Source organism: Roseomonas sp. BN140053 (genome assembly GCF_047690175.1).
Classification (GTDB): domain Bacteria; phylum Pseudomonadota; class Alphaproteobacteria; order Acetobacterales; family Acetobacteraceae; genus Roseomonas.
The window spans coordinates 56,782-111,845 of the sequence record NZ_JBLLEB010000009.1 but is presented as its reverse complement, the minus strand read 5'-3'; the positions used below and the strand labels follow the sequence as shown (position 1 = coordinate 111,845).

The window sequence follows — 55,064 nt, the reverse complement described above, 5'->3', positions numbered from 1 at the left end:
GCCAATCCCGACCAGCCGCAGCGCCAGCCGCCCCTGCAGGCCCCGGCGCTGGAACGGGCGGCGCGCGAGCGCGGCAGCCCGCCGCAGCCGCGCATCCTGAGCGACGGGCCCGGCCCGGCCGTGCCGCCGGAAGCCGCGCCCAACCCGCGCGCCCCGGTGCCCGGCACGGCCCGCCGCGGCAGCGGCACGCCGCCGCCCGGGCCCCTGGACCCGCTGGCCCCGCCGCGCGTCCCGGCGGCGCGTGGCGAGCCGGCCACCCCGCCGGCCCCGCGCGCGGATGGCCGCGTCATCCCCATCCCCGGTGGCGGCCCGGCCGTGACCTCCGGCGGCACCGGCTCCTACCAGACCTTCACCACCCCCGGCGGCGGTTCCGGCCTCGCCGTGCCGCAGGGGCCGACCACCACCCTCATCGGCCCCGAAGGGCAGGTGCAGGTGGTGCCCTCGCCGCGCTGAGACGCGTCGGATGAAGATCCTCTACTTCGCCTGGGTGCGGCAAAAGGTCGGCACGTCGGCCGAGGAGGTGTCGCCGCCGCCGGAGGTGAACACGGTGGGCGCCCTGATGCGCTGGCTGGGGGAACGCTCCCCCGGCCATGCCGATGCCTTCGGCCAGGTCCGGCAGGTGCGCGCGGCGGTGAACCAGAACTTCTGCGGCCCCGAGGAGCCGGTGGCGGCCAATGACGAGGTCGCCTTCTTTCCGCCGGTGACGGGTGGCTGAGCCCCCGCCCGCCGCCACCCTGGCCGCCGCCACCCTGGCCGCCTCCCTGCCCGGCCGCGTCGCCGTGCAGGAGGCGGCCTTCGACCTCGGCGCCGAGGCCGCCGCCCTTCATGCCGGGCGGGAGGATGTGGGCGGCTTGGCCTCCTTCGTTGGGCTGTGCCGCGGCGATGGCGGGCTGCGCGCCATGACGCTGGAACACTACCCCGGCATGACGGAAGCCGCCCTGGCCGCCATCCGAAACGAGGCCGCGGCGCGCTGGCCGTTGCTGGGCTGCACCGTGGTGCACCGCGTCGGGCGGCTCACGCCCGGCGAACCGATCGTGCTGGTGCTCACCGCCAGCGCCCACCGGGTCGCGGCGCTGGAAAGCTGCGCCTTCCTGATCGACTGGCTGAAAACCCGCGCGCCCTTCTGGAAGAGCGAGGAACTCCCTTCCGGCGAGAACCGCTGGGTGGAAGCGAAGGCCGAGGACGACTCGCGCGCGGCGCGTTGGCAGCGCTAGCCGGCCGCTCCCCCCGGCAGCGCGCGGGCGCGCTGGCCGCCGTGCTGGGGGGCGGGTTGATCCTGGTCTGGCCCGCCCTGCTGAACGGCTATCCCATCCTGTTCAGCGACACCGGCGCCTTCCTGCACCAGACGCTCGGGCCGCTGATGATCTGGGACAAGCCCTGGATCTACGGGCCGCTGCTGCACCTGTTCCACTGGCGCGTCACCCTCTGGGGCCCGGTGCTGGCGCAGGGGCTGGCGCTGTCGCACCTGCTCTGGCTGTGCCAGCGGGCGGTGACACTTCGCAGGGCCGGCACTGCCGGCACCACGGGCACCGCTAACATCCCCAGCGCCGCTGGCACTGCCGGCGCGACCCTCGCCCCGTCCGCCACGCCGGCGCGCCACCTGCTGCTGACCGCGGCGGTGGCGGCGCTGACCACCGCCCCCTGGGTCGCCGCCCTGCTGATGCCGGATATCCTGGCCGCGGTGGCGCTGCTCGGCCTGTTCCTGCTGGGCTTCGCCCGGGACAGCTTGACGCGCCGGGAAAGCTTCTGGGTCGCCGCCCTGAGCACACTGGCGATCGCCGCGCACCTGTCGCACCTGCCGCTGGCCGCCGCCCTGGTCGCGCTGCCCCTGCTGCTGACCCGCAGGCTGCGCCCGGCGCTGCGGGCGGGGCTGCCCCTGGCGGGGGCCTGCGCGCTGCTGCTGCTGACCAACGCGGTCGGGCACGGCCGCCTGTCGCTGTCCCCGCACGGCGCCACCTTCCTGCTGGCGCGGCTGGTGGCCAACGGCCCGGCGGCGCGCACGGTGGCGGCGCGCTGCCCGGAGGCCGGCTGGTACCTTTGCGCCTGGGCCGGCCGGTTGCCCACCGACAGCGACGCCTTCCTGTGGGAACCGGACAGCCCGGTGAACCGCGACGCGGCGGGGCAGCCGCGCTTCCTGGGCGGCGCGCTGCTCTCGGCCGAGGCGCGGGAGATCGTGGCGGCAACCCTGGCGCGGGAACCCGGCGCCGTGGTCCTGGACGCGCTGCGCGACACCGGCCGGCAGCTGCTGCTGGCCGGCATCGGCGACATCCTGCCGCGCGAGGCGCTGGGCGACGGCCTGCGCCCGCGCATCGCCGAGGGCTTCCCGGCCCGCGAACTGGCCGCCTTCGACGCCGCTGCCCAGAACCGCCACGCCCTGCCCGCCCGGGCCGCGCCCTTCCTGCCGGTTCACGCGCCGGTGCTGCTGCTGGGGGCGCTGGCGCTGGTCTGGCTGGGGTGGCGGGAGCGCGCCGCGCCGCGCCGCCTCGGCCTCGTGCTCTGCGTGCTGCTGGGGGTGGCCGCCAATGCCGCCGCCACGGGCGCGCTGAGCAAGCCGCACCTGCGCTACGGCGCCCGCATCGCCTGGCTGATGCCCTTCGCCGCCCTGCTGCTGGCGCTGCCCCCGCCCCGGCGGGCATGAAGGGTCTGCTGGCCGTCGCGGCGGGGGCGGTGCTGCTGCTCTGGCCCTGCGCGCTGAACGGCTACCCGCTCGTCTTCATCGATACGGCGTCCTACCTGTGGCAGACCGTCGTGCCGCAGATGACCTGGGACAAGACCTACGTCTACGGTCCCTTCCTGCATCTCGGCCATTGGCGCTGGTCGCTCTGGCCATCAGCGGCCATGCAAGGGCTGTTGCTGTCCACCCTGCTTTGGCTGGCCGGGCGGGTCGTCCTGGGGCGGGTCTCCGCCGGGCTGCACCTGCTGACCTGCATCGCCCTGGCGGCGCTGACCTCCCTGCCCTGGTTCGCCGCCACCCTGATGCCCGATGCCCTGACCGGCGCGGTGACGCTGTGCCTGTTTCTCCTGGGCTTCGGCTGGGACCGGTTGTCGCGGGCGGAGCGCCTGGCCGTCGTCGCCCTGGGCACGCTGTGCATCGCCGCGCACCTGTCGCACCTGATCCAGGCCATTGCCGTGCTGGCGCTGGTGCTGCTGCTGACGCGCCGGCTGCGGCCCACCCTGCGGGCCGCGGCGCCGCTGCTCGGCGCGTTGGCGCTGATCCTGGCCACCAACGCGGTCGGGCATGGGCGCGTGAGCCTGTCCCCCTACGGCTCGGCCTTCCTGCTGGCGCGGCTGCAGGAGGACGGCACGGCCACGCAGACCTTGCGCGAGCGCTGCCCCGAGGCCGGCTGGCTGCTGTGCGGGCAGCTCGCCGCCCTGCCGGCGGACAGCGACTGGTTCCTCTGGGCGCCGGAAAGCCCGGTGAACCGCGACCCCGACGGCACCGAACGGGTCATGGGCGCCGCCCGGCTGGCGCCGGAGGCGAGCGCCATCATCGCCGCCACGCTGCGCGACCAGCCGCTGGCCGTGCTGTGGGATTCCCTGCGCAACGGCGTCGCGCAGCTGAGCAAGGCGGAGGTCGGCGACACGCTGGGCAGCCTCTATCTCGACGTGTCCGCGCGCATCTGGATCCGCGAAGGCTTTCCGGCCGCGGAACTGGCCCGCTACGAGGCCGGCACGCAGGCCCGCGGCTTGCTGCCGGCCCGCGCAACGCCCTTCCTGTGGCCGCACGTCCCCGTGCTGCTGTTGTCCGTGCCGCTGGTGCTGCTGGCCTGGTGGCACGCGGCGCGGCGCGGCGACGCGCGGCGGCTGGGCTTCGTGCTCTGCGCCCTGGTGGGGCTGAGCGCCAACGCCCTGGCCACCGGGGCGTTGAGCAAGCCGCATCACCGCTACGAGGCGCGGATCATCTGGCTGCTGCCGCTGGCGGCCGCCTGGGGGCTGCTGCGACGGCCGGAGACGACGGAGAAACAATAAGCCGGGGGGAAGTATCCCCCCGGACCCCCTTCTATTTTCGGTAGTTTTCGGGTGCGCCCGTGGACACCGGACCTCTTCTACTCCCGAAAAAAGGAGGGGGCTCGGGGGAGTTCACTCCCCCGACCTTCCCTTTCCCGTCTCCTCGGGCCCGGCACCATCACATGTACAGCCGCTCATTCTGCAGGTCGGTGTAGAGCCCGGCCACGAATTCCTCGTAGCCGTTGTACATGCGGGTCGGCACGCGCTCGTTGGAGCCCAGCAGGCGCTCGGTGGCCTGCGACCAGCGCGGATGCGCCACGGCGGGGTTCACATTGGCCCAGAAGCCATATTCCGTGTCCTGCAGCTTCTGCCAGAAGGACACCGGCCGCTGGTCGGTGAAGGTGACCCGCACCACGGACTTGCCGGACTTGAAGCCGTACTTCCACGGAAACAGGATGCGGATCGGCCCGCCATTCTGCGGCGGCAGCGGCTTGCCGAACAGGCCGGTGGCGACGAAGGCCAGCTCGTTGCGCGCCTCGGCAACGGTGCAGCCCTCGATATAGGGCCAGGAATACCAGATCTGCCGCAGGCCCGGCATGTTGGCCGGCTGCTGCACCGTTTCGAACACCACGTATTTGGCTTCCGACTTGGGGGCGGCGAGGCGCACCAGCTCGCTCATCGGGAAGCCGGTCCAGGGGGCGGTCATGGACCAGGCCTCGACGCAGCGGTGGCGCAGCACGCGCTCTTCCAGCTGCACCTGCTTCAGCAGGTCCTCCAGCCCGATCTCGCGCGGCTGCTCCACCATGCCCTCGAAGCGGATGGACCAGGGGTTCATCTGCAGCTTCTGGGCGGCGCGGGAGATGCTCTTGTCGCTGCCGAACTCGTAGTAGTTGTTGTAGGTCGTGACGTCGCGTTCGGCGGTCACCTCGCGCTCCGGCCGGAAGCGGGTGTTGCGCATGGCGGTGCCGGCGACGGCGGGCTGCGCCTGGGCAGGGCCGGCCGGCAGGGCCGCGGCGGCGCCGAGACCGGCCAGCAGCCCCAGCCCGCGGCGGCGGCCGAGCACCACGCTTTCCGGCGTGACGGCACTCTCGGGCAGTTCCCAGCCCCGGCGGTTGCGGATCAGCATCGCGATGCACTCTCCCCTTGCCTGCCCACACCGATGCGCCGCTTCCGCGAACGCTCCGGTCCCGGGTTCAGGGACGGCGGGGGCGCGGCAGGACGGCCGAGGGCGGATCGGAGATAGGGGCGATCCGGTAGAAGCGGTAGCGTTCCGCCTCGATTCCGTCGCGGGACCGCACCAGCCCGCCCAACGGCGCCCCGGCCTCCGGCCAGTCCGGCGGCCCGTCGCCGCGGCGTTCGCTGCGCACCAGCAACCCGATGGGCGGCAAGGGGCCGGCGGGCAGGTCGAACAGGTCCCAGCGATCGCCCACCGCCGCCACCGGTACGCCCGGCGGCAGGCGCAGCGCCAACTCGCTGGCCAGGCCGTATTCCTCCGCCGCCACGAAGCCCGCACCCTCGCGCTGCCGGGCGGCCTCCACCGCGGCGGCGAAGCCGTCCCAGCCGCCCAGCCGGGCCAGGCTGGGGTCGTTGCGGCGCGGCAGCGGGAACGGCGCCGCCGCGGCCTGCACCAGCACCAGCGCCGAGATCCCCAGGCCAAGCACGACCCCGGGCACCCGCCAGCGGTTCCAGCGCGGCGCGAGGCAGCCCGCGGCGGCGAGGCAGGCGGCGGGATACAGGATCGCCGGCCAGTTGGCCTGCACCCGGCTGCCGGTGGCCTGCCATAGGAACACCGCCGCGGCCGGCAGGCACAGCGCCACCAGGAGCCCCGCCCCCGCGTCGCGCCGGCGCCACCAGGCCGTCGCGGCCGCGCCCACCCCCGTCACGCAGAGCAGGAACACGATCGGCGTGACGAGCCCGAGCTGGCCGCCCAGCAGCTCCGCCAGCCAGCGCAGCGCCGCCCCGTCCCCGCGCACCCCGGCCCGCCCGCCCTGCTTGGCAAAGGAGGCCCAGCCATGCGCGGCGTTCCACCACACCACGGGGGCGAAGATCACGGCCGCCAGCAGCCCGCCGAGCCAGAGTCGCGCATCCCGCAGCCAGGGCCGGGCGCGCGGTTCGGCCAGCAGCCAGAACACCAGCCCCAACCCCAGCAGCGCGGCGGTGTATTTCGACAGCAGCGCCGCCCCGGCGAAGATCCCGACCGGCAGCCACCAGCGCCCGTCCCCCCGCGCATGAGCCTCGGCGACGGCCCAGAGGGCGAGGCACCAGAACACGGCCAGCGGCGTGTCGGGGGTGACCAGCACCGCGCCGGCATTCACCAGCAGGGTGGCGTTGAACAGCGCCGCCCCCCAGACCCCGGCGCTGCGGCCGGGAAACAGCGCCTCCCCCGCCCGCACCAGGGCCAGCGAGGCCAGCAGCAGCCCGAAAGGCGCCAGCAGCCGCACCCCCAGCGGGTTGTCCCCGCCCAGGGCAGTGCCGGCGGCGATCCACAGCGCCACCATCGGCGGGTGGTCGTAGTAGCCGGGCGCCAGGGCGCGCGACCACACCCAGTAATAGGCCTCGTCGGGGGCCAGCGGCACGGCCGCCGCGGCCAGCAGCCGCGCCGCGGTCAGCGCCAGCAGCGCCAGCCACCAGGGGCGCGTCATGGCCTCCACGGGCGCCTCATCGCGTCCACGGGCGTGTCACCGCGTCCACGGGCGCGTCACCGCGTCCACGGGCGCGTCACCGCGTCCGCCATACCAGCGTGGCCGACATGGTGTAGTTCCACACCGCCGTCAGCAGCGCCCCCGCCAGCCCGGCCAGCCCCCAGGCCAGCCCTTCTTCCCGCACCAGCAGCCGGGCAAGGCCGACATTGGCCGCCGCGCCGACGCCGCACACGAGGTAGAACAGCGCCAGCCCGCGCCACATCGCCGCCCCGCGCAGCCGCACGTCCCGATAGGTGACGCGGTTGTTGAGCACGAAATTGGCCGTCATCGCCACGGCCGTCGCCAGCCATTGCGAACTGGCGAAGCCGAGATGCCCCAGGCTGGCCGCCGCCCAGAGCACCAGCAGGTGCACGATCACGCCCACCAGCCCCACGGCGGCGAAGGACAGGAAGCGCCAGGGCAGCACCCCGCCCAACAGCTTGTCCGCCAGCAGGCCGAGGAACTCCATCAGCACGGCAAGGTCGAGCTTGGACTCCCCCGCCTCGCGCGGGCGGAACACGTAGGCGAATTCCGCCACCCGCAGCGGCCGCCCGGCGCTGAGCAGCAGGTCCAGCAGGATCTTGAAGCCGCGCGCGGACAGGCGGGGGGCCAGGTCCTCGACGATCGGGCGGGGCAGCAGGAAGAAGCCGCTCATCGGGTCGCTCAGCGGGGTCGGCAGCAGGGAGGCCGCCAGCCGCGTGCCGGCGGCGCTGATCCGCGCCCGGGTGGCCGAGAACCCACCCACCGCTTCCCCGCCGGCCACGTGGCGGCTGCCCACCGCGATGTCGGCGCGCCCGTCCCGCACCGCGGCCAGCATGGCGGGCAGCAGCGTCTCGTCGTGCTGCAGGTCGCCGTCCATGACGGCCACGAAGGGCGCGGCGGAACTCAGGATGCCCTCGACGCAGGCGGAGGCCAGGCCGCGCCGGCCAATCCGGCGCAGGCAGCGCACGCGCGGGTCGCGCGCCGCCAGGGCCTTGGCCGCGGCGGCGGTGCCGTCGGGACTGTTGTCGTCCACGAACACGGCTTCCCAATCGAGGCCCGCCAGGGCCGCATGCAGGCGCCGCACGAGGGGCTCCACATTGGCCACCTCGTTGAAGCAGGGAATGACCACGGTGAGTTCGGCCGGCACGGCGGCGGGCTTAGCCTTCCCGCGCCGCGCCCGGAAGGGTGGGGCCGTTCCGGCACTCCCCGCCGCCGCGGCCCGGACGGAGGAGCAACCCCGTCCCGAGACCCTTTCCGCAGCCATCGCCGACAGCCGGGGGGCGGGGCAAAGCTCCGCCGCACGCTGGCAGGGACCGCTCCTGCGCCCAAACATCGCGGTCCGCGCAACGGGATCGTGGTCGCCCGCGGCTTCGGCCCTTTCCCGCGCCCGGAGCCGTGGTACCAGGGGGCGGTTCAACCGGCCGCGGGGAGCAGGCGCATGGATTTCAGCGAGGCGATCGCGGCCAATGATGGCGGCGTGGTGCGGATGCGCCGCGACCTGCACGCGCACCCGGAGCTCGGATTCCTGGAATACCGCACGGCCAGCAAGGCGGCCGCGCTGCTGCACCGCCTGGGCTGGCAGGTGAAGGTCGGGCCGGAGGTCATGGTCGCCGCGGAGATGCTGGACCCGCCCTCCCCCGAGGTGGTGCGCGCCGCGCAGGAGCAGGCGATCGCGGAAGGCGCCCCGGCCGAGTGGGTGGCGCGCATGCCGGGCGGCCAGACCGGGGTGGTGGCGGAGCTGCGCCGCGGCGAGGGTCCGGTGCTGGCCTTCCGCTTCGACATGGACGCCCTGCCCGTGGCCGAAACGGAGGCGCCTTCGCACGAGCCCAATGGCGGCGGCTACCGCTCGCGCCACCCCGGCGTGATGCATGCCTGCGGCCATGACGGGCACACTGCCATCGGCCTCGCCCTGGCGGCGCGGCTGGCGCAGGGGGCTTCGGGCTGGCAGGGCACGATCCGGCTGATCTTCCAGCCCGCCGAGGAAGGCGGCCGCGGCGCCCGCCCGATGGTGGCGGCCGGCGTGGTGGACGACGTGGACCATTTCTTCGTCGGCCATCTCGGCTGCCTGTTGCCCAGCGGCCAGGTGGCGCCGGTGGCCAGCGACTTCCTGTTCTCCGCCAAGCTGGATGCGAGTTTCACCGGCCAGGCCGCGCACGCCGCCATGGGACCGCAGGAAGGGCGCAACGCCCTGCTGGCAGGCGCCACCGCGGCGCTGGGCCTGCATGGCATCACCCGCCACGCCGGCGCGCCCACCTTCGTCAATGTCGGGCGCATGGTGGCGGGAACCGGGCGCAACGTGGTGGCCGACCATTGCCAGCTGCTGCTGGAGTTGCGCGGCGGCACGCGCGAGGCGCTGGAGCACATGGAGCGCCGTGCGCGGGAGGTGCTCGCCGGCGCGGCCGCCATGCATGGCGTCACCGTGGAGGTGCGGAGCATGGGCGGCACGATCGGCTTCTCGCCCAGCCCGGAAGCCGCCGGGATCGTGGCCGAGGTCGCCGCCGGCACCGAGGGTATCTCCGGCGTCACCCCGAGCTGGCCGATCGGCGGCGGCGACGATGCCACATTCCTGATCGAGCGGGTGCAGGAGCGCGGTGGCAAGGCGACCTATTTCCTGCTGGGCAGCGACCTCGCCGGCATCCACCACGCGTCGGATTTCGACATCGACGAGGCGGCACTGCATCAGGGCGTGGCGCTCTTCGCCGGGATCGCGGACCGCATCCTTCGCCCCGCCTGAACGCGGCAAGGCATTTGCAGGGGCACGGCGGGGCTGGCAGAGCGCCCCGCGCGCATCACAACACACAGGCGAAACGGGCAGCAGCATGACGGATTCGGGCGGGATCGGGCGGCGCGGGGCGCTCGGGTTGGGCGCGGCGGCCTGGGCCGGGCTGGCGCTGCGGCCGGGCCTCGCCCTGGCGGCGGGCGGCAGCGGCACGGCGGTGGCGGCCATCGATGCCGACCCGCCCAGCCTGAACCCGGCGCTGAGCACGGACTACGCGGTGGGCGAGGTCACGGCCAAGGTCTATGAAGGGCTGGTCTGGCTGGACCGCGACTACACGCCGCATCCCGCCCTGGCCACCAGCTGGGAGGCCTCGCCGGACGGCAAGACCTTCCGCTTCGCGCTGCGACAAGGCGTCACCTGGCACGACGGCAAGCCCTTCAGCAGCGCCGACGTGAAGTTCACCTTCGAGGAGGTGCTGGCCAAGCTGCACCCGCGCACCGCGCCGGTGCTGCAGAACCTCGGCGCCACCGTCGAAACGCCGGACGACCACACGGTGGTGTTCACCTTGCAGCGCGGCTACGCGCCTTTCCTGGTGCAGATGACGGTGTTCGACGCGCCCATCCTGCCGCGCCACGTCTTCCAGGGCACGAACGTCCCCGCCAACCCCGCCAGCCAGGCGCCGGTCGGCACCGGCCCCTTCAAGTTCGCCGAATGGAACCGCGGCGCCACCATCCGCGTGGTGCGCAACGAGAGCTACTGGGACAGCCCCAAGCCCTACCTGGCCGACATCGTGTTCCAGATCGTGCCGCAGGGCGCCAACCGCTCCGCCGGGCTGCAAACGGGCGAGCTGGACATCGTCAGCGACTTCTACATGCCCAAGCCCGACCTGCCGCGGCTGATCCGCGACAACCGGCTGCAGAACCGCCAGGGCGTCAACATCCCGGCGATCTGGTTCGCCATGTTCAACACCGCCAGTGGCGTTTTCGCGAAGAAGGAAGCGCGGCAGGCCGTGGCGATGGCGGTGGACCGGCCGCGGCTGGTGCAGCAGGTGATGGGCGGCCTCGCCCGGCCCGGGGTCGGCGCCTTCGGCGACGGCTTCGGCTGGCTGGTGAACGAGGAGGTGTCCTACGCCCGGAAGTACCCGCTGGACCCGGCCCGCGCCCGGGCGCTGCTGCAGGCGGCCGGCCACGACGGCAAGCCCGTGCGCATGCCCTTCGACGCCGCCCGGCCCCAGCTGCGCAGCGAGGCGCAGATCCTGCGCGAGAACCTGCGCGCCATCGGGCTGGAGGTGCAGCTGGAGCCGCTGGAACGCTCGGTGATGCTGGACCGCGTCTATGCCAAGCGGGAGTTCGACATCACGCTGCAATCCTTCTTCTCGGCGGGCGACCCGGCGATCGGCTACACGCGCCTCTACGTCACCAACACCACCGGCGGCACCAACAACAACGCCTCTGGCTACTCCAACCCGCGGGTGGACGCGCTGCTGGGCGAGGCCGCGACCGCCCCCGACCGCGACCGCCGCGCCGCGCTGTACCGCGAGCTGCAGGTGATCCTGAACGAGGACCTGCCCAGCCTGGTGCTGTTCGACGAGCAGACGGTGGACGTGGCCAGCAAGGCGCTGACCGGCATCTGGGCGGCGCTGGACACGCGCGACCAGTGGGCGGGCGTGCGGCGACAGGGTTCGTGACGCACACCGTGCCGCTCGCCGGGTCCGGGGCGGTCGTCCCGGTGCTTTCCGTCGCTGTGCCGGCCACCCACCCGTGAGGGCGGGCGAGCTCGCCTGGTTCGTGCTGCGGCGGCTGCTGCACGCGGTGCCGCTGGTGCTCTGCGTGGTGGTGCTGAACTTCCTGCTGATCGCCGCCACCCCCGGCGACCCCGTGACGGTGCTGGTGGGCGACTTCCCGGCACCGCCGGGCTACGTCGAACAGGTCCGGCGCGAGTTCGGCCTGGACCAGCCGATCCACGTGCAGCTGCTGCGCTATGTCGGCCACGTGCTGACCGGCGACCTCGGCTATTCCTTCTCCAACCGGCAGCCGGTGACGACGCTGATCCTGGGCCGCCTCCTCGCCACGCTGGAGCTGACGCTGACCGCGCTGCTGCTGGCCAGCGTGCTGGGCGTGCTGCTGGGGGTGCTGGCGGCGCGCTGGCGCGGCACGGCGCTGGACACGGGGGTGCAGGGCATGGCCTCGGCCGGCTACTCCATCCCGGATTTCTGGCTGGGGCAGATCCTGATCCTGGTGTTCTCCATCTGGCTGGGCTGGCTGCCGTCCCAGGGCAACATGGCCGTGCGCGGTGCGCCGACGGGCTTCGCCGGTTTCCTGGACCACCTGCGCTACCTGCTGCTGCCGGCCCTGGCGCTGAGCTTCCGCTACCTGGCGCTGATCGCCCGCATCACCCGAGCGGCGATGCTGGAGGTGCTGGGGGCGGACTTCATCCTGGCCGCCCGGTCCCGCGGCGTGTCGGAACGCGCCGTGATGGTGACGCACGCGCTGCGCAACGCTGCGGCACCGGTGCTGACGGTGATCGGCTACAATCTGGGCTTCATCCTGGCCGGCTCGGCGCTGATCGAGACGGTGTTCGGCTGGCCCGGCATCGGGCGGCTGCTGTTCGACAGCATTTCGCGCCGCGACTATCCGGTGATGATGGCGATCCTGCTGATGGTGTCGGTGACGGTGGTGCTCGCCAATCTCGCCACCGACATCCTGCATCGCGTCATCGACCCGCGGGTGGGCGACCGGTGAGCGGCCGGGTGGACCCCGCCGCGGCCGAGGCCCTGCCCGCCTCCCGCGGTCCGGGCTTCTTCCGGCGCCTGTGCCGCAGCCGGGGGGCGGCGCTGTCGCTGCTCTGCATCGCCACCATGGTGCTGCTGGCGGTCTTCGCGCCCCTGGTGGCCGGCTTCGATCCGCTGGAGGGCGGCGCCGATGCCCTGCTGCCGCCGCTCTCGCCCGGGCATTGGCTCGGCACGGACGACCTCGGGCGAGACATCTGGGCGCAGGTGGTGCACGGGGCGCGCGTGTCCCTGACGGTGGGCATCGTCACGGCGATCGCGGCGGTAACCATCGGCACGCTGGTGGGCGCGCTGGCCGGCTATTACGGCGGCTGGCCGGACATCGTCCTGATGCGGGTGTCGGAATTCTTCCAGACCCTGCCGCGTTTCGTGCTGGCGCTGATCGTGATCGCGCTGTTCGGGGCGGGGCTGCTCAAGGTGATCGCGGTGATCGCGCTGCTGTCCTGGCCGCAGACCGCGCGGCTCGTGCGCGCTTCCGTCGCCAGCCTGCGGCAGCAGCCCTTCGTGGATGCCGCGCGGGTCGGCGGCATGGGCGACCGCGCGCTGATGCTGCGGGAAATCCTGCCCAACGTGGCGGCGCCGATCATCGTCACCGGCTCGCTGGACGTGGCTGGCGCGATCCTGCTGGAAGCCGGCCTGGGCTTCTTCGGCCTGGGCGACCCGAACTACGTATCCTGGGGCGGCATGCTGAATGACGCGCAGCAATACCTGCGGGTGGCCTGGTGGATGTCGCTGTTCCCTGGCCTGGCCATCGCCGTGACCGTGCTGTCCTTCAACGTGCTGGGCGACGCGCTGAACGACGCGCTGAACCCCCGCAACCGGAGCGCCGCATGACCGCGCCGCTGCTGGAGGTCCGCAACCTGTCGGTGGAGATCGCGGGCGGGCGGGGCCGGCCGCCGCTGCGCGTGGTGGACGACGTATCCTTCACCGTGGGTCGCGGTGAGGCGGTGGGGCTGGTGGGGGAAAGCGGGTCGGGCAAGTCGATGACCGCCTTTGCCCTGCTGGACCTGTTCCCCTCCCCCCGCGCGCGCATCGCCGGCGGCGAGATCCGACTGGACGGCCAGGACCTCCGCGCGCTCTCGGCCCGGCAATGGCGGGAGGTGCGCGGCGCACGCATCGGCATGGTGTTCCAGGACCCTTCCTCCTTTCTGGACCCGCTGATCCCCGTGGGGCGGCAGGTCGCGGAAACCCTGCGCGCGCACGGCCGCGATGCGGGTGCCGAGGCGCGGGTGCTGGAGCTGCTGGACCTGATGGAGCTGCCCCGCCCGGCCGAGGTGGCGCGCAAATACCCGCACGAGCTGTCGGGCGGCATGCGGCAGCGCGTGCTGATCGCCGCGGCCCTGGCGCTGCGCCCGGCGCTGCTGATCGCGGACGAGCCGACCACGGCGCTGGACGTCACCGTGCAGGCCGGCATCCTGGACCTGCTGATCCGCCTGCGGGTGGAGCTGGACCTCGGCATCCTGCTGATCACCCACGACCTCGGCGTGGTGGCGGAAACCTGCCAGCAGGTGCACGTCATGTATGCCGGCCACATCGTGGAGCGGAACGACGCGGCCGGGCTGTTCCGCCACCCCCGCCATCCCTACAGCCAAGGCCTGCTGGGCAGCGTGCTGAGCCCGACGAGCCGGGCCGGCAGCCTGTTTTCCATCCCCGGCAGCGTGCCGGGGGCCGGCGACCTCCCGCGCGGCTGTCGCTTCCATCCGCGCTGTCCCCTGGCGCTGCCGGAACTCTGCATCGCCGACGAGCCGCGCCTGGTGGAGCACGCGGATGGCGGTGCCGAACGCTGCCGCCGCGCGGGCGAGGCGGCGCAGGCCTGGGGGCGCACTTCGTGAGCGGCGGACCGGCCGCACCGCCACTGCTGGAAGCACGGGAGGTCATCAAGCTGTTCCCGGTGCGCGCCTGCCAGCGACTGTTCGCACGCACGGCCATGCAGAGCGCCGTCACGGAAGCTTCGGTCACCATCCATCCCGGCGAAACCGTGGCGCTGGTGGGCGAGAGCGGCTCGGGCAAATCCACCCTGGGCCGCATGCTGCTGGGCCTAACCGCGCCGAGCGGCGGCACCATCCTGTATCGCGGCCGCGCCCTGGCGAAGCTGGACGAGGCGGCCCGCCGTGCCTTCCGGCGCGAGGTGCAGGTGGTGTTTCAGGACACCGGCGCGTCCCTGAACCCGCGCCGCACGGTGGGGCAGAGCGTGGCCCTGCCGTTGCAGCACAACCTGGATGTCTGGGGCGAGGAAGCCCGCCGGCGTGCCGACGGGCTGCTGGACCTGGTCGGCCTGTCGCCGGCGCGGTTCCGCGACCGCCTGCCGCATGAACTGTCCGGCGGCCAGCGGCAACGTGTGGGGATCGCCCGCGCCCTGGCCTCCGACCCGGCCGTGATCATCGCCGATGAGCCGGTCTCCGCCCTGGACGTGTCGGTGCGGGCGCAGCTGCTGGGGCTGATGCACGCGCTGCGGCAGCAGCGGCAGTTGGCCTACCTGTTTATCACCCACGACCTCGGCGTGGTGCGGGCGCTGGCGGATCGGGTGATGGTGATGCAGGGCGGCCGGGTGGTGGAACAGGGTACCGCCGACGCGGTGCTGGAGGATCCCCGGCACGACTACACGCGGCGCCTGCTGGCTGCGACACCGGTGCCCGACCCCGGGCGCCAAGCCGCGCGGCTGGCGCAGGCGGTGGCTGGCCGGAGGGGTTGAGGGCCGCTACCTGCCCCACGTGGCCAGTTCGCCAACTGGAGCCGCACCCTCGGCCAGGATGGGATGCCGGAGCGCGGGGCGCTCCAGGGAGCTGAAACGGCGAAGCCCCGAGGTGTGCACCCCGGGGCTTCGCGTGCTTGGTGTGCCCGCTCGGGCTCGAACCGAGGACCCCAAGATTAAAAGTCTCGTGCTCTACCGACTGAGCTACGGGCACGTCTCAACTAGTCGGAAGCAGCAGCGGGGGGCCGGTGTCAAGCACCGAAACCCCCGCCGCGGCCGGCATCACTGCCCCTGGGGCACGTCCGCCGCGATGCGGGCGCGGGTGATGCGGTCGGGCTCGCGCACCGAACCGCTCGACCCGGCGCCGCGCTTGATCTTGTCCACGATGTCCATGCCGGAGATCACCCGGCCCCAGATCGTGTACTGCCCGTCCAGGCTCGGCGCCGGGGCGAACATGATGAAGAACTGACTGTTGGCGCTGTTCGGGTTCTGCGTACGGGCCGCACCCACCGTGCCTCGAATGAAGCGCGCCCGGTTGGGCGGGCTGAACTCAGCGGGAAGGTCGGGCAGCGGGCTGCCGCCGGTGCCGGTGCCGGTCGGGTCGCCGCCCTGGGCCATGAAGCCCTCGATCACGCGGTGGAAGGGCGTGTTGTCGTAGAAGCCCTGGCGCACCAGCGCCTTGATGCGCTCCACGTGCTGCGGTGCCAGCTCGGGCAGCAGCTGGATGGTCACCCGGCCGTCCTTGAGGTCCAGCAGAAGCGTGTTCTCGCGGTCCGCGGCAGGGGGCGTGCCCTGCGCGGCCGCGTCATTGGTTTCGCTCATCAGCGCTCCTCCGGCGATGGTGGCAGTGAACAGCAGCGTGCGTCGCCGCATCATACGTGCTCTCCCGTGTGGCCGCGAACGCGTGCCAGCGTGCGCTCGAGCGTGAGCGCGGGCACGAAGGACGACACCTCGCCCCCGAGCCGCGCGATCTCCTTCACGAACCGCGAATTGATGAACTGGTTGCGTTCGCTGGCCATCAGGAACACCGTCTCGACCTCGGCGTCCAGACGGTGGTTCATGCCCGCCATCTGCAATTCATAGTCGAAATCCGACACCGCCCGCAGGCCGCGCACGATCACCGCGGCGCCGACCTGCCGCGCGAAGCTCACCAGCAGCGTTTCGAAGGGCTCGACCTCGATGGTGGTGCCCGTCCGCTCCGCGATCGGGCGAACTTCCTCGCGCACGAGGTCCACCCGCTCTTCCAGGGAGAAGAGCGGGCCCTTGCCGGCGCTCATGGCCACGCCCACCACCAGCCGGTCCATCAGCCGCGCGGCGCGGTGGATGACGTCCAGGTGGCCGTTGTGGATCGGGTCGAAGGTCCCGGGATACAGGCCGACCCGCTCAGGCATCGGCGTCCCCATCGGCCCCGCCGTCCAGCGGCTCCACCGCATCGGGCGAAGCTTCGGCGACGTCGTCGCTGCCGGAGGAGTCCACCACGGGGAAGCAGGAGATGACGTGCTCCCGCTTGTCCAGGCGCAGCATGGTCACGCCCTTGGAGGTGCGGCCGGTGATGCGGACCTGGTCCACCGGCGTGCGGATCAGCCGCCCGTCATCGGTGATCAGCATCACGTCATCCCCGGTCTTCACCGGGAAAGTCGCCACCACGCGGGGCGCCGCCGACTTGCCGCGGCCTTCGCGCGCCGACAGGTCGATGTTGGTGATGCCGATGCCGCCGCGGCCGGACACGCGGTACTCGTAGGCCGAGGACCGCTTGCCGAAGCCCGCATCGGTGACCACCAGGATCAGCTCCTCGGCAGCTTCCAGCTCGGCGAAGCGCTCTTCCGAGAGGGTCAGGTCCTCGGCTTCCTCCGCCACCTCCTCGGCCGCGGGGTCGCCCAGCCCGACCACCTCCTCCGCGACGGCCTCCGCTTCCTCGGCGCTGTTGCGGCGCTTGGCGATGGCGGCCTTGAGGTAGGCCACGCGCTCGGCATTGGTGGCCTCGACGTGCCGCAGCACGGAGAGCGCGATCACGCTGTCCCCCTGCCCCAGCTTGACGCCGCGCACGCCGGTGCTGTCGCGGCCGGAGAAGACCCGCAGCGTGTCGCTTTCCGCCACGAAGCGGATGCAGCGGCCGTTGCGGGTGGCCAGCGCCACGTCGTCGCCCTCGCGGCAGGTCTGCACGCCGATCAGGCTGTCGCCCTCGTCCAGCTTCATGGCGATCAGGCCGGTGGCGCGGACGTTGCGGAAGTCAGACAGCCGGTTGCGCCGCACGTTGCCCTGCGCCGTGGCGAAGACGAGGTGCAGGTTCTCCCACATCCCCTCGTCCTGCGGCAGCGGCAGCACGGCCGTGACCTGCTCGTCCTGCTGCAGCTGCAGCAGCTGGCGCAGGGAGCGGCCCCGCGCGGTGGGACCGGCCAGGGGCAGCTTCCACACCTTCTCGCGGAAGGCGATGCCGCGGGAGGTGAAGAACAGCACCCACTGGTGGGTGTGCGCGTTGAAGGAGCGCACCACCACGTCGTCCTCGCGCGTCCCCGCCGCCGAACGGCCGCGGCCGCCGCGGTTCTGCGCCCGGAAACTTTCCAGCGTGGTGCGCTTGACGTAGCCGTCGCGCGTCAGCGTCACCACCATCAGCCCAGGCTCGATCAGGCTCTCGTCGTCCTGGTCGGTGACGCCGTCCACGATCTCCGTCATGCGGGAGGAAGCGAGCTGCGCCCGGATCTCGGCCAGCTCCTGCGCCATCAGCTCCAGGCGGCGCGGGCGGCTGGCCATGATCTCCAGCAGCTCGCGGATGCGGCCGCCGACCTCGTCCAGCTCGGCGACGATCTTGTCGCGCTCCAGCCCGGTCAGGCGCTGCAGGCGCAGTTCCAGGATGCCGCGGGCCTGGGTTTCCGTCAGCCGCACCGTGTCGTCGTGCACGATGTTGCCGGCATCATCCACCAGCGCCAGCAACGAGGCCACGTCGCCCGCCGGCCAGTCGCGCGTCATCAGCGCCTCGCGCGCCGCATTGGCGTCGGGGCTCTGACGGATGACGCGGATCACCTCGTCGATGTTCGCCACCGCGATGGCCAGGCCGATCAGCAGGTGCCCCCGCTCGCGCGCCTTGTTCAGGCGGAAGCGCGAACGGCGCAGGATTACGTCCTCGCGGAAGGTGATGAAGGCGAAGAGCGCGTCCTTCAGCCCCATCTGCCGCGGCCGGCCATTGTCCAGCGCCAGCATGTTCACGGCGAAGGAGGTTTGCAGCGCGGTGAAGCGGTAGAGCTGGTTCAGCACCACCTCCGGCGTCGCTTCGCGCTTCAGCTCGATCACGATGCGCATGCCGGAGCGGTCGCTCTCGTCGCGCAGGTCGGAGATGCCCTCCACCTGCTTGGCGCGCACCAACTCGGCCATGCGCTCGATCAGCGTGGACTTGTTGACCTGATACGGGATTTCCGTGACCACGATGGCCGAACGGCCGCCGCGCATCTCCTCGATCGCGGCACGCGCGCGCAGCGGCACGGAACCACGCCCGGTCTCGAAGGCCGAGCGGATGCCGGCACGCCCCAGGATCAGCCCGCCGGTCGGGAAATCCGGCCCGGGGATGATCTTCATCAGCTCTTCGAGGGAGGTGTCCGGCTCTGCGATCAGCTTCAGCGTCGCGTCGATCACCTCGGCCGGGTTGTGCGGCGGGATGTTGGTGGCCATGCCCACGGCGATGCCGTTGGCGCCGTTCACCAGCAGGTTCGGGAAGGCCGCCGGCAGCACGCGTGGTTCCGACGCGCTCTCGTCGTAGTTGGGCTGGAAGTCGACCGTGTCCTCGTCGATGCCGGCCAGCAGGGCGGCGGCGGACTTGGCCAGCCGCGCCTCGGTGTAGCGCATCGCCGCCGGCGGATCGCCGTCCACCGAGCCGAAGTTACCCTGCCCGTCGATCAGCGGCACGCGCATGGAGAAGGGCTGCGCCATGCGGACCATGGCGTCGTAGATCGCGGCGTCGCCGTGCGGGTGGTACACGCCCATCACGTCGCCCACCACGCGGGCCGACTTGCGGTGCGGCTTGTCCGGCGTGTAGCCGGCCTCGTGCATGGCATACAGGATGCGCCGGTGCACGGGCTTGAGCCCGTCGCGCGCATCCGGCAGGGCGCGCGACACGATCACGCTCATCGCGTAGTCGAGGTAGGAGCGGCGCATCTCCTCCTCGAGAGCGACGGGGGTCCCCGTCAGCTCCGGCCCCTCAGCGCCGCCGGCGCCGTCCTCGGTGTCACTCACATCTGCATCCTAAAAGAACCGGCCCGCGCTCAGAACGGGATGTCGTCGTCGAGGTCACCCTTGGGCGCATCCCAGCCACCGCTCTGCGGCCGCGAGGCACCGCCCGAAGAACCACCGCGGTTGCCGCCGCCGAAACCGCCGCCGCCGCGCCCGCCGCGGTCGCCACCGCCGCCGGAGAAGCCGCCGCGCTCGCCGCCGCCGCCACCGGAGAAGCCGCCGGCCCCCTCGCCGCCCTCGGCACGGTCGCCACGGCCGCCCAGCAGCGTCAGCTCACCGCCGAACTGCCGCAGCACGATCTCGGTGGAATACTTGTCGGCGCCGTCCTTGTCCTGCCACTTGCGGGTTTCCAGCTTGCCCTCGATGTAGACGCTGGACCCCTTGCGGAGGTACTTCTCAGCGATCTCGCCGAGGCGCTCGTTGAAGATCGCCACCGAGTGCCACTCGGTCTTTTCCTGGCGGTTGCCCTCGCGGTCCTTGTAGGTGTCCGTGGTGGCCAGCCGCAGGTTCACCACCTTGCCGCCATTCTGGAAGTTGCGGACCTCCGGGTCCTTCCCCAGGTTCCCGATCAGGATCACCTTGTTCACGCTGCCGGCCATGGCGTCAGACCCTCTCCGCTGCCTCGGCCCGACCGCCGAGCGGCAGCCGACCGAATCGAAACCACCCGCGCGGCGAGACCGGCAGGGCGGTGAAACCTACCCCCAGCGGAAGGCGCTAGCCACCCCTGGGGCATGAAGGCCGGAGGCGGCGGTGAAAGCCCCTTCCAGCCCTGCCTATATGGTGCGACAAGCCCGCGAACACAATGCGAACACCCGGGGTTCAGCCGAGGAACAAGCCTTGCCCGACAGCCTGCCGCCTGCCCTGCCCGACCCCGTCGCCTCGGCCTCGCCCAAGCCGCGCGATGCCACCCCGCGCCCGCACCAGGCGGGGTCCTCGGGGGGATTCATCCGGGTCCGCGGGGCGCGGCAGCACAACCTCAAGGGCATCGACCTCGACCTGCCCAAGGACACGCTGACGGTCATCACCGGCCTGTCCGGCTCCGGCAAGTCCAGCCTGGCCTTCGACACCATCTACGCCGAGGGCCAGCGCCGCTACGTCGAGAGCCTGAGCGCCTATGCCCGGCAGTTCCTGCAGCTGATGGGCAAGCCGGAGGTGGACAGCATCGAGGGCCTTTCGCCCGCCATCTCCATCGAGCAGAAGACCACCTCCCACAATCCCCGCTCCACCGTCGGCACGGTGACGGAGATCTGGGACTACATGCGCCTGCTCTGGGCCCGCGTCGGCGTGCCTTATTCGCCGACCACCGGCCTGCCCATCGTGGCGCAGACCGTGTCGCAGATGGTGGACCGCGTGCTGGGCATGCCGGAAGGCAAGCGCCTGCTGATCCTCGCCCCCGTGGCGCGCGGCAAGAAGGGCGAGTGGAAGAAGGAGCTGGCCGAACTCCAGCGCCGCGGCTTCGAGCGCGCCAAGATCAACGGCACCCTGTACCGGCTGGAAGACGCGCCGGCGCTGGACAAGAAGAAGAAGCACGACATCGAGGCGGTGGTGGACCGCGTGGTGGTCGCCCCCGGGCTGGAAAGCCGGCTGGCGGACAGCTTCGAGACGGCCCTCGCGCTCAGCGACGGCGTGGCCTACGCCGACGACGCCGACAGCGGCGAGCGCACCGTGTTCAGCAGCCGCTTCGCCTGCCCGGAGAGCGGCTTCACCATCGAGGAGATCGAGCCGCGGCTGTTCTCCTTCAACTCGCCCCAGGGCGCCTGCCCGGTCTGCGACGGGCTGGGCACCGAAACCTTCTTCGACCCCGCCATGGTGGTGCCGGACGACCAGCGCTCCCTGGCCGACGGGGCGGTGGCGCCCTGGGCCGGTGGCGCGTCCTCGGAATACTACGACCAGACGCTGGAAAGCCTGGCGCGGCACTACAAGGTCCGGCTGACCACCTCCTGGGCGGAGCTGCCGCCCAAGGTGCGCGAGGGCATCCTGCACGGCACCGGCACCGAGGTGGTGACGCTGCGCTACAAGGACGGGCTGCGCGCCTACGAGGTGAAGAAGCCCTTCGAAGGCGTGCTCCCCAATCTCGAGAAGCGCCTGCGCAGCAGCGACAATCCCTGGGTGCGCGAGGACCTGCAGCGCTACCAATCCGACCGGCCCTGCCGGACCTGCCAGGGCGCCCGGCTGAAGCCCGAGGCACTGGCGGTGAAGGTGGCGGGGATGCACATCGCCCAGGCCTCGGCGCTGAGCATCCGTGGCGCGATGGAATGGTTCCAGAACGTCCACGGCACCCTGACCACGCAGCGGCAGGAGATCGCCGGCCGCATCCTGCGCGAGATCAACGAGCGGCTGCGCTTCCTGGTGGATGTCGGGCTGGACTACCTGAGCCTGTCGCGTTCCTCCGCCACGCTGTCGGGCGGGGAATCCCAGCGCATCCGGCTGGCCTCGCAGATCGGCTCCGGGCTGACCGGCGTGCTCTACGTGCTGGACGAGCCCTCCATCGGCCTGCACCAGCGCGACAACGAGCGGCTGCTCGGTACGCTCCGGCGGCTGCGCGACCTCGGCAACACCGTGCTCGTCGTGGAGCACGACGAGGACGCGATCCGCGCCGCCGACCACCTCGTGGACATCGGCCCCGCCGCCGGCAAGCATGGCGGCCAGGTGATCGCCCAGGGCACGCCGGACGAAGTGGCGGCCCACCCCGACAGCATCACCGGCGCCTACCTGTCCGGCCGCCGTCGCATCGAGGTCCCGGCCGAGCGCCGCCCGGCCGACACGTCGCGCATGCTGCGCATCGTCGGCGCGCGCGGCAACAACCTGAAGAACGTGTCCGCCTCCATCCCACTGGGCACCTTCACCTGCGTCACCGGCGTCTCGGGGGGCGGCAAGTCCACCCTGGTGATCGAGACGCTGTACAAGGCCGCCGCCCGCCGGCTGATGGGCGCCGGCACGGTCCCTGCCCCGCACGACCGGCTGGAAGGGCTGGAGCAGCTCGACAAGATCATCGACATCGACCAGTCGCCGATCGGCCGCACGCCGCGCTCCAACCCCGCGACCTATACCGGCCTCTTCGCGCCGATCCGCGACTGGTTCTCCGAGCTGCCGGAAAGCCGGGCGCGCGGCTACAAGGCCGGGCGCTTCTCCTTCAACGTGAAGGGCGGCCGCTGCGAGGCCTGCCAGGGCGACGGGCTCATCAAGATCGAGATGCACTTCCTGCCCGACGTCTACGTCACCTGCGACACCTGCAAGGGCAAGCGCTACAACCGAGAGACGCTGGAGGTCCGCTTCCGCAACAAGTCCATCGCCGACGTGCTGGACATGACGGTGGACGAAGGCTGCGAGTTCTTCTCCGCCGTGCCCACCATTCGCGAGAAGCTGACGGTGCTGCGCGAGGTGGGGCTGGGCTACATCCACCTCGGCCAGCAGGCGACCACGCTGTCGGGCGGCGAGGCACAGCGCATCAAGCTGGCCAAGGAGCTCGCCCGCCGTGCCACCGGCCGCACCCTCTACATCCTGGACGAGCCCACCACCGGCCTGCACTTCGAGGATGTGCGCAAGCTGCTGGAACTGCTGCAGGCGCTGGTGAAGACCGGCAACACGGTGGTGGTGATCGAGCACAACCTGGAGGTCATCAAGACCGCCGACTGGCTGCTCGACCTCGGCCCCGAGGGTGGCGAGGGCGGCGGCCGCATCGTGGCGGAGGGCACGCCGGAAACCGTGGCCGCGACGCCCGAGAGCCACACCGGGCATTTCCTCCGGCCGCTGCTGGCGGCAGGGGCGGCTCCGCCTGCGGCGGCGGAAAAGCCGAAGCGCCGCAAGCGGGCCTGACGCGCACCGCGGCAGGCAGGAAGCACGAGGCAGGGCGAAACCTTGCCCGGGCGATCCGGCGACGCGCCTCCGTCAACGGGCATCGCCGCCGTTTCTCACACCCAGGGGTAAGGCACGGCCCCGCGGGTGTTGAGGCCGATATTGTTCCAGGCGCTGACGGGCACGCTGCCCAGGAAGCCGATCGACTCCGTCGCCACGGAGGTGATGACGTTGTCGTCGAAGTTCCAGAAACCCGGAATGTAGAGCTGCGCGACCTCATGCGCGCCGAACCAGGCCATCGGCCTGCTCTTGGCCATGCGCTCCGCGTCGTCGCCCGGTTCCGCTGCCGGAAAGCCACGGCCGGAGAAGGCCTTCAGCGGCTGCTCCAGCCGGATGCTGAACACCGTGTCGAACACCCCGAAATCCGGGCTGACCGCCAGCTTGATGCGCATCATGTGCTGCATCACGGTTTCCCGCTTCGACATGTCCTCACCGGGGCGGGCGGGATAGTCCTCCAGCCGGCCGGCCAGCACGCCCAGGCCCAGGAAGGTGCCGGCGGTCATCCACCAGCCCGAGGTCAGGTTCTTCACCAGGGGGCTCGTGCTGTGCCCGATCCGGTACAGCACCTGCTCGTTGCTCAGCTTGGTTTCCCGAGGCGAGGCGATGCCACCCCGAAAGGCCTTGGTCCACACGCCCCAGCCACGGGCGAACATCTCGTTCTTCGCGCGCTTGTGGGGTTTGGAGAACTCGTCCTCGTTGGCGAAGGTGTTCACCGGCGCGAATTTCGGCGGTGGGGGCAGTGTCTGGGTCAGGCTCACGGCGCGGGGTTCCTGGTCGCCGGCGCATCCGCTCCGCCGGAAAGCAGCCCGGCGAGGGCTGGGCGGCGTCGCTCCTAACCCATCGCCGCCCGCGCCGACCATCACCCGTTCGGGTGAGTTCCGCCGCCCCGCCTCACACCCGCCCGCGCAACCCCGCCAGGGTCACGGCCAAGCGGTCGCCCAGGCCGCGCCCCGTCCCTGGCGCCACCGTGCCGCGCCCGGCCGCCAGCCGCCGCAGGTCGCGCCGGGCCAGCACGGCCGGCAGGGCCGCGGACACGGCAGCCCGCGGCAGGTTGGCCAGGGTGGCGCGGCACTGCGCCAACTGCGGCAAGGCCGCGGCGGCCAGCTGCGCTGAGAGGGCCTGCACCGCCGCGCCGTTGGGGTCGAAGGCATCGGCGCTGGCGCCGGCCACGGCCAGCAGATCCTCCGGCAAAGGACAACGGCCCGCGACGGCCCAGGCCGGCAGGTGGCGCAGCACCCGTGCCAGCGCGAAGAGTTCCCCGGCCAGCAACAGGCTGGGAAGCAGGCCGGACGGGGCGCCGAGGCAGCGGCCCATCGTCACCAGGAAGCCGCCCCCGGTGCCGCTGAGATAGGCCTCGAAGGCGCCGCGCGCCGGGAAGGGCAGTTCCGTTTCCGCTTCCCGCGCGTCGATCAGGGCGGCGAGCTCGGTGGCGTCCAGCTCGCCGGCAGCGATGGCGCGGTGCAGCGGCTCCGCCACCTCGTGCCGGCGGGGCGGCTTGCCTTCGGCGGCCGCCTCCACCACCTCGCGCCACCATTGCAGCCGGATCAGCGCCAGGGTGGGCTGCGAGGTGACCTCGCCCGCCCGCGCCAGTTCGCGGTCGAAGGCGATCAGGGCGAAGATCGCCTCGCGCTTCCCGGGTGGGGCGAACAGGGCGCAGAGGAAACGATCCGGGTCGGCATCCCGGGCGAGAGCGCCGATCGCCGGCATGTCAGGCATCGGGTGGGATGTGGCGAAGCGCGCCGCATCCCGCAAGCGCTTGCCCGCCCGGCTGTGAACGGCGCGGCCGCCGCCGGATGGCCGCCCCAGGTTGACGCCCTTCCGGCACCCGCCCACCTTCCGGCCGGTTTCCAACACACGGGAGAGACCCCCATGGCCTTCAGCCTGCCGCCGCTGCCCTACGATGCCGGCGCCCTCGCCTCGCGCGGCATGTGCCAGGAAACGCTGGAACTGCACCACGACAAGCACCACCAGGCCTATGTCACGGCCCTGAACGGCATGGTCGAGAGCAAGGGCATGCAGGGCAAGAGCCTGGAAGAGATCGTGCAGGCCGCGGGCCAGGGCGGCGCCGACATGCAGCCCGTGCTGAACCAGGCCGGGCAGCACTGGAACCACATCCTGTTCTGGCAGGTGATGTCGCCCTCCGGCGGCGACGACAAGATCCCGACCGCGCTGGCGCAGAAGATCGACAGCGACCTCGGCGGCCTCGCGAAGTTCAAGGAAGACTTCAAGCAGGCCGGCGTGACGCAGTTCGGCTCCGGCTGGGCCTGGCTGATCCAGGACAGCGCCGGCAAGCTGAAGATCACCAAGACGCCCAACGGCGCCAACCCGATCTCGACGGGTGAAGGCACGCCGCTGCTGGGCGTGGACGTGTGGGAACACTCCTACTACGTCGACTTCCGCAACCGTCGCCCGGACTACCTGCAGAACTTCCTGGATAAGCTGGTGAACTGGGAATACGTCGCCGGGCTGATGCAGCAGGGCGGCATGAAGTCCGGCCAGTCGGCCTGATCGTCACGGCGGGGGCGGCGTTTCGCCCCCGCGATGCCGTGCGACGGGTCCGTCCCGCCGCGCGGCACCTTTCGACGCGCCGCGCGGCATCTTTCGACGCGCCACGCGGCACAGTTCGGCGCGCCGCTCGGCACGCCTCGGTGCACCGCGCGGCGGGATGCGCGGCTCAGCCCTTGGCCGGCGCCGCGTCGTTGGCGGCCAGCGGCCGCACCACGCTGCTGATGGTGCCGCGCACCACGATCACGCGCACGTTGGGCGCGATCTCCACCTCGATCTCGTCCGAACCGTCCTTGACCCGGGTGATGTTGCCGACGATGCCGCCGGCGGTGATGATCTTGTCGTTGCGCTTGAGCGTGCCGAGCATGTCGCGGTGCTCGCGCGCGCGCTTCTGCTGCGGGCGGATCAACAGGAAGTAGAACACGACGAAGATCAGCAGCAGCGGCGCCACTTGCATGACCAGGGACGCGGCCCCTGCGGCGGAGGCGTCCTGCGCGTAGGCAGGGCTGATGAACATGGGGCTGGCGCCTTCCCGGCTTGCGGATGATGGGGCCGGAACCTAGCTTCCGCCCCCCGCCCGTCAACCCGGGCCGGTGTTTCCCCCCGATCCGGAGCGCTCGCGCCTGCCCGCCATGGATGCCGTCCTGCTGCCTGCCCTGCTCCGCATCGCCGAGGCGCTGGAGCGCCTGTCGCCCTCCGCACCGCCGCCGCCCGACCTGGAAGGCGCCGATGCCTTCACCTGGCACCCCGCGTCCGGCGAGGCGCCGGCCCGGCTGGCCCCCGTGCCGCGGGTCTCGGCGGTGGCGATCGGCCTGCTGCGCGGCGTGGACCGGCAGAAGGACCTGTTGCTGGAGAACACGCTGCGCTTCAGCCGCGGGTTGCCGGCCAACAACGCTATGCTCTGGGGCGCGCGGGGCATGGGCAAGTCCTCGCTGGTCAAGGCGGCGCATGCGGCGGCCAATGCCGAGGCGCCCGGCAGCTTGGCGCTGATCGAGATCCACCGCGAGGATATCCGCACTCTTCCCGACCTGCTGGCGATCCTGCGCGGCGAGGAGCGGCGCTGCCTGGTGTTCTGCGACGACCTCAGCTTCGAGCGCGAGGATGCCGACTACAAGGCGCTGAAATCCGTCCTCGACGGCGGCATCGAGGGGCGGCCGGGCAACGTGCTGTTCTACGCCACCTCCAACCGCCGGCACCTGATGCCGCGCGACATGATCGAGAACGAGCGTTCCTCCGCCATCAACCCCGGCGAGGCGGTGGAGGAGAAGGTGTCGCTGAGCGACCGCTTCGGCCTGTGGATCGGCTTCCACAATTGCGACCAGCCCACCTACCTCGCCATGGTGGAGGGCTATGCCGAGGCGCTGGGCATCGACCTGCCCCGGGAGGAGCTGCATGCGGCGGCCAAGGAATGGACGGTAACGCGCGGCAGCCGCTCCGGGCGGGTGGCCTGGCAGTTCGTCACCGACCTCGCCGGGCGGCTGGGCCTGCGCGTCCCGGCATGAGCCGCACCGGCGCGCCGCGTCGCGACTTGGCTGGCGCGCCACGGCGCGACTTGGCTGGCGCGCCACGGCGCGACGGCCGCTTCCTCAACCCCGGCGGTGAGGCGGCGGGCCAGCCCCTGGCCGCGGTGTGGAAGCTGATGCGGGCGGGCCAGGGGGAAGCCTGGCCGCCGCGCGTGGTGGACCCACCGCAGCCGCCGCCGGAGGAGCCGCCACCCGGGCACCTCGCGGTGACGCTGATCGGCCACGACACCTTTCTGCTGCGCTTCCACGGCGGGCCGACCCTGCTGACGGACCCGATCTGGAGCGAGCGCTGCTCCCCCTTCTCCTTTGCCGGGCCGCGGCGGGTGCGGGCGCCGGCCCTGGCGATGGCGGCGCTGCCGCCGATCGACGCGGTGCTGCTGAGCCACAACCACTACGACCACCTGGACCTGCCCAGCCTGCGCGCCCTCCGCGCGCCGCGCATCCTGACCGGGCTGGGCGTCGGCGCCTTCCTGGCCCGCCAGGGCATCGGCGGGGCGGAGGAGCTGGACTGGTGGGACGAGGCCGCCCTGCCCAACGGCGCCGTCGCCACCTTCCTGCCGGCGCGGCACTTCGCGGCCCGCGGCGTGCTGGACCGCTGCCGCACCCTGTGGGGCGGCTTCGCCATCCGCACCGGCGAGGGACGGTCCGTGCTGTTTGCCGGCGACACCGCCTATGGGTCGCACCTGGCGGAGATCGGGCGGGAGCTCGGCCCCTTTGCCGTGGGGCTGATCCCGATCGGCGCCTATGAGCCGCGCTGGTTCATGGAGGTGGTGCACATGAACCCGGAGGAAGCCGTGCGCGCCCGGGCCGACCTGCGGGTGGACAGGGCGGTGGCCATGCATTTCGGCACCTTCAAGCTGACCCAGGAGGCGATCGACGAGCCGCCCCGCGCCCTGACGGCCGCGCGCGAGGCGGCCGGTCTGCCGCCAGAAGCCTTTCGCGTGCCGGGTTTCGGCGAAACCCTGGTGCTGCCCCTGGGCTGAACGGACGACCGGCGCGAAGGGCTGGCCCGGTGCTTCCCGGCCGGGATCCGGGAGCGTCGCCGCGATGGGCTGGCTTTTTCCGGGGACCATCGCGCCCCACCGTCGGGAAGGCGGTTCGCCTTACTTCCTTACTATCTTACTTCCTTACCGCGGCCCGTCCGATCGGGCTCCCTTTCGGAAAATAATCCTACAACTTCAAGGGGCTGGCGGTCAAGCCCGGCGCCGCATGTGGCAGATTTCGCGTTTTCTGCCACTTCCGGCGTTTTCTGCCACCGCGCGACGGTCAGCGGCGGGTCCGCAACGGCTTCCGGCCGGGCAGCGGACGTCCCGCGCCCCTCGGGTTGCGGGGCCGAGGAGCGACGCCCCGCCCCCTGCCTCAGCGCCCGGTGCCGAAGATGCGCTGCTCCACCTTGTCGCCGGGGCGCAGGCCCAGCCGCTCGGCCGTGCCGGCGGCCAGTTCCAGCGTGGCGCGCACCGGGCCCTGGCTGGGGATGGTGGCCAGGCTGAGGGGCACGGTGCGCTCGGCGATGCGGCGGATCGTGCCGTCCTCGTTGATGAACACCATGTCCAGCGAGGCCACGGTGTTGCGCATCCACATCGTGCTTTCGCGCGGGGCGCCCCAGTCGAACAGCATGCCCTCGTTGGGGCGGACCTGCTGGCGGTACATCAGGCCGACGGTCTGCTGGTCCGGGCTCAGCGCCATTTCCACCTGGAAATCGTGGCGCTTGCCGTCGCGGGTGACGATGGTCAGCGGTTCCGTGGGCAGGCGGGCCTGGGGGCCGTTCTGCGCGGCCGCGGCGACGGGAAGCGTGAGCAGGAGCCCGAGCAGGGCGCGTCGCAGCATGGTGTGTCAGTCCTTCGCTTCGTGGGGCGGCATGCCGGTGGGAATGACGGTGCGGACCAGCGTGGCGTCCAGCGCTTCGTACTCGGCGTAGCCGATGGTGTCGTAGAGCTCGGCCCGGGTCTGCATCCGGTCCAGCATGCCCATGGTGCCGCCGTCGCGGTTGATGGCGGCGTAGAGCTCCTCCATCGCCTTGTTGGCGACGCGCAGGTGGCTGACGGGCCAGATCACCATGGCGTAGCCCATGGCCTCGAACTCGGCATCCGTGAAGAAGGGCGTGCGGCCGAATTCCGTCATGTTGGCCAGCAGCTTCACCCCCGGCATGCGGGCGGCGAATTCGCGGAACATCTCCGCCGTGGTCAGGGCCTCGGGGAAGATCGCGTCGGCGCCGGCTTCCAGGTACAGCTTCGCGCGGGCCACGGCGCCGTCCAGGCCTTCGCTGGCCGCGGCGTCGGTGCGGGCGATCACCACCAGGTTGCGGCGCGCCCGGCGGGCGGCGGCGACCTTGGCCGCCATGTCGCGGGCATCGGCCAGCTTCTTGTCGTTCAGGTGGCCGCACTTCTTGGGCAGCAGCTGGTCTTCCAGGTGCACCGCCCCGGCACCCGCCTCCTCGAAGGCGCGCACCATGTGCATGACGTTCAGCGCCTCGCCGTAGCCGGTGTCGCCGTCCACCAGGGCCGGCAAGCCGGCGGCGCGGGCCACCTGGCGGATGTGCCAGGCCACGTCGTCCACCGTGATCATGCCCAGGTCAGGCAGGCCCATATTGGCCGACATGGCGGCGCCGGACATGTACAGCGCCTCGAACCCGGCCCGCTTGGCGAGCAGGGCGGCCATGCCGGTATGGGCGCCGGGCAGGCGCAGGATGCCCGGCCGGTCCAGCAGGGCGCGGAAGCGGGTGCCGGCGGGGGCGTCCGGCAGGTCGTCAGCGATGACGTAGGGCATGGCGGGGGTCATTCCCGAAGCGGTGGCGGCAGCGCGGGGCGGCCGGCTCCGGCCGGGCCGGGAAGCCTGTGGCCGGAGGCGCGGCGGCCCGGAGCCGCGGAGGGTGGGGTGGATGCCCGGAGCGCGGCGGGCAGGAGCCGAACATCATGCGCCAGGGGGCCTTCTTCCACCCGTCCTGCCCCTACACCATGGTGGGAGAAGGCGCCAAGCCGGCCCCCCTGCCCTTTCCGACCCGGAACGCACCCCCTAGGTTGCGCCGCGCGGACGACGCTTTGAGGACATGCTGCATGGAAATGACGGGCGAACGGCGAATCCAGGCGCCGCGACAGAAGGTGTGGGACGCGCTGAACGACCCCGAGGCGCTCAAGGCCGCCATTCCAGGCTGCGAGTCGGTGGAGCGCACGGCGGAGGACCAGTTCCAGGCCCGCGTCGCCATGCGCATCGGCCCGATGGCGGCGAAGTTCGGCGGCAAGGTCACGCTGAGCAACATCAACCCGCCGCAGTCCTACACCATCACCGGTGAGGGCAATGGCGGTGCCATGGGCTTCGCCAAGGGCGGCGCGGACGTGCTGCTGGAAGAGGCCACCGAGAACACCACCCTGCTGCGCTACAACGTCAAGGCGCAGGTCGGCGGCAAGATGGCGCAGCTCGGCGCCCGGCTGATCGACAGCACGGCCAAGCAGATGGCCGACCAGTTCTTCGACCGCTTCGCCAGCCAGCTTTCCGCCCCGGCCGTCGCGGCGGCCGCCGCCGCTGCCGCCGCTGCCCCGGCCGGCGCCGTCACCGGCACGGGCCGCACCACCGTGGTCAGCCCGCCCCAGGGCAGCGGCATTGCCGCGCCCTCGGGCAGCGGCAATGCCGCGCCCCAGGTCACCGACAGCGCCGCCGCCTCGCCCGAAGGCCCGCCGCCGGTGGTGGCGGTGAACGAGGCCGGGCGCTCGCTCTCCTCACTGTTCGCGATGATCCCGCGCGATCCGATGGGGCTGCCCATCGTGTTCTGGATCGGCTCGGCAGCGATGATCGTGGTGCTGCTGCTGCTCTTCGTGATCACCTGAACGGCGCGCCCGTGCTCGAGGCTCCCGCCGCGAACCTGCCGGCCGACGTTTCCGCCACCCAGCACCTGCTGGCCGCGGGCGGCTACGTCGCCGACCGGGCCCTGGCCACCGCCGTGCATCTGGCACTGCGGATGAACCGCCCCCTGTTCCTGGAAGGCGAGCCGGGCACGGGCAAGACGGAGATCGCCAAGGTCCTGGCGGCGGAGCTGCCGCGCCGGCTGGTGCGGCTGCAATGCTATGACGGGCTGGACCTCAGCGCCGCCGCCTACGAGTGGGACCACGCCAAGCAGCTGATGGAGATCCGGCTGGCGGAAGCCTCCGGCTCGGCCGGCGACCGGCAGGCGCTGGAAAGCGGCTTGTACGACCGCCGCTTCCTGCTGGAACGGCCGCTGCTGGCGGCGCTGGACGGCCCGCCGGCGGTGCTGCTGATCGACGAGCTGGACCGCGCCGACGAGCCCTTCGAGGCCTTCCTGCTGGAAGTGCTGGCGGACAACCAGATCACCGTGCCGGAACTGGGCACCATCCGCGCCAAGACGCCGCCGGTGGTCGTCATCACCTCCAACCGCACGCGCGAGGTGCACGACGCCATTCGCCGGCGCTGCCTGTACCACTGGGTGGACTACCCCGACGCCGCGCGGGAACGGGCGATCCTGAAGCTGCGCGCCCCGGGGGTCAGCGAACGGCTGAGCGCCGAGGTGGTGGCCTTCGTGCAGCGGCTGCGGGCGGGCGGCGACTGGTTCAAGCTGCCGGGCGTGGCCGAGACCATCGACTGGGCCCGCGCCCTGGCCGCGCTGGACGCCACGGAACTGGAACCCGCCGCGGTGGACGAGACGCTGGGCGTGCTGCTGAAGTACCAGGACGACATCGCCAAGCTGCGCGGCGAGGAAGCCGCCCGGCTGGTGGCCGAGGCGCGGCGGGATGCTGCCGCCTGAGGCCGCCCCGCCGCCCGGCCTGGGACGCCTGCCGGCGCCCTGGGACGGCGGTGCCTTTGCCGGCAACCTGATCGGCTTCGCCCGGCTGCTGCGCCGGGCCGGGGCACGGGTCGGCCCGGCCGAGAGCCTGGCCGCGGCGGAGGCCCTGTCGCTGGTGGGGGTGGAGGATCGCGTCACGCTGCGAGAAGCCCTGCGCGCTACGCTGCTGCACGGGCCCGAGCACGCCGAAGTCTTCGACTACGCCTTCGACCTGTTCTGGCGCGACCCGGAGGCTGCCCGGCAGGCCGCCGCCCTGGCCGCGCTGGACGAGGGGGGCGAAACGCGCAAGGCGCCGCCCGCCGCCCGGCGCGTGCTGGAAGCCCTGGCCGGGGAGCGCCCGCCGCCGCCGCGCGAGGAAGCCTCCGAGCCGCCGGAGCTGGACGCCACGCTGACGGTCAGCGAGCGCGAGAAGCTGGGCCGGATGGATTTCGATGCCATGGACGCGGCGGAGATCGCCGCCGCCCGCCGCGAGATCACCCGCCTGACCCTGCCGCTGGAACTGCGTCCCACCCGCCGCTTCCGCCCCGACCCGCTGGGCCCGCGCACCGACCTGCGCGCCACGGTGCGCAACAGCCTGCGCCATGGCGGCGAGATCCTGGGCATCGAGCGCCGCCGCCGGGTGGTGAAGCCGCCGCCGCTGGTGGCGTTGTGCGACATCTCGGGCTCCATGGGCCGCTACGTGCAGGTGATGCTGCACTTCCTGCACGCCGTCACCGCCGAGCGGGCCAAGCAGGACGTGGCCGTGCATTCCTTCCTGTTCGGCACCCGGCTGACCAACGTGACGCGGCAGCTGCGCCACCGCGACCCGGAGGTAGCGATGGAGCTGGTGGGCCGCGCCGTGCCGGACTGGTCCGGCGGGACGCGCATCGGCGATTCCCTGGCGCTGTTCAACCGACAATGGGCGCGGCGCGTGCTGACCCAGGGGGCGGTGGTGCTGCTGATCACCGACGGGCTGGACCGCGGCGGCGCCGAGGGGCTGGGCGAGGCGGCCGAGCGCCTGGCGCATTCCTGCCGCCGGCTGATCTGGCTGAACCCGCTGTTGCGATACGCCGGCTTCCAGCCCAAGTCCGGTGGCGTGCGGGCGCTGTTGCCGCACGTCCACGAGCACCGGCCCGTGCACAACCTGGACAGCCTGCGCGCCCTGGTGGCCACCCTGTCCGCCGGGCGCGACGCCGGCGGCTTCGGCGGCGCCGGGCGCAGGATCGCCCCGGGGCTCGGCGAGGGGCGCGGAGAAGGGAGAGCGGCATGAGCGACGCGGAAGACATCCTGGCCACCGCCGAGGGCTGGCGCCGGGAAGGCGAAACGGTGGCGCTGGCGACCGTGGTGGAAACCTGGGGCTCTTCGCCCCGCCCGGCCGGGTCGCGGCTGGCGGTGACGGGCTCGGGCCGGCTGGCCGGTTCCGTGTCGGGCGGCTGCATCGAGGGCGCCGTGGCCGACGCGGCGCAGGACACGATGCGCACCGGCGCGCCGCAGCTACTGGATTTCGGCATTTCCGACGAGCGCGCCTGGGAGGTCGGGCTGGCCTGCGGCGGCAAGCTGAAGGTCTTCGTGGAGAAGCTCGGGTGAAGGAAGCGGTCTTCGCCCGGCTGCGCGACGCCCAGGCGAGCAAGCAGCCGGTTGCCCTGCTGACGCGCCTGCCCGATGGCGCGCAGCACCTGTTTCCCGGCGAGGAACTGCCGGCCGCGCTGGCGGAGGCCGCGCGGACGGCGCTGGAGTCCGACCAGGCGGCCAACGTGTCGCTGGGCGAGGAAACCTGGTTCGTGCAGCCGCACAACCCGCCGCTGCGGCTGATGGTGGTGGGCGCCGTGCACATCGCCCAGGCGCTGGTGCCGATGGCCGCGGCCGCGGGCTTCGCGGTGACGGTGGTGGACCCCCGCGGCGCCTTTGCCACGGCCGAGCGCTTCGGCGAGGTCGCGACGCTGGTGCAGGAATGGCCGGACGACGCCATGGCGGCGCTGCAACCGGACAGCCGCACGGCGGTGGTGACGCTGACCCACGACCCCAAGCTGGACGACCCGGCGCTGGACGCGACGCTGCGCTCGGCCGCCTTCTACGTGGGCGCCCTGGGCAGCCGCCGCACCCATGCCAAGCGGGTGGCCCGGCTGACGGAGCTGGGCCATGACGAGGCGGCGATCGGCCGCATCCACGCCCCGGTGGGCCTGAACATCGAGGCGGTCACGGCGCCGGAGATCGCGCTGTCCATCCTGGCCGAGATCGTGGCGGTGCGCCGCGGCTCCGCCCTGGGCCGCCGGGCGTGATCTTCGGCCCCACCCCGGTGGCGGAAGCCCTGGGGGCGGTGCTGGCGCACACGCAGCGCCTGCCGGGGCGGGTGCTGAAGAAAGGCACCGTGCTGGACGCGGCGGCGGTGGAGGCGCTGCGGGAGGCCGGGCGGGACTCCGTGATCGCCGCGCGGCTGGAGGCCGGCGACGTGCCGGAGGACGAGGCGGCGCACCGCTTGGCGGAGGCGCTCCTGCGGCCGGGGCTGACGCGGTCGCGCGCCGCCACCGGTCGGGTGAACCTGTTCGCCGCGGAACCGGGGCTGCTCTGCCTGGACGTGGCGCTGATCGACCGGCTCAACGCCCTGGACGAGAGCCTGACGCTGGCCACCCTGGCGCCCTTCGCGCCGGTGGGCGTCAAGGAGATGGTGGGCACCATCAAGGTGATCCCCTTCGCCGTGCCCGGCGCCGTGCTGGCCGAGGCGGAGGCGATCGCCCGCTCCGGCGAGGCCGTGTCGCTCCGCCCGCTCCGGCCCATGCCGGTGGGGCTGGTGATGAGCGAGCTGCCGGGCATGAAGGAGAGCGTGCTGGAAGGCACCGCCAGCGTGACCCGCGCCCGGGTGGAGGCCCTGGGCGGCACGCTGCTGCCCCCCGAGCGCGTGCCGCACGAGGAAGCCGCCATCGCCGCGGCCCTGGGCCGGCTGCGCGCGGCGGGGGCGGAGATGCTGCTGGTGATCGGCGCCTCGGCGGTGGTGGACCGGCGCGATGTCGGCCCGGCCGCCATCGTGCGGGCCGGGGGGGTGATCGAGCATTTCGGCATGCCGGTGGACCCTGGCAACCTGCTCTGCCTCGGGCGTGTCGGGGCGCTGCCGGCGCTGGTGCTGCCGGGCTGCGCGCGGTCGCCCAAGCTCAACGGCTTCGACTGGGTGCTGCAGCGCCTGTTCGCGGGCATCCCCGTGTCGGGGCGCGACGTGCAGCGCATGGGGGCCGGTGGGCTGCTGCTGGAGATCGAGACCCGCCCCCTGCCCCGTGCCAAGGCCGTGCCGGGGGAGAAGGTGGCGCAGGAACCCGGGGGCAAGGCCGTGGAGAACGCCGCCGGAGGACCCGCCGGCGCGGCCCCGGCGGGGGCAGCCCAGGCGGGCGCCGCGCCGCGCCGGGTGGCGGCGGTGGTGCTGGCCGCCGGCCTGTCGCGCCGCATGGGGCCGGTGAACAAGCTGCTGGTGGAGGATGCCTCTGGCGCGCCCATGGTGGCGCGGGTGGTGGACCAGGTGCTGAACAGCGGCGCCCGGCCGGTGATCGTGGTGACCGGGCACGAGCAGGGCCGGGTCCGGGCAGCGCTGCGCGGCCGCGCCGTGCACTTCGTCCATGCCGCCGATCACGCGGAAGGCTTGTCTGCTTCCCTGCGTGCCGGGCTGGACGCGGTGCCCGCGGAGGCCGAGGGCGTGCTGGTCTGCCTGGGCGACATGCCGCTGGTGACGGGGGCCGACCTCGACCGGCTGCTTGCCGCCTTCGACCCGCAGGGCGGCGGCGCGGTGGTGCAGCCGACCCATGCCGGGCGCCGGGGCAACCCGGTGCTCTGGGCGCGGGAATTCCTGCCGGAGATGCGCGCTCTGCAGGGCGACAGCGGCGCCCGCGCGCTGCTGGAACGCCATGCCGACCGGGTGGTACGCGTGGAGATGCCCGGCGACGGCGTGCTGCGCGACTTCGACACGGCCGAGGCCCTGGCGGAGCTTACGCCGGCGGAGTGAGGGCGGCCGCCCCGCCGCCCGGCGCCGGGCGGGGTGGCGCGGGCGCGACATCCCCCATCCGCAGCACCCGCGCGGCCTCCGCGGGGCGGCCCGCCGCTTCCAGCAGCCGGGCGAGGTGCTGCTGCAGCCCGGCATGCTCGCCCAGGTGTTGCAGCAGCTGCGCGGCCGCTTCCGCTTGCCGCGCCTGGATGGCGGGTTCCGCGGCCACCGCGGCCAGGGCCGCCCCCAGCGCATCCCGTCCGGCCGCCGCGGCGGCCGCAGCCCCGAAGGCGGCGAGGAGGGAGGTGCCGGGCGACCACTGGCCGGGGATGTTGCGCAGCAGGAGGTTCATCTCCTCGTTGGTGGTGTCCGGCCCGTGCCAGTGGCGGGATGCGTCGGCCGGTTGCTCGGCCAGGGCCAGGGCACCGCAGAGAAAGGCCGTCCCGGTTTCGCCCAGCGCTTCCTGCGCCCGGCCCAGCGCCAGGAACAGCCCGTTGCGCGCCAGGCCTTCCGGCGCCTCGCGCAGCAGTTCCGCCCCGCGCCGGGCGGCGCCCGCCGCGTCGCCGGCCGCGCGGATCGCGTCCACCTCCAGGGTGCCGAGCACGAAGCCGGCCTCGCGGCCCAGCCGGTCCGGCGCCGTGGCCGCCACGCCGCGCAAGGCGTCGGCGACCTCCTCGCGTCGGAGGAAGCGCTCTTCCGCCAGGCCTTGCAGCCCCGGCAGGGTCCGCGCCGTCAGGCCGTTCAGCCGGAGCCAGTCGTGCAACTCGCTGTGCACCTCGCGCCAGGGCGGGGGCATGGCCGGGCGGCCCGTCGGGGCCGGGGCGCCGGGGGCAGCGAAGCTGCCGGGGGCGGCAGAGCCGCCCGGGTCGGCAAAGCCGCCCGGGCTGCCGGTGATGCGTCGGAAAGCGTGCCAGAAGAAGCCGGCGACGATGTCACCGGCGTCGCTGCCTCCGGCCGCGGCCTGGTCGCCCACGATGCCGGCGCGGTGGTGGTCCACGAACAGCACCTCCGGCGGGGCGGCCAGCAGGGTGTCGAGGTCCAGCATGGCCAGCCGCAGGTCCGGCCGCAGCCGCAAAACGAGGTCGAAGGGCGCGCCCTGCTCCTGTTCCAGGCTGCGCTTCACCACGTTGCCCTGGAACACCTTGTAGAATTGCCGCAGCGTGAAGGGGTCCAGGCCGCGCGGCACGCCGGGCTCGAACTGCACCCGGTTCTCGAAGAAGCCGAAGGCGAGGTCGTCCTCGATGTGGATGCGGGCCGGACCGAACTCGGCCAGGATCGCAGCGGCGGACACTTCGCTGCCGCCGCTGCGCGCGATCAGCAGGCGGCGCAGCGCCGGCAGGTGCAGGAACAGCGACTGGTTCTGCCAACTCGCGGGCAGCAGCGGCTTCAGGCCGGGCGGCAGCAGCAGGCCGAGGCGGCCGGAATCCATCGGCCCCGTCACCTTGGCGCCGCGGTTCTTCCAGGTGGTGACCACCACCTCCACGGCGGCGCGGTTCCGGAGTTCGGCCAGCCAGGCGTGATGGCCCTCGAAGTGCCGCATCTGGCCGCTGAAGCACACGCAAACCCTTGGTCGAGCGGCCACCCTTTTCCCCGGTTCTGGCGAGGCTTCTCCTAGCCGAGCGCCCCGCGCGAGTCAGCCCCGCGCCGGGGAAGCGCGCCCCGCGGTGCCCCCCACCCCTTCCGCAGCCCTGGGGCCACCCCCAGATTCAACCCCGTGAACACCACCATCGGCGTGGCGCGCGGGCCCGGCGGCGAGCTGGCCTATGCCGTGCCGTTTCCGCCCGAAAGCATCCCTCCCGTGCCGCCTCGCGCCCTGCTCGCCGCCTGGGACACGGCGCGCGACGCCGCCGCGGCCTGCCTGCACGGGCCGGAGCGCTCGCTGCGCTTCGCCACCCCGCCGGCCCCGGCCCCAGCGGCGCCCGGGACGGGCCGCGCGCTCGCCGAAGTGGGCGCCCCCGGTCCCGAGCCGGTGGAGATGCACCTGTCCGACCCCGATGCGCGCTGCTGGGCCGAGGCGATCGACGACAGCCTCGGCCTGGGCACGCTGTCCGGCCTGTCCGTGTTCCTGCGGCTGCTGGCGCTGCTGGACGCGATGGGCCGGCTGCCCTGGCTGCGCGGGATGTTCGACATCAATGCCGGGGGAACGCTGCTGCATCCGCAGCTGCTGGCGGCGGCGGCCGACCTCCCCCTGGACCGCGCGGCCCGGTTGGACGAAACCAGCCTGCGGCGCCGCTTGTCGCGGCTGCCCGCCGGAGCCCGCGCATGAACCGAACCAGCCTCCTCCTTCTCGCGGCGCTCTGCGGCTGCGCCCAGGCGACGCCGCCCGGCCCGGCGCAGCGGCAGAACGACGCGCGCGCCGCTTCCTGCCGGCAGGAAGCGGAACGGACCGTGCTGTATCGCGACCGCGGCCAGACCATGCGCAACGACGACCAGGATGCGCGCGTCGGCACGCTGAGCAATTTCGGCATCCGCTCCACCACCGACCGGCTGGGCGCCACCTTTGAGCGCAACCGCCTGGCCGACGAGTGCGTCCGCTCCACCGAGCCGGTGGTTACCGAGGGCCAGCGCCCCGCCGGCCGCTGAGCGCGGCGCTCCCGCTTGCCGGTGCCGGGTTTGGGCGGCGGGTTCGGCCGCGCCCTGTCGTCCCGCAACGCGCGGATCTATTTCGGGGCCAGCCTGGGGGCCTGGACGGGCTGGTGGATGCACCGCATCGCCGTGGGCTGGCTGGCCTGGGAGCTGACGCGGAGCCCCTTCTGGGTCGGGCTGGTGTCGCTCAGCGACCTGGTTCCGGCGGTGCTGGTGGGGCCCGTGGCGGGCGCCGTGGCGGACCGGGTGGATCGGGTGCGGCTGGCCTCGCTGGGGCAGCTGGTGAACGCCGCCGAGGCGCTGGGCGTGGCCGTGCTGACGGCGCTGGGGCAGATCGACATCGGGCTGCTGATCGCGCTGGAGCTGGTGTCCAGCACCGCCGCTTCCTTCGTGCAGCCGGCGCGGCAGAGCATCCTGCCGGCGCTGGTGTCTCGCGCCGACCTGCCGGCGGCGGTGGCCTGCAACAGCTTCATGTTCAACGTGGCGCGCTTCCTGGGCCCGTCCGTCGCCGGGCCGCTGATCGCCGGTTTCGGGGTGGTGCCGGCCATCCTGTGCAACGCCCTGGCGGCCCTGATCGCCACCCTGACCATGCCGCTGCTGCGGCTGGACCCCGACCAGCGGCGGGGGCACGCCGCCACGCGCAGCCTGCTGGCGGAAACCGCGGAAGGGCTGCTCTACGTCGCGCGGCATCCCGGGCTGGGCCCGATCTTCGCCTTTGCCGCCATGGCCTGCCTGACTCTTCGCGGGGTGCAGGAGTTGCTGCCGCCCTTCGTGGAGCACCTGTTCAACCGCGGCGCGGAATCCCTGGCGGTGCTGACCGCAGCCTTCGGGGTGGGGGCGCTGGTGGCGGGGCTGCGCATCGCCGCGCGCGGGCGACTGGAAGGCACCACGCGCATCGCCATCGGCGCGGTGCTGGCCCAGGCCGTGTTCACCGCCGGCTTCGCGCTGACCAGCTGGTTTCCCCTGGCCGTGGCCTGCGCCGTGTGCATCGGGGCCGCGGCCTCCTCCCACGGCATCGCCACCCAGACCCTGGCCCAGACCGCCGCGGATGCTTCCATGCGCGGGCGGGTGCTGGCGCTGTGGTCGTTGGTGTCGCGCGCCTTTCCCGCCTGCGGCGCGCTGGTGCTGGGCGCCACGGGCGAGGCCTTCGGGCTGCGGCTGCCCACGCTGGTGCTGGCGGGGCTGGCCTGCCTCGGGGTGGCCTGGGGCCTGTCGCGGGCGCGGGTCATCGCCGATAGCCTGGAGCCGCCGCGGGCCTAGCGGGTGGTGGCAGGAAGCCGGGGGGAGGTATCCCCCCGGACCCCCTTCTATTTTCGGGAGTTTGGGGAGCGCCCGTGGTGGGAAAGGTCTTTATACTCCCGAAAGAAGGAGGGGGTCCGGGGGAGTTCACTCCCCCGGCCTTTCCCCGCCGCGCCGCACCGTTTCCCGATCGCGGCGATCTGCTCTAGATGCCCCGCGCCCAACAGGGCGAGGAGAACCCCGCGATGAGCAAGATTTCCCGCCACGGCGGCAACGCCGTCCTCAGCAACGTGGTCGAGTACCACGGCTTCGTTTACCTCGCCGGCATCACCGCCGACGACCTCAGCCAGGACGTGTCCGGCCAGACGCAGCAGATCCTGGCCAAGATCGACGCGCTGCTGGAGGAAGGCGGCACGGACAAGACCCGCCTGCTGCAGGCCCAGGTCTGGCTGAAGGACATCCGCGACCGCGACGCGCTGAACAAGCTCTGGGTGGAATGGCTGCCCCAGGGCGGCGCCCCCGTGCGCGCGTGCGTGGAGGCCAACATGGCCGACCCGCGGCACCTGGTGGAGATCATGGTGACCGCCTGCCGCTGATCCGGCACACCCCCGAGCACCTGTGGCGGCTTTGCTGCCACAGTGTGCTTCGGTGCTCTTTCAGTCCTGCTGCCTAGGATGAAGTTCTTGATCCCGGCCTGAACGGGATGACCGCTCCGGCAAATCACGCCATTTTACACCCGGAAACGTGATCACGGGTTGGCGAGCGGTGAAACCTCCGGCTACCCCAATCTTCGCCGCCGGCCGTTGCCGCCGGTCCCCGGTGGGGAACCGGGGCGTTCGGGGGTCGAGGAGGGTTCATGCCGGTCAGTCGCTCTGCCATCGCTGTTGCCGTGCTTTGCAGCGCCTTTCTCCTGCCCTGTGCCCCCCAGGCCGAGGCAGCGCAGGCCCGCCAGGGTGCGAAGCAGACCCGGCAGGTCGCGGCCAACCAGCCTTCCCGCAGCCGCCCGGCGCAGGCGCGCAGCGCCGCCACGGTTCGCCAGACCGGTTCCAAGGCGGTGGCCAGCCGCCGCGGCCGTGGCGCTGTGGCCGTGGTGGCCCGCAGCCCCCGCGCTTCCGAGGGTGCCACCGACGCGATGTACTACGCCGGCATTTCCTGCGTGCCCTATGCCCGCCAGGTGACGGGGATGCAGGTCAGCGGCAATGGCGGCCAGTGGTGGTACAACGCCGCCGGCCAGTATGCCCGCGGCCAGCGCCCCGAGCCCGGCTCCGTGCTGGCCTTCCGCTCCTCCGGCGGGATGCGCATGGGCCATGTCGCGGTGGTGGAGCGGCTGATCAACCCGCGCGAGATCGAGATCCAGCACGCCAACTGGGGCGGCCCGGGCATCCGCAAGGGCACGGTGATGCACGGCGTGTCCGTGGTGGACGTATCCGACCGCAACGATTGGACGGCGGTGCGCGTGCAGGTGGGCCGCTTCTCCGAGGCTTACGGCCGCACCTACTCCACCTTCGGCTTCATCCATAACCGCCCCGAGCGCGGCGGCGTGTCCTACGCCTCCTCCAACAGCGCGCCGCGCTACGAGGAAGTGGCCGAGGCGCCGGTTGCCCCGGTGCGTGCCTCCGGCCGGACGCTGGACCTGTCGGTGGCGGGCCGCTGAGGACCGGCCGGGGCCGCACCGGCCCCGACGGCGTTTCCTGGCCGCCGACGAGGCAGGCCGCCTTTCCTTTCCGCCCCGCTTCGGTGGGTGAATGGCCGGACCGGTTTCCGGGCTGACGCTGTCGGTCCGCGGATCGGTCCGTTCTGCGTTGGCGGCCCGGCCACGGGCCCGGGCGGATCAGGGTGCCGGGCGCAGCAGCAGCGGCATCCCGCCCTCGGGGCGCAGGGTCAGGCGGAAGCGCGGCATCGGCACCACCCCCGGCGCGGGGGCCAGGGCGAAGCGGCGGATCAGCATGGCCAGCAGCGTGGTCATCTCCGCCATGCCGAAGGCGGCGCCGGCGCAGACCCGCGGCCCCACCCCGAAGGGCAGATAGGCGAAGCGCGGGATCGCCTTGCTGTTTTCCGGCAGGAAGCGGGCGGGGCGAAAGGCGTGCGGGGCGTCCCACAGGTTCTCGTGCCGGTGCAGCAGCCAGGGGATGCAGAGCAGCGTGTCGCCCGGCCGCAGCGTCCAGCGGCGGATGCGGTCCACCTGCACCGCCTGCCGCGCCAGCACCGCCACGGGTGGGTACAGGCGCATCGCTTCCTGCAGCACGGCGCGGGCCTGGAGGAGGCCGTTGAGTTCCGCAGCGTCCGGCTCGCGCTCGCCCAGGACCTCCCGCGCCTCGTCGCGCACGCGGGTGGCCCAGGCGGGGTCGCTGGCCAGCAGGAACAGGCACCAGGCCAGGGCATTGGCGGCGGTCTCGCTGCCGGCCAGCAGCATCATCGCCACCTCGTCCAGCAGCCCGGTTTCGTCCAGCAGCGGGCGGCCATCGGCGGCGGGGGCGGCGCGCAGCCCGGGCAGCAGGCCCTCGCCCGAGGGAGGGCGGGCGATCAGCGCCGCGACCCGGGCGCGGATCTCGGCCGCGGCGCGCTGGGCGATGCGGCCCTGGCGGCCCAGCAGGCCGCGCGGCAGGCCGAGCAGGTGCGGCAGGTCCACCACCTGCACCCGCGATTGGTATTCGCCGAAGGCCTGGGCGATGGCGCGGGCCTCGCCCTCGGGCACGTCGGGGCCGAACACGGCGCGCAGCATCACCCGCAGCGTCGCTGCGGCCAGGTCGGGCGCCACGTCCACCACGGCGCCGGGGGCGTTGGCGGCCGCCTTTCCCCGGGGGGCGCCGGCTGCGCCGTCCCGGGTGGCACCACCGGCCGGTTCGCCCGGGGTGCCGCCGCCCTGCCCATCCCAGCTGCCGCCGGCCGCAGCGACCGGGGCGGACCAGTCCTCGATCAAGCGGCGGCCGGCCTCGCGGAAGGCTTCCTGGAACTGGCCGACACCGGAAGGGTGCAGCAGCCGCGCCACGGCGGGGCGGCGGGTGGCCCAGAGGCTGCCGTGGTTGGCGAAGAGGCTCTCGCCGATCACCGGGCTGAGCGCCTGTTCCTTGAAGTGGCTCTTGCGGCCGTAGATGGCGTGGCGGGTGACGAAAACGTCGCGCACCACCTCCGGGTCGTTCACCACCACGATCTGCCGGCGCAAGATCGTCACCGCCATCACCTGCCGGCGATAGGCCACGCGCGGCAGGGCGCGCAGCACGTCGCCGTTGAAGCTCAGCAGGCCGCGCAGGAGGCCGGGCACCCGGCCCGGCGGGTCCGGGCGGGGGGGGATCAGCTCCGCGGGCGGGAAACCGTCAGGCAGCGGTCAGCACCACCCGGCCGGTGACCTTGCCGTCGCGCAGCCGGTTCAGCACGGCGTTGGCCTCGTGCATCGGGGCGGTGGAAACCGGCAGGGGCGCCAGCCGGCCGGTGCGGGCTAGGTCCATCACGGCGCGCAGTTCCTTGGGGTTGCCGACATAGGAGCCCTGCACGGTCAGGGCGCGGATGGCCATCAGCGGCAGGGGCAGCGGCAGCTCGCCGCCGAACAGCCCGACCTGCACGAGCTTGCCGCCCTTCTGCAGCGCATCGAAGGCGAAGCGCGCCGTGGCGGTGCCGTTCACCAGGTCGATCACGGCGGAGACCGGGCCGCCGCAGGCCGCGACGATGCGCCCGGTGGTGTCGTCGCCGCCGGCCAGCACGGTGAGCGTGGCGCCGGCCGTCCGCGCCGCGGCCAGCTTCTCCTCCGACAGGTCCACCACGCAGATGCTCCCGTGCCCGAGGGCGCGCAGCGTGGCCACCGCGTTCAGCCCCAGCCCGCCGGCGCCCACCACCACCACGGGCCGGTCAGGCGGCAGCGGCATCACCTTGCGGATGGCCGAGTAGACGGTGATGCCGGAGCAGGCATAGGTCGCGGCCACCGCCGGGTCGAGCGCGCCGAGGTCCACGAGGTGCCGCGGCTCGGGCACCAGCACGTGGGTGGCGTAGCCGCCGTGGCGGTTGATGCCGATGGAGTGGCCCTGGAGGCACATGTTGTCCTCCTCGGCGCGGCAATGCTCGCACTGGCCGCAGCCGACCCAGGGAAACACCACCTTCATCTCGCCGGCGCGCAGGCCGGTGGCCTCGGGGCCCCAGCGCAGCACGCGGCCGACGATCTCGTGCCCGGGGGCGATCGGCAGGGTCAGGCCGCGCTCCTTCAGCGACAGGATGCCGCGGCTGCCGAGGTCGTAGCGGCCCTCCCACAGGTGCAGGTCGGAATGGCAGACGCCGCAATGCGTCACCTCCAGCAGCACCTGCCGGCCCACCGGCTCCGGCGTCGGCAGCTCGATCTCCTGCAACGGCTCGCCGTTTTCCACGATGGCCCAGGCCCGCATGTCCGACACGTCTCCCTGCTGGCCGGGATGGAGCAGCCGGCCGCCCGGCCGGTCAAGCGGCCCCCGTGGCGGGGCGGGCCGCGCGCTGCGGTGGTGGCGCGCGGGGGTGCCGCGTCGGCCTGCCCGCCGCAGGGGCCTGGCCATCCGACGGCCGGCCCCTTCGCCCCAGCCCCGCGCCGCGGTCAGGCCGGCACCGGCAGCGGGCGCCCACGCGGCTGGCGGCAGGCCGCCTCGGCGCGCAGGGTGGCCGCGTTGAGCGCCGCTTCCAGCAGGCGCGCCGCCGGCTCGGCGCCGCCATGCCCGGGCAGGATGGGCGGGCCCACCACGGCGACGCAGCGCGAGAAGGGCAGCGGGATCACCATGCGGTCCCAGGTGCCCAGCCGGCGCGCGGGATGGGCGCTGGCGGCGCAGGGCACCACCGGCACACCCACCACCTCCGCCAGGCGCAGCCCGCCCGGCGTGGCCACCCGCCGCGGGCCGCGCGGGCCGTCGGGCACCACCACCGCCACCGCGCCGCCGCGCAGGCCCGACAGCAGCTCTCGCGCCGCCACCCGGCCGCCGCGGGAGGAGCTGCCGGACACCGGCTGCAGGCCGAAGCGGTCCAGCATGGCACCGATCATGCCGCCGTCGCGGCTGCGCGACACCAGCACCAGCCCGGGCTTGCGCGGCACGGCCGGGTCCACGGATCGCCAGAAGGTGTCCCAGGCCAAGGGCATCACGGGCAGGCATTCGTGCCAGAAGGCCAGCACGAAGCCGGCCTCGCCCCGCGCCAGCGCGTGCAGCGGTTCCGTGCCCAGCAATTCCCAGCGCGCGGTGCGCCGGCACAGGTCGAGGTAGTGCCCGAGCAGGCGGGCGAGCGGCGCGCTCTTCAGCACGGCCTTCACCCCGCGGGACAAGGGGCCGCGGCGACGCGGACGGGTCATGGCCGCGCCGCGCCGGGGGTCGGCCGGAGCGATCGCGCCGGGTGCGGGGGCAGGCACCGCCCGATCCCGGCCACGGCGACACGCGAAACGGGCATGGAACGGTTTTTCACCCCGGGGATGTTGAGTGCCCCTTACAACATCCCGGCGCGCACGGGGATGCAGGCGGGCGTTGCGCCCCGGCCTGCGATGCGTCGGTCCGGTTTCCGGGCGGGCAGGGCGTAAGCCCGCGGCGGTGGTCCTGCGGGGCCGGGAAGCGTGTTCCCGTGGCCGGATGCCGGAGCGCGGTCCCCGTTCCTGCGGTGGGGGCCGAAGCGCGGACCAGCGGCGTTTCAACCCCGGCCCCCTTCCCCGCGTTACCTCCCCTGCCGGAGGAGAAGCCGAGATGAGTGATTTCCTGTCCAGCAGCGGCGGCAACCCCGCCGCTGGCGCGGCGGAGGCGCCGGTGCAGAACGTGCTCGGCCAGTTGATGGGCGGACGGCAGGACATGGCCGGGCTGTCGGGCCTGCTGGACCAGCTGCGCCAGGGCGGGCTGGGGCCGCAGGTGGATTCCTGGATCGGGCACGGCGAGAACGCGCCGGTGGCGCCCGCCGAGTTGGAGAACGCGCTCGGCCCGGCGCAGGTGGAGCAGATCGCGCAGCGGACGGGCCTGCCGCGCCAGGGGCTGATGAGCCTGCTGGTGGCGCTGCTGCCGCTGCTGGTGGACCGGCTCAGCCCGCAGGGGCGTCTGCCGCAGGACGACACCCAGGTGCCGCAGGGCGGGATCGGCGGGGTGCTGGGCGGGCTGCTCGGCCAGTTGGGCGCCGGCGGGGGCCAGGGTGGCGGCCTCGGCGGGTTGCTGGGCCAGCTCGGGGCCGGTGGGGGCCAGGGAGGTGGCCTCGGCGGCATCCTGGGCGGATTGCTGGGCGGCCGCGGCCGCTGAAGGCGCCGGCCCGGCGTGACGCGGCAGCGCGTCGCGCCGGGAGCGCGGCCCGCCGTCAGGCAGCGCTGCGGCGTTCCTGGGCGGGTGCGCGCAGGCCGGGGCGCAAGGCGGCCAGGCGCAGTTCCAGCACCGCCGGGGCGGCCAGGCCGGCCCAGAGGGCGTCCGGCAGTTCGGCGTCGCCATCGGTCCAGCGGCCGCCGGGTTCCGCCGCGTGCCAGCCGCGGCACAGGCGCGGGTCGTCCAGCGCCACCGGGCGGAGCGTGCCGTCGGCGCCGCGCAGGCGCAGTTCCGCCACGCGCGCGCCCAGCAGGCGCAGGTCGTCGCTGCCGGCCGTCGCGTCGTCGGCCGGCACGGAGGCCGTGGCGCAGAGCCGCAGCTTCGGTGCGGCTTCGGGCAGGCTCGCCCGGTACCATCCGTCCGACAGGGTCAGGGGCAGTTCCCGCGCCCCCGCCAGCAACCGCAGCGCCGGGCGGACCGGGCGGAAGCCCAGCCCCGCCGCCTGCCGGGCGATGCGGCGCCGGATCGCGCGCAGCCGGCCGCCGCCGGTCAGCCGCGGGGCGCAGCCGCGGGTGGCCCAGGCCGCTTCCGCCAGGGCGTCCGCCTCGGGCGGCAGGGCGTGCAGTTCGGGCGCGGGGTCGTCGGCGAAGAAGCCGGAGCGGCCGGTGTCGAGGAAGCTTTCCGCCGGCAGCCCTTCGGCCAGGAGGACGCCGTGGGTGGCGCTGCCGTCTGCCGCGGCGAGTTCCAGGTGCCAATATTCCACCGTTTCGGGCGCGTCCTGCACCACCAGGGCGCCGTCCAGCAGCGCGCGCGCCGGCACCAGGGCCCCATCGAGGAACAGGTGGTGGCCGGGGCTGACGAGGAGGTCGCGCGCCGGCAGGCGGGGCCCCAGCGCGTGGGCGCGGATGCGGATGGGGCAGACATCCTGCGGGGTGGGGTGGTGGTTCGGGTGCAGCTGGCGGTGGCCGACCCAGCGCAGGGTGGCGGGGATGCCGTCGGCGCGCAGCACGGTGTCGCCGGCGCTCAGGCTCTCCACCGCACGCTCGCCATCCGGGGTGGCGATGCGGGTGCCGCGGACATAGCACTCGCTGGCCAGGATGCGGGTGCTGTCGTCGTCCACCGTGGCTAGGCTGAAGTCGGCGGCGGTGTAGTTGCCCTCGAAGCGCAGGGTGCCGACGGTGGTTTCGCCGTCGCGCAGGGTGAGGACGTGGTCGGCATAGGACAGGTCGGTGACGTGGGCGTCCACCACCAGCCGGTCGTCGGGGGTGAAGCCGTAGATCGTGCCGGCAAAGGCGGCGGGCTTTTCCAGCGTCAGGCTGGAGGCGCCGCCCAGTTCCACGCCGGGCGAACTGTCCGGGCTCGTGCCCGCGAAGCCGCCGAGCACGATGTTGGAATCCTGGGCCGCGATCACCACCGGAAAGGCCGAACTGGCGGTGATGTTGCCCATCGGCCCGCTATCCGCGCTGCCGAAGGTGGCGTTGGGGCCGGTCACCGACAGCGTGGCGTAGCCGAACCTCAGGTTGAGGTCGCCGGCGACGAAGATGCCCTGGGACAGCCCCGCCACGGGCGCCCCGCCCACCACGCTAATGATGCTGACATCGGCCTTGGAGGTCGCGGAGATGCTGTGCGGGCCGCCCCCGGCTTCGCCGAGAACGAGGCGCGCCGCGTTCACCCGCAGGTCGACATCCACGAGGGCGGCGGAGGTCACCTGCACCGAGGAGCCCGGCGCCACGTCGAAGCTGCCGTTGCGCATGCTCAGCCCGCCGGCGAAGCGCACCGGGTCGGGGGTGTCGACGAGGACGCGCAGGGTGGAGGTCGGGTCGCCGCTGCCGGCCGTGTCGGTGAGCGTGCCGCCGCGCAGAAAAGTGGCGCCGTCGAAGCTGAAGGACTGGTTGTTGGGGACGCCGGTGGGCTGCCAGTTCGCCTCGTCGAACCAGGCGCCCTCTCCCGTGGGCGAGACTGGCTGCCACGAATAGCTCGTCATCGCCCCGGCGCGCCCTTGTTACTGATCCGTAAAGCAATGCCACAAGCCGTGGCATTGCAGGAAGTGCGGAGTTCGCCGGGGGGGCGGTGCCGGTGCCCGTCGGTGCGGCAGGAAAAGGGACCGTGGTGGCGACGGGCCGGCGCGCGGCCTGCCGCCGGCGGGCCGCGCGGCTTTCACGAGGAGGTGAGCAGGCCTTCTTTCCACGATGCGGGCGCGCGGCTGTTACGGCGCATTTACGCGGCGCTCCCAGATGCGCGGCATGGATACGCAGCACATCCGGCCCGTGGCGGCCCAGCGACCGCGCCTGATCAACGGCCGCACCTACTGGGTGGAGCCGGTGGACGGCCCGGCCGCGATGTCCTGCCGGCCGGAGGTCTGCCCCACGCCCGACCGGGTGCTGCCGGAGCCTCCGGCACCGATCCGGGTGCACGCCTCATCCTGAACCTGCCGGCCTGCGGGTGGAGGGGTGCGCCGCAGCACGCCCCCCTCCCCGCCGGTTCGGTCCGGTCCACCGCGATGGGACGCGTTGTTCCGCCCGGCGGCGAGGACGGGGAAGCGCTCAGCCCGGCTTGGCGGGCGCGACGCGGGCGGAGATCAGGGCGCGGCGGATTTCCGCCTCGGCCTGGGCCAGTTCCTGCGTGGCGGCGGCGCGGCGGTTGCGCCCTTCCTCCGCGATGCGCAGGGAATCCTCGATGGTGCCGACCAGCGCGGCGTTGGCGCGCTTCAGCGCATCGAGGTCTACCACGCCGCGCTCGATCTCCGTACGGGCGGCGGCGTTGCCCTGGCGCAGCGCCTCGGCATTGGCGGTGAGCAGCTTGTTGGTCAGGTCGGTGGCGGCCTGCACGGCGCTGCCGGCCTCGCGCATGCGGTGGATCGCCAGGGCCTGCGCGAGTTGCGAGCGCCACAGCGGCACGGTGTTGGCCAGCACCGAGTGGATCTTGGCCGCCAGCGCCTTGTCGTTTTCCTGGATCAGACGGATGCCGGGCAGCGCCTGCATCGCCACCTGCCGCGTCAGGCGCAGGTCGTGGATGCGGCGGTCCAGGTCGTCGCGGGCGGCGCGCAGGTCGCGCAGGCGCTGTGCGGCCAGCGGGTCCTGCTCCACCTCGGCAGCCCATTCGGCCTTGGGCACGGCCTCGGCGTCGGTGCGGGCGAGGACCTGCTCGCCGGCCTGGATGTGCTCGGCCAGGGCGTGGAACCAGTCCAGCGTGGCGGCGTAGAGGCGCTCCAGCTTCTCCACGTCTTCCAGCAGCCGGGTGCGCTGTTCCTGCAGCTTGTCGCCGGCGGCTTCCACCTGGCCGCGCACCGTCTCGTACTTCTGCAGGATGGCAACGGTGCCGCTGCTGGCGCGGCCGAACAGGCGCGACACCAGGCCGGGCTTTTCCTCGCCCGCACCGGGGTCGAAGCCGCGCAGGTGGGCCAGCAGGCCGGACAGGGCGTCGCCCGCCTCGCCGGTGGCGTCGTTGCGCGAGGCGCCGAGCATGGCATCGGCGGCGGCCGCGGCGCGGCCCTGCGCGTCCTGGCCGAAGCGCAGGATGGAGGTGGGGTCGTGCAGGTCGATGCGGGCGGCGAGCTCGGCCACCCGCGGGTTGGCCGTGGGGGCGGCGTCCCTGGCGGTCGCGGCTTCCCGGGCGGGCGTGACCTCCCGGGCGGCCGTCGCCGCCCGGGCGGTCGAGGTGTCCACGGGTTCGCTCATGCCATGCCCTCTTCGCGCAGCCGCTGGCGCAGCACGTTGACCTGCACGTCCAGCGCTTCCGTTTCCACTGCCCGCAGCCGGGCGGCGGCATCGCGCGCGGCGCGTTCCACGTCGCCCACGGCACCGTCCAGGCCCTCGGTCGGGGCGGCGCCGCGTTCCAGGCGCTGGGCAATGCGCTCCAGACCGTCGAGGCCCACCACCAGCACGCCGCGCACGGTGCCGGCCTGGTTGGGACGCAGGGTCATCTCGCCCAGCAGTTCGCGCAGGGCGGCCACGGCGCCCGTCAGGCGACGGTCGGCGCCGTCCAGGGCGCGCAGCCGGGCGTTGAAGGGGTCCAGGGCGGGATCGACGCGCGGCGGCACCGGTTCCGGCGGCGGCTCGCGCAGCTTGGCATAGGCGAAGCGCGCCCCGAAGCCGGCAGCGAGGCCCAGCACCACCCCGCCCAGCGGCCCGGTGCCGGCGGCGAAGTTGGCGGCCAGCCCGACGCCCACGCCCAGCAGGGCAGCGGCGCGGCGGCGGTCGCCGCGCTTGTTCCGGCGCAGCAGCGCCACGGCGGCGCCGGTGCCGGCCAGGCCGAACACGGTGCCGAGGATGGTGCGCTGCTGCCCGTCCGCCAGCCCGATCAGCAGGGCCGGCAGCAGGGGCGAGGCGAGCAGCAGCAGGGGCAGCCCGCGAAACGGGGCCAGCAAGCGCTCCATCAGTGGAACACCCGGATCACAGCCTGGATCAGCGACAGGGCCGACACGAAGGCGAGGCTGCCGCCCATCAGGGCGAAGCCGGCCAAGCGGCGGGGGCCACCGGAAAAAACAGACGGGCGAACGGGAATGCGCGGGTCCATGCCGGGATAGATCGCCGCGCGCCCCCCCCGTATCAAGGATGTGCCGATGCGGTGCGGGGAATGAGGCGCATGCTGCGCGTGCTGGTCGTGGCCGCGGTGGGGCTGGGCTTCGGGGCCGGCGGCTCGGGGCTGCCGTTGGGGGCCTGGGAGAGGGCGCGGCGCGGGCGCCGGGCCGTGTCATCGGCCGCGTGACCGGCACGGCGCGGCGGCGATAGGCTGGCCGCCCCATCCCGCAGGAGTTTCTGCCCTTATGTCGACCGAGCTTTCCGTCCGGCCCATGCAGGAGGCCGACCTCGACGCGGCGGACCGGGTGTTCCGCCTGGCCTTCGGCACGGAGTTCGGCCTGCCGGACCCGGCCAGCTTCCGCGGCGACGCCGATCTGCTGCGGCCGCGCTGGCGCACCAACCCGCCCGGCTGCTTCGTGGCCGAGGCCGGGGGCGAGGTGGTGGGCAGCGTGACGGTGATGCACTGGGGCAGCCTCGCCGTGCTGGGACCGCTCTCCGTGCGGCCGGATTTCTGGAACCGCGGCGTGGCGCGCCTGCTGCTGCCCCCTGCCCTGGCGGCGGCCGAAGCCTGGGGGGCGGCCGTGGTGGGGCTGTTCACCAACCCCTCCAGCCCGCGCCACATCCGGCTCTACGAGGAGGCCGGTTTCGAAACCCACCACCTGATCGCCGCCATGAGCAAGCCGGTCGCACCCGGCGCCGCGGCGGAGGCGCCGGTCCTGTTCTCGGCGCTGGAAGCGGGGGCGCGGGAGGCGGCGCTGGCAGAATGCCGGAACGTGGCGGAGGCGAGCTTTCCCGGGCTGGACCTCGGGCGCGAAATCCGCGCGGCAACGGAACAGGGCGTGGGCGACACGGTGCTGTTGCGCGGGGATGCCGGGCGGATCACCGGCTTCGCCCTGTGCCACAGCGGGCCGGGCAGCGAGAGCGGCAGCGAGGCGGCGGTGGTGAAGTTCGGTGCGGTGCGGCCCGGCGACGTGGCGGGGTTCGGCGCCTTGCTGCGAGCGGTGGACGCCCTGGCGGCGGCCCGTGGGGCGCCGCAGGTGGTGGCCAGCGTGAACCATGCCCGCCGCGACGCCTATGCCGCGATGAAGGCGGCGGGCTTTCGCACCGTGGTGTCGGGGGTGGCGCTGCGCCGCCCGGGGCCGGGGGGCTATGACCGGCCGGAGGTGCTGGTCACGGATGAGTGGCGCTGAGCGTAACGTAAGCCGGGGGGAAGTATCCCCCCGGACCCCCTTCTATTTTCGGGAGTCTGGGAGTGCCCTGAACGGCACTCTCAAACTCCCGAAAGAAGGAGGGGGGACCGGGGGAGTTCACTCCCCCGGCCTTTCTCACCGCCCCTGTCCGCGCGGGTCGAGAGCGTCGCGCAGCCCGTCACCCAGCAGGTTGAAGCTCAGCACTACCAGGAAGATCGCCAGCCCGGGATAGATGGCCATCCAGGGCGCCTGGGTCAGGAAGCGCTGCGCCGCGTTCAGCATGGAGCCCCAGGAGGGCTGCGGCGGCTGCTGGCCGAGGCCCAGGAAGCTCAGCGAGGCTTCGGCGATGATGGCCTCGGCGATGGCCAGGGTGGCCTGTACCAGCAGCGGCGGCACGATGTTGGGCAGCACGTGCAGCAGCGCCAGCCGCCAGGGCGGATTGCCGAGGGAGCGGGCGGCTTCCACCCATTCCGTGGTCTTGGCTTCCAGCGCCATGCCGCGCGACAGGCGGATGAAGATCGGCGTGGCGGAAATGGCGATGGCCAGCATAGCGTTTTCCAGCGCCGGGCCCAGGAAGGCGGCCAGCGCGATGGCCAGGATCAGGAAGGGCACGCTGAGCATGGCGTCGGTGATGCGCGAGATCAGCGCGTCCACCCAGCCGCCGGCCAGGCCCGAGAGGAGCCCCACCGGCACGCCCACCAGCAGCGCCGCGGCCACCGACAGGGCGCCGGCCATCAGCGAGGCCCGCGCGCCCCAAAGGACGCGGGAGAGCACGTCGCGGCCGTTCTCGTCCGTGCCGAACCAGTAGAGTTCGGACGGCGCCTTGCGGATGCGGGTCCAGGAGGTGGCGATCGGGTCGTAGGGCGCAATCCAGGGGGCCAGGATGGCGGCGGCGATGAAGAGCACCACCACCACCAGCCCCACCACCGCGAGGCGGTGGCGGAAGAAGCGGCGCAGGGCGCGGCGGCCGGGACTGTCCGGGCGGCTGCGGCGGCGGACCGAAGCCGGGGCGGCCGGTTCCGGCGGCGCCGGATCGGCGGCGGGGGGCAGCGCCGCGGGCGTCGCGCCCGGGGGAAGCGTGGTGGTGCTCATGCCGTGCGCAGCCGCGGGTTGATAGCCATGTAAAGGAGGTCCGAGAGCAGGCTGAGGATCACGAAGATGATGGCGGTGACCATGACGACGCCCTGCACCACCGGGTAATCGCGGTTGAACACCGCGTCCACCACCAGCTTGCCGAAGCCGGGGATGGTGAAGATCTGCTCGGTCAGCACCGCGCCGGCCAGCAGCCGGCCCAGCTCGATGGTGCCCAGCGTGACCACGGGAACCAGGGCGTTGCGCAGCGCGTGCTTGGCCACGACGACGCGTTCCGGCAGGCCCTTGGCGCGGGCGGTGCGGACGTAGTCCTGGCTCAGCGCGCCCAGCATGGCGGCGCGGGTGTGGCGCATCAGCACGCCGGCGATGCCGTTGCCCAGCACGAAGGCGGGCATGATCGTGGTCAGCAGCGACTGCTTCCAGTCTTCCGTCAGCGGCACGTAGCCCGAGGGCGGCAGCCAGCCGAGTTGCACGGAGAAGAGCAGGATCATCAGGATGCCGAGCCAGAAGTTCGGCGTGGAGATGCCGGCGAGCGCGAGGCCGTTGGCCAGCCAGTCCAGCGGCTTGTCGCGCTTCACCGCGGACAGCACGCCCAGCGGCACGCCGATCACCACGGCGATGATGAAGGCCATCACGCCTAGCTGCAGCGTCACCGGCAGCTTTTGCAGGATCAACTCACCCACGGGCTGGCGGATGCGCCAGGAAAAGCCGAGGTCGCCGTGCAGCACCCGGCCCAGCCAGGCCAGGTATTGCTGCCAGATCGGCTGGTCCAGCATCAGCTCGGCCCGGATCTGGGCGAGCACCTGCGGGTCGCCGCGCTCCTCGCCCGCCATGATCAGGGCGGGGTCGCCGGGCATCAGCTGCTGCAGGCCGAACACCAGCAGGCTCAGGATCAGAAGGGTCGGGATTACCTGCCCGAGGCGCCGCAGCAACCAGCCCAGCATGGTTCGTAGCTTCCTTGATACTTACTGCAGCCGCAGGTCCTGGACGCGGATCAGCCCGTCCGGCATGGGGCTGAAGCCCTGCAGCCTGGCGGTGTGCCCGATCAGGTTGCGGCGATGGTACAGCATCATGCGCGAGCGGTCCTGCCGGAAGGCGGTCTGCCAGACCTGGGCATAGATGGCGCGGCGCTTTTCCAGGTCGGATTCCACCCGGGCGGCGTCCAGCAGGCGGTCGACCTCGGGGTTGGAATAGCGGCCGTCATTCTGCGGTCCCTGACTGTGGGTGAAGGCCCAAACATTGCCGTCCGGGTCGGGGCGGCCGGACCAGCCGACGAGGTAGGTCTGGAAGTCGCCGCGCTGCGCCGCCTGCAGGGAGGAGGCGAACTCCATCGCGTTGATGCGCAGCTCGATCCCGGCCTCGCGCAGCATGGACTGCATGACCTCGGCGAGCTGGCGCTGTTCCGGCTCGTTGGGCACCACCATGTCCACGGTCAGCGGCGCGGTGATGCCGGCCTCGCGCAGCAGGGCGCGGGAGCGGGCGACGTCGCGCTCCTCCGGCTTCATCTCGGCGATGTTGAAGGGCGAGGCGGGCGGCACGGGCTGCGAGGCCGGGACGTAGAGGGCGTCGAACACCACGCCGATCATGGCGGTGCGGTCGATGGCGCGCTCGAAGGCTTCGCGCACCCGGGCGTCGCGGCCGATCGGCGTCTGGGCGCGCGGGCCGTTGCCGATGTTGTAGGCGATATAGGTGTAGCCCAGCTCGTCCGCCTGGGTCAGGCGCAGGCGCGGGTCGCGGCGGATCGTGGGGGCGTCGGAAGGGGTGGTGATCTCCGCCATTTCCAGCGCGCCGGCCTGCAGGTTGGCCAGCCGGGCGGTGCTGTCGGGGATGGGGAGATAGGTGATGCGGTTCACGTGGATGCGGCCGGCATCCCAGTAGTCGGGGAAGCGCTCCACCACGATGCGGTCCTGCGGCACGCGCTCCACCCAGCGGAAGGGGCCGGCGCAGACCGGGCGCATGCCGAAGTCGCGGCCCGCCGCTTCCGCGGCCTTGGGCGAGACCATCATGCCGGCGCGGTCGGTCAGCTGCGACACGAAGGGGGCGAAGGCTTCCTTCAGCACCACGCGGACGGTGAGCGGGTCCACCACCTCCACCGACTGCATGGAGTTGATCTCGCCGCGGCGGAAGGAGCCCTGCATGTTGAGGTGGCGCAGCAGCGAGTAGCGCACCGCCTCGGCATCCATCGGCTCGCCGTCGTGGAACTTCACGCCAGGGCGCAGGGTGATGATGAGGTTGGTGGGGTTCTCCCACCGGTAGCCGGTGGCGAGCTGGGGGACGATCTCCAGCTTGTCGTTGATGTCGAACAGCTTGTCACAGAGCGAGGCGAAGACGATGCGGCCGACAAAGGTGCGGGCCAGCGTCGGGTCCATGATGTCGGCGTCCTGGCGTAGGCCGATGCGCAGGTTCTGCGCTTCCGCCGTTCCAGCACCGAGCAGCGGGGCCAGGGCGATCAAGGCCGGCAGGACGTAGCGCGCGGCTCTGGTTGGGGTCATCGGGCGGTTCCGGTTGCGGACGTTTCTGGGGAGGGCGGCGGGGCGGCGGATCATTGCAGCCGCAGGTCCTGGAGGCGGATCAGCCCG

The 55,064-nt window shown here is 73.0% G+C and carries 53 protein-coding genes and 1 tRNA gene (2 of these 54 only partly in view); 29 read left to right on the top strand and 25 right to left on the bottom strand.

Going from position 1 to position 55,064, the window contains the following annotated elements:
- The 5 genes in view from ACLIBK_RS11185 to ACLIBK_RS11165 are tightly spaced (at most 46 nt apart) and all read left to right on the top strand, a layout consistent with a single transcriptional unit that may run on beyond the window.
- Positions 1-453, top strand: the 3' portion of a protein-coding gene (locus ACLIBK_RS11185) for a hypothetical protein (protein WP_415387334.1). It extends 243 nt beyond the left edge of the window; 453 of the gene's 696 nt are visible here — the last part of the coding sequence; the start codon falls outside the window, past its left edge; it ends in the stop codon at positions 451-453.
- 10 nt (positions 454-463) lie between these two features.
- Positions 464-715 (top strand): molybdopterin converting factor subunit 1, encoded by a 252-nt coding sequence (moaD, locus tag ACLIBK_RS11180; protein WP_415387333.1) that lies wholly within the window; start codon positions 464-466, stop codon positions 713-715.
- A gap of 46 nt (positions 716-761) precedes the next feature.
- Positions 762-1,214: a molybdenum cofactor biosynthesis protein MoaE gene (locus ACLIBK_RS11175; protein ID WP_415387419.1), complete on the top strand. Its 453-nt coding sequence runs from the start codon at positions 762-764 to the stop codon at positions 1,212-1,214.
- Positions 1,202-2,638, top strand: coding sequence for a hypothetical protein (locus tag ACLIBK_RS11170; RefSeq protein ID WP_415387332.1), 1,437 nt, complete (start codon positions 1,202-1,204; stop codon positions 2,636-2,638). The genes ACLIBK_RS11175 and ACLIBK_RS11170 overlap by 13 nt, the downstream gene beginning before the upstream one ends.
- A complete protein-coding gene (locus tag ACLIBK_RS11165) occupies positions 2,635-3,969 on the top strand; it encodes a hypothetical protein (protein ID WP_415387331.1) in 1,335 nt (444 codons plus the stop codon). Before ACLIBK_RS11170 ends, ACLIBK_RS11165 begins: the two co-directional genes overlap by 4 nt.
- 157 nt (positions 3,970-4,126) lie before the next feature.
- Here ACLIBK_RS11165 and msrP read toward each other — a convergent pair whose 3' ends face one another.
- The 3 genes from msrP to ACLIBK_RS11150 form a co-directional block, all read right to left on the bottom strand.
- Complete coding sequence (msrP, locus tag ACLIBK_RS11160; protein WP_415387330.1) at positions 4,127-5,074, bottom strand: protein-methionine-sulfoxide reductase catalytic subunit MsrP; 948 nt, start codon at positions 5,072-5,074, stop codon at positions 4,127-4,129.
- 67 nt (positions 5,075-5,141) lie between these two features.
- Positions 5,142-6,590, bottom strand: a complete 1,449-nt coding sequence (locus ACLIBK_RS11155; protein ID WP_415387329.1) for a glycosyltransferase family 39 protein — start codon at positions 6,588-6,590, stop codon at positions 5,142-5,144.
- Positions 6,591-6,666: 76 nt separating this feature from the next.
- Positions 6,667-7,758 (bottom strand): glycosyltransferase, encoded by a 1,092-nt coding sequence (locus tag ACLIBK_RS11150; RefSeq protein ID WP_415387328.1) that lies wholly within the window; start codon positions 7,756-7,758, stop codon positions 6,667-6,669.
- Between the two features lie 291 nt (positions 7,759-8,049).
- On the opposite strand from ACLIBK_RS11150, the gene ACLIBK_RS11145 reads away from it, so the two are divergent.
- From ACLIBK_RS11145 to ACLIBK_RS11120, 6 genes are all read left to right on the top strand, one after another.
- Positions 8,050-9,345 (top strand): amidohydrolase, encoded by a 1,296-nt coding sequence (locus ACLIBK_RS11145; protein ID WP_415387327.1) that lies wholly within the window; start codon positions 8,050-8,052, stop codon positions 9,343-9,345.
- A gap of 85 nt (positions 9,346-9,430) precedes the next feature.
- On the top strand, positions 9,431-11,017 hold the full coding sequence (locus ACLIBK_RS11140; RefSeq protein WP_415387326.1) for an ABC transporter substrate-binding protein: 1,587 nt from the start codon (positions 9,431-9,433) through the stop codon (positions 11,015-11,017).
- Positions 11,018-11,090: 73 nt separating this feature from the next.
- A complete protein-coding gene (locus tag ACLIBK_RS11135) occupies positions 11,091-12,071 on the top strand; it encodes an ABC transporter permease (RefSeq protein ID WP_415387325.1) in 981 nt (326 codons plus the stop codon).
- Positions 12,068-12,952 carry an ABC transporter permease gene (locus ACLIBK_RS11130; RefSeq protein WP_415387324.1) on the top strand — a complete coding sequence of 295 codons (885 nt, stop codon included), beginning with the start codon at positions 12,068-12,070 and terminating at the stop codon, positions 12,950-12,952. Before ACLIBK_RS11135 ends, ACLIBK_RS11130 begins: the two co-directional genes overlap by 4 nt.
- Positions 12,949-13,950, top strand: a complete 1,002-nt coding sequence (locus tag ACLIBK_RS11125) for an ABC transporter ATP-binding protein (protein ID WP_415387323.1) — start codon at positions 12,949-12,951, stop codon at positions 13,948-13,950. The genes ACLIBK_RS11130 and ACLIBK_RS11125 overlap by 4 nt, the downstream gene beginning before the upstream one ends.
- Positions 13,947-14,810 (top strand): ATP-binding cassette domain-containing protein, encoded by an 864-nt coding sequence (locus tag ACLIBK_RS11120; RefSeq protein ID WP_415387322.1) that lies wholly within the window; start codon positions 13,947-13,949, stop codon positions 14,808-14,810. The genes ACLIBK_RS11125 and ACLIBK_RS11120 overlap by 4 nt, the downstream gene beginning before the upstream one ends.
- 138 nt (positions 14,811-14,948) lie before the next feature.
- Here the strand turns inward: ACLIBK_RS11120 and ACLIBK_RS11115 are convergent.
- The 5 genes from ACLIBK_RS11115 to ssb form a co-directional block, all read right to left on the bottom strand.
- A tRNA-Lys gene (locus tag ACLIBK_RS11115) sits at positions 14,949-15,024 on the bottom strand.
- Between the two features lie 68 nt (positions 15,025-15,092).
- The gene (locus ACLIBK_RS11110) at positions 15,093-15,683 is read right to left on the bottom strand and encodes a peptidylprolyl isomerase (protein WP_415387418.1); all 591 of its coding nucleotides are present in this window, start codon (positions 15,681-15,683) and stop codon (positions 15,093-15,095) included.
- Positions 15,683-16,201 carry a pantetheine-phosphate adenylyltransferase gene (coaD, locus tag ACLIBK_RS11105; RefSeq protein WP_415387321.1) on the bottom strand — a complete coding sequence of 173 codons (519 nt, stop codon included), beginning with the start codon at positions 16,199-16,201 and terminating at the stop codon, positions 15,683-15,685. Before coaD ends, ACLIBK_RS11110 begins: the two co-directional genes overlap by 1 nt.
- Positions 16,194-19,034 carry a DNA gyrase subunit A gene (gyrA, locus tag ACLIBK_RS11100; protein ID WP_415387320.1) on the bottom strand — a complete coding sequence of 947 codons (2,841 nt, stop codon included), beginning with the start codon at positions 19,032-19,034 and terminating at the stop codon, positions 16,194-16,196. The genes coaD and gyrA overlap by 8 nt, the downstream gene beginning before the upstream one ends.
- Before the next feature lie 29 nt (positions 19,035-19,063).
- Positions 19,064-19,630, bottom strand: a complete 567-nt coding sequence (gene ssb / locus ACLIBK_RS11095) for a single-stranded DNA-binding protein (protein WP_415387319.1) — start codon at positions 19,628-19,630, stop codon at positions 19,064-19,066.
- A gap of 346 nt (positions 19,631-19,976) precedes the next feature.
- On the opposite strand from ssb, the gene uvrA reads away from it, so the two are divergent.
- Positions 19,977-22,847, top strand: a complete 2,871-nt coding sequence (uvrA, locus tag ACLIBK_RS11090) for an excinuclease ABC subunit UvrA (RefSeq protein ID WP_415387417.1) — start codon at positions 19,977-19,979, stop codon at positions 22,845-22,847.
- A gap of 95 nt (positions 22,848-22,942) precedes the next feature.
- Here the strand turns inward: uvrA and ACLIBK_RS11085 are convergent, their stop codons facing one another.
- Both ACLIBK_RS11085 and ACLIBK_RS11080 read right to left on the bottom strand, forming a co-directional pair.
- The gene (locus ACLIBK_RS11085) at positions 22,943-23,644 is read right to left on the bottom strand and encodes a hypothetical protein (RefSeq protein ID WP_415387318.1); all 702 of its coding nucleotides are present in this window, start codon (positions 23,642-23,644) and stop codon (positions 22,943-22,945) included.
- Between the two features lie 133 nt (positions 23,645-23,777).
- The gene (locus tag ACLIBK_RS11080; RefSeq protein WP_415387317.1) at positions 23,778-24,593 is read right to left on the bottom strand and encodes a squalene/phytoene synthase family protein; all 816 of its coding nucleotides are present in this window, start codon (positions 24,591-24,593) and stop codon (positions 23,778-23,780) included.
- 162 nt (positions 24,594-24,755) lie between these two features.
- Here ACLIBK_RS11080 and ACLIBK_RS11075 point away from each other — a divergent pair, with 162 nt between their 5' ends.
- Positions 24,756-25,394, top strand: a complete 639-nt coding sequence (locus ACLIBK_RS11075; RefSeq protein ID WP_415387316.1) for a superoxide dismutase — start codon at positions 24,756-24,758, stop codon at positions 25,392-25,394.
- 166 nt (positions 25,395-25,560) lie between these two features.
- On the opposite strand, the gene yajC is transcribed toward ACLIBK_RS11075, so the two are convergent.
- Complete coding sequence (gene yajC, locus ACLIBK_RS11070) at positions 25,561-25,908, bottom strand: preprotein translocase subunit YajC (protein ID WP_415387315.1); 348 nt, start codon at positions 25,906-25,908, stop codon at positions 25,561-25,563.
- A gap of 115 nt (positions 25,909-26,023) precedes the next feature.
- On the opposite strand from yajC, the gene ACLIBK_RS11065 reads away from it, so the two are divergent.
- Both ACLIBK_RS11065 and ACLIBK_RS11060 read left to right on the top strand, forming a co-directional pair.
- The gene (locus ACLIBK_RS11065; RefSeq protein WP_415387416.1) at positions 26,024-26,893 is read left to right on the top strand and encodes an ATP-binding protein; all 870 of its coding nucleotides are present in this window, start codon (positions 26,024-26,026) and stop codon (positions 26,891-26,893) included.
- The gene (locus ACLIBK_RS11060) at positions 26,890-27,897 is read left to right on the top strand and encodes an MBL fold metallo-hydrolase (RefSeq protein WP_415387314.1); all 1,008 of its coding nucleotides are present in this window, start codon (positions 26,890-26,892) and stop codon (positions 27,895-27,897) included. Before ACLIBK_RS11065 ends, ACLIBK_RS11060 begins: the two co-directional genes overlap by 4 nt.
- 376 nt (positions 27,898-28,273) lie before the next feature.
- Here ACLIBK_RS11060 and ACLIBK_RS11055 read toward each other — a convergent pair whose 3' ends face one another.
- Complete coding sequence (locus ACLIBK_RS11055; protein WP_415387313.1) at positions 28,274-28,741, bottom strand: DUF192 domain-containing protein; 468 nt, start codon at positions 28,739-28,741, stop codon at positions 28,274-28,276.
- 6 nt (positions 28,742-28,747) lie between these two features.
- Positions 28,748-29,680: a methylisocitrate lyase gene (gene prpB, locus ACLIBK_RS11050; protein WP_415387312.1), complete on the bottom strand. Its 933-nt coding sequence runs from the start codon at positions 29,678-29,680 to the stop codon at positions 28,748-28,750.
- A 287-nt stretch (positions 29,681-29,967) separates the two neighbouring features.
- Between prpB and ACLIBK_RS11045 the strand changes: the two genes are divergently transcribed.
- Genes ACLIBK_RS11045 through ACLIBK_RS11020 form a run of 6 tightly spaced genes read left to right on the top strand, consistent with a single transcriptional unit; the run spans position 29,968 to position 35,670 of the window.
- A complete protein-coding gene (locus ACLIBK_RS11045; protein ID WP_415387311.1) occupies positions 29,968-30,735 on the top strand; it encodes an SRPBCC family protein in 768 nt (255 codons plus the stop codon).
- A gap of 11 nt (positions 30,736-30,746) precedes the next feature.
- The gene (locus ACLIBK_RS11040; RefSeq protein WP_415387310.1) at positions 30,747-31,667 is read left to right on the top strand and encodes an AAA family ATPase; all 921 of its coding nucleotides are present in this window, start codon (positions 30,747-30,749) and stop codon (positions 31,665-31,667) included.
- Positions 31,654-32,955, top strand: coding sequence for a vWA domain-containing protein (locus ACLIBK_RS11035; RefSeq protein WP_415387309.1), 1,302 nt, complete (start codon positions 31,654-31,656; stop codon positions 32,953-32,955). The genes ACLIBK_RS11040 and ACLIBK_RS11035 overlap by 14 nt, the downstream gene beginning before the upstream one ends.
- The gene (locus tag ACLIBK_RS11030; protein ID WP_415387308.1) at positions 32,952-33,272 is read left to right on the top strand and encodes an XdhC family protein; all 321 of its coding nucleotides are present in this window, start codon (positions 32,952-32,954) and stop codon (positions 33,270-33,272) included. The genes ACLIBK_RS11035 and ACLIBK_RS11030 overlap by 4 nt, the downstream gene beginning before the upstream one ends.
- The gene (locus tag ACLIBK_RS11025; protein ID WP_415387307.1) at positions 33,269-33,964 is read left to right on the top strand and encodes an XdhC family protein; all 696 of its coding nucleotides are present in this window, start codon (positions 33,269-33,271) and stop codon (positions 33,962-33,964) included. Before ACLIBK_RS11030 ends, ACLIBK_RS11025 begins: the two co-directional genes overlap by 4 nt.
- Positions 33,961-35,670 (top strand): NTP transferase domain-containing protein, encoded by a 1,710-nt coding sequence (locus ACLIBK_RS11020; RefSeq protein WP_415387306.1) that lies wholly within the window; start codon positions 33,961-33,963, stop codon positions 35,668-35,670. The genes ACLIBK_RS11025 and ACLIBK_RS11020 overlap by 4 nt, the downstream gene beginning before the upstream one ends.
- Here ACLIBK_RS11020 and ACLIBK_RS11015 read toward each other — a convergent pair.
- On the bottom strand, positions 35,654-37,231 hold the full coding sequence (locus ACLIBK_RS11015) for a hypothetical protein (RefSeq protein WP_415387305.1): 1,578 nt from the start codon (positions 37,229-37,231) through the stop codon (positions 35,654-35,656). The two genes, ACLIBK_RS11020 and ACLIBK_RS11015, sit on opposite strands and share 17 nt — an antisense overlap.
- A 132-nt stretch (positions 37,232-37,363) precedes the next feature.
- Between ACLIBK_RS11015 and ACLIBK_RS11010 the strand changes: the two genes are divergently transcribed.
- The 5 genes from ACLIBK_RS11010 (at position 37,364) to ACLIBK_RS10990 (ending at position 41,128) form a co-directional block, all read left to right on the top strand.
- Positions 37,364-37,915, top strand: a complete 552-nt coding sequence (locus ACLIBK_RS11010; protein ID WP_415387304.1) for a hypothetical protein — start codon at positions 37,364-37,366, stop codon at positions 37,913-37,915.
- Entirely contained in the window at positions 37,912-38,232 is a 321-nt protein-coding gene (locus tag ACLIBK_RS11005; protein ID WP_415387303.1) for a hypothetical protein, read from the top strand. The genes ACLIBK_RS11010 and ACLIBK_RS11005 overlap by 4 nt, the downstream gene beginning before the upstream one ends.
- Before the next feature lie 21 nt (positions 38,233-38,253).
- Positions 38,254-39,495, top strand: a complete 1,242-nt coding sequence (locus ACLIBK_RS11000) for an MFS transporter (protein ID WP_415387415.1) — start codon at positions 38,254-38,256, stop codon at positions 39,493-39,495.
- A gap of 224 nt (positions 39,496-39,719) precedes the next feature.
- On the top strand, positions 39,720-40,070 hold the full coding sequence (locus tag ACLIBK_RS10995) for a RidA family protein (RefSeq protein WP_415387302.1): 351 nt from the start codon (positions 39,720-39,722) through the stop codon (positions 40,068-40,070).
- A 260-nt stretch (positions 40,071-40,330) separates the two neighbouring features.
- Positions 40,331-41,128, top strand: a complete 798-nt coding sequence (locus ACLIBK_RS10990; RefSeq protein WP_415387301.1) for a CHAP domain-containing protein — start codon at positions 40,331-40,333, stop codon at positions 41,126-41,128.
- Between the two features lie 177 nt (positions 41,129-41,305).
- Here the strand turns inward: ACLIBK_RS10990 and ACLIBK_RS10985 are convergent, their stop codons facing one another.
- The 3 genes from ACLIBK_RS10985 to ACLIBK_RS10975 all read right to left on the bottom strand — a co-directional run bounded on the left by ACLIBK_RS10985 (position 41,306) and on the right by ACLIBK_RS10975 (position 44,767).
- Positions 41,306-42,736, bottom strand: a complete 1,431-nt coding sequence (locus ACLIBK_RS10985; RefSeq protein WP_415387300.1) for a cytochrome P450 — start codon at positions 42,734-42,736, stop codon at positions 41,306-41,308.
- 52 nt (positions 42,737-42,788) lie between these two features.
- Complete coding sequence (locus ACLIBK_RS10980) at positions 42,789-43,844, bottom strand: alcohol dehydrogenase (protein WP_415387299.1); 1,056 nt, start codon at positions 43,842-43,844, stop codon at positions 42,789-42,791.
- A gap of 182 nt (positions 43,845-44,026) precedes the next feature.
- Positions 44,027-44,767, bottom strand: coding sequence for a lysophospholipid acyltransferase family protein (locus tag ACLIBK_RS10975; protein WP_415387298.1), 741 nt, complete (start codon positions 44,765-44,767; stop codon positions 44,027-44,029).
- A gap of 271 nt (positions 44,768-45,038) precedes the next feature.
- Here ACLIBK_RS10975 and ACLIBK_RS10970 point away from each other — a divergent pair, with 271 nt between their 5' ends.
- Entirely contained in the window at positions 45,039-45,686 is a 648-nt protein-coding gene (locus ACLIBK_RS10970) for a YidB family protein (protein ID WP_415387297.1), read from the top strand.
- 55 nt (positions 45,687-45,741) lie between these two features.
- Here the strand turns inward: ACLIBK_RS10970 and ACLIBK_RS10965 are convergent, their stop codons facing one another.
- Positions 45,742-47,667: a Hint domain-containing protein gene (locus tag ACLIBK_RS10965; RefSeq protein WP_415387296.1), complete on the bottom strand. Its 1,926-nt coding sequence runs from the start codon at positions 47,665-47,667 to the stop codon at positions 45,742-45,744.
- Between the two features lie 259 nt (positions 47,668-47,926).
- Here ACLIBK_RS10965 and ACLIBK_RS10960 point away from each other — a divergent pair, with 259 nt between their 5' ends.
- Positions 47,927-48,109 carry a hypothetical protein gene (locus ACLIBK_RS10960; protein ID WP_415387295.1) on the top strand — a complete coding sequence of 61 codons (183 nt, stop codon included), beginning with the start codon at positions 47,927-47,929 and terminating at the stop codon, positions 48,107-48,109.
- A gap of 117 nt (positions 48,110-48,226) precedes the next feature.
- Here the strand turns inward: ACLIBK_RS10960 and ACLIBK_RS10955 are convergent, their stop codons facing one another.
- Genes ACLIBK_RS10955 through ACLIBK_RS10945 form a run of 3 tightly spaced genes read right to left on the bottom strand, consistent with a single transcriptional unit; the run spans position 48,227 to position 50,198 of the window.
- A complete protein-coding gene (locus ACLIBK_RS10955; protein WP_415387294.1) occupies positions 48,227-49,360 on the bottom strand; it encodes a toxic anion resistance protein in 1,134 nt (377 codons plus the stop codon).
- Complete coding sequence (locus ACLIBK_RS10950) at positions 49,357-50,058, bottom strand: hypothetical protein (protein ID WP_415387293.1); 702 nt, start codon at positions 50,056-50,058, stop codon at positions 49,357-49,359. The genes ACLIBK_RS10955 and ACLIBK_RS10950 overlap by 4 nt, the downstream gene beginning before the upstream one ends.
- Positions 50,058-50,198 (bottom strand): hypothetical protein, encoded by a 141-nt coding sequence (locus tag ACLIBK_RS10945; RefSeq protein ID WP_415387292.1) that lies wholly within the window; start codon positions 50,196-50,198, stop codon positions 50,058-50,060. Before ACLIBK_RS10945 ends, ACLIBK_RS10950 begins: the two co-directional genes overlap by 1 nt.
- 250 nt (positions 50,199-50,448) lie before the next feature.
- Here ACLIBK_RS10945 and ACLIBK_RS10940 point away from each other — a divergent pair, with 250 nt between their 5' ends.
- Positions 50,449-51,393 (top strand): GNAT family N-acetyltransferase, encoded by a 945-nt coding sequence (locus ACLIBK_RS10940; protein ID WP_415387291.1) that lies wholly within the window; start codon positions 50,449-50,451, stop codon positions 51,391-51,393.
- A 135-nt stretch (positions 51,394-51,528) separates the two neighbouring features.
- On the opposite strand, the gene ACLIBK_RS10935 is transcribed toward ACLIBK_RS10940, so the two are convergent.
- The 4 genes in view from ACLIBK_RS10935 to ACLIBK_RS10920 are tightly spaced (at most 50 nt apart) and all read right to left on the bottom strand, a layout consistent with a single transcriptional unit that may run on beyond the window.
- Positions 51,529-52,485, bottom strand: a complete 957-nt coding sequence (locus tag ACLIBK_RS10935; RefSeq protein ID WP_415387290.1) for an ABC transporter permease — start codon at positions 52,483-52,485, stop codon at positions 51,529-51,531.
- A complete protein-coding gene (locus ACLIBK_RS10930) occupies positions 52,482-53,429 on the bottom strand; it encodes an ABC transporter permease (protein ID WP_415387289.1) in 948 nt (315 codons plus the stop codon). Before ACLIBK_RS10930 ends, ACLIBK_RS10935 begins: the two co-directional genes overlap by 4 nt.
- Positions 53,430-53,450: 21 nt before the next feature.
- Positions 53,451-54,977, bottom strand: coding sequence for an ABC transporter substrate-binding protein (locus tag ACLIBK_RS10925; protein ID WP_415387288.1), 1,527 nt, complete (start codon positions 54,975-54,977; stop codon positions 53,451-53,453).
- 50 nt (positions 54,978-55,027) lie between these two features.
- On the bottom strand, positions 55,028-55,064 hold the 3' portion of the coding sequence (locus ACLIBK_RS10920; protein ID WP_415387287.1) for an ABC transporter substrate-binding protein. 1,523 nt of this gene lie beyond the right edge of the window; 37 of the gene's 1,560 nt are visible here — the last part of the coding sequence; the start codon falls outside the window, past its right edge; it ends in the stop codon at positions 55,028-55,030.

Excerpts from the sequence above, each read along its gene's own strand:
- ACLIBK_RS11145 (WP_415387327.1), top strand. The coding sequence starts at position 8,050 with ATGGATTTCAGCGAGGCGATCGCGGCCAATGATGGCGGCGTGGTGCGG.
- ACLIBK_RS11140 (WP_415387326.1), top strand. The coding sequence starts at position 9,431 with ATGACGGATTCGGGCGGGATCGGGCGGCGCGGGGCGCTCGGGTTGGGC.
- ACLIBK_RS10935 (WP_415387290.1), bottom strand. The coding sequence starts at position 52,485 with ATGAGCACCACCACGCTTCCCCCGGGCGCGACGCCCGCGGCGCTGCCC.
- ACLIBK_RS10945 (WP_415387292.1), bottom strand. The coding sequence starts at position 50,198 with ATGGACCCGCGCATTCCCGTTCGCCCGTCTGTTTTTTCCGGTGGCCCC.
- ACLIBK_RS11110 (WP_415387418.1), bottom strand. The coding sequence starts at position 15,683 with ATGCGGCGACGCACGCTGCTGTTCACTGCCACCATCGCCGGAGGAGCG.
- ACLIBK_RS10990 (WP_415387301.1), top strand. The coding sequence starts at position 40,331 with ATGCCGGTCAGTCGCTCTGCCATCGCTGTTGCCGTGCTTTGCAGCGCC.
- ACLIBK_RS11055 (WP_415387313.1), bottom strand. The coding sequence starts at position 28,741 with ATGCTGCGACGCGCCCTGCTCGGGCTCCTGCTCACGCTTCCCGTCGCC.
- ACLIBK_RS10995 (WP_415387302.1), top strand. The coding sequence starts at position 39,720 with ATGAGCAAGATTTCCCGCCACGGCGGCAACGCCGTCCTCAGCAACGTG.
- ACLIBK_RS11065 (WP_415387416.1), top strand. The coding sequence starts at position 26,024 with ATGGATGCCGTCCTGCTGCCTGCCCTGCTCCGCATCGCCGAGGCGCTG.
- ACLIBK_RS10940 (WP_415387291.1), top strand. The coding sequence starts at position 50,449 with ATGTCGACCGAGCTTTCCGTCCGGCCCATGCAGGAGGCCGACCTCGAC.
- ACLIBK_RS11075 (WP_415387316.1), top strand. The coding sequence starts at position 24,756 with ATGGCCTTCAGCCTGCCGCCGCTGCCCTACGATGCCGGCGCCCTCGCC.
- ACLIBK_RS10975 (WP_415387298.1), bottom strand. The coding sequence starts at position 44,767 with ATGACCCGTCCGCGTCGCCGCGGCCCCTTGTCCCGCGGGGTGAAGGCC.
- yajC (WP_415387315.1), bottom strand. The coding sequence starts at position 25,908 with ATGTTCATCAGCCCTGCCTACGCGCAGGACGCCTCCGCCGCAGGGGCC.
- ACLIBK_RS10970 (WP_415387297.1), top strand. The coding sequence starts at position 45,039 with ATGCCGGAGCGCGGTCCCCGTTCCTGCGGTGGGGGCCGAAGCGCGGAC.
- ACLIBK_RS11165 (WP_415387331.1), top strand. The coding sequence starts at position 2,635 with ATGAAGGGTCTGCTGGCCGTCGCGGCGGGGGCGGTGCTGCTGCTCTGG.
- coaD (WP_415387321.1), bottom strand. The coding sequence starts at position 16,201 with ATGCCTGAGCGGGTCGGCCTGTATCCCGGGACCTTCGACCCGATCCAC.
- ssb (WP_415387319.1), bottom strand. The coding sequence starts at position 19,630 with ATGGCCGGCAGCGTGAACAAGGTGATCCTGATCGGGAACCTGGGGAAG.
- prpB (WP_415387312.1), bottom strand. The coding sequence starts at position 29,680 with ATGCCCTACGTCATCGCTGACGACCTGCCGGACGCCCCCGCCGGCACC.
- ACLIBK_RS11045 (WP_415387311.1), top strand. The coding sequence starts at position 29,968 with ATGGAAATGACGGGCGAACGGCGAATCCAGGCGCCGCGACAGAAGGTG.
- ACLIBK_RS10980 (WP_415387299.1), bottom strand. The coding sequence starts at position 43,844 with ATGCGGGCCTGGGCCATCGTGGAAAACGGCGAGCCGTTGCAGGAGATC.
- ACLIBK_RS10925 (WP_415387288.1), bottom strand. The coding sequence starts at position 54,977 with ATGACCCCAACCAGAGCCGCGCGCTACGTCCTGCCGGCCTTGATCGCC.
- ACLIBK_RS10930 (WP_415387289.1), bottom strand. The coding sequence starts at position 53,429 with ATGCTGGGCTGGTTGCTGCGGCGCCTCGGGCAGGTAATCCCGACCCTT.
- ACLIBK_RS10955 (WP_415387294.1), bottom strand. The coding sequence starts at position 49,360 with ATGAGCGAACCCGTGGACACCTCGACCGCCCGGGCGGCGACGGCCGCC.
- ACLIBK_RS11005 (WP_415387303.1), top strand. The coding sequence starts at position 37,912 with ATGAACCGAACCAGCCTCCTCCTTCTCGCGGCGCTCTGCGGCTGCGCC.
- ACLIBK_RS10950 (WP_415387293.1), bottom strand. The coding sequence starts at position 50,058 with ATGGAGCGCTTGCTGGCCCCGTTTCGCGGGCTGCCCCTGCTGCTGCTC.
- ACLIBK_RS10965 (WP_415387296.1), bottom strand. The coding sequence starts at position 47,667 with ATGACGAGCTATTCGTGGCAGCCAGTCTCGCCCACGGGAGAGGGCGCC.
- ACLIBK_RS10960 (WP_415387295.1), top strand. The coding sequence starts at position 47,927 with ATGGATACGCAGCACATCCGGCCCGTGGCGGCCCAGCGACCGCGCCTG.
- ACLIBK_RS11030 (WP_415387308.1), top strand. The coding sequence starts at position 32,952 with ATGAGCGACGCGGAAGACATCCTGGCCACCGCCGAGGGCTGGCGCCGG.
- moaD (WP_415387333.1), top strand. The coding sequence starts at position 464 with ATGAAGATCCTCTACTTCGCCTGGGTGCGGCAAAAGGTCGGCACGTCG.
- ACLIBK_RS11035 (WP_415387309.1), top strand. The coding sequence starts at position 31,654 with ATGCTGCCGCCTGAGGCCGCCCCGCCGCCCGGCCTGGGACGCCTGCCG.
- msrP (WP_415387330.1), bottom strand. The coding sequence starts at position 5,074 with ATGCTGATCCGCAACCGCCGGGGCTGGGAACTGCCCGAGAGTGCCGTC.
- ACLIBK_RS11155 (WP_415387329.1), bottom strand. The coding sequence starts at position 6,590 with ATGACGCGCCCCTGGTGGCTGGCGCTGCTGGCGCTGACCGCGGCGCGG.
- ACLIBK_RS11125 (WP_415387323.1), top strand. The coding sequence starts at position 12,949 with ATGACCGCGCCGCTGCTGGAGGTCCGCAACCTGTCGGTGGAGATCGCG.
- ACLIBK_RS11060 (WP_415387314.1), top strand. The coding sequence starts at position 26,890 with ATGAGCCGCACCGGCGCGCCGCGTCGCGACTTGGCTGGCGCGCCACGG.
- ACLIBK_RS11080 (WP_415387317.1), bottom strand. The coding sequence starts at position 24,593 with ATGCCGGCGATCGGCGCTCTCGCCCGGGATGCCGACCCGGATCGTTTC.